Genomic DNA, 56,083 nt, shown 5'->3' on the forward strand with positions numbered 1-56,083 from the left:
ATCACCCTCACCGGACGCGGCGGCCATGCCGCGGCGCCGCATCAGGCGATCGACACCAATCTCGCCGCAGCCCAGGTGGTGGTGGCGCTGCAATCCATTGCCTCGCGCAATGTCAACCCGCTGGATCATGTGGTGGTCTCGGTCTGCACCCTGCGGTCGGATACCGAGGCGTTCAACGTCATCCCCCAGACCGTGCTGCTGCGTGGCACCGTGCGGGCGCTGTCGAGCCAGGTGCGCGATCTGGCGCAGGAGCGGCTGACCAAGCTGACCGCCGCCACCGCCGAGGCCTATGGCTGCGTGGCCGAGATCGACTATCTGCGCGATTACCCGGTCACGGTGAACGATGCCGACAGCGTTGCGATCGCGGGGGATGTCGCCGCGCTGGTGACGCCCCAGGTCGATCGGGACACCCCGCCGATCATGGCGGGCGAGGATTTCTCCTTCATGCTGGAGGAGCGCCCCGGCGCCTATGTCTTCCTTGGCGTCGGCGACGGTCCGGGGCTGCATCATCCCAAGTACGATTTCAACGACGCGGTGATCCCGGTCGGCTGCAGCTGGTTCGCCGAGCTGGTCGAACAGCGGATGCCCGCCGCCTGAGTTTTCCGAGAGAAAGAGCCGAAGATATGCCCATCAAGAACCGTATCGCCGACCTCGCCCCTGAAATCGCCGCCTGGCGTCAGGATCTGCATGCACATCCCGAAATCGGCTTCGATCTGGGCCGAACCTCTTCCGTGGTGGCCGAGAAGCTCAGGGAATTCGGCTGTGACGAGGTGGTGACCGGCATCGGCAAGTCCGGTGTGGTGGGGGTGATCCGCGGCAAGACCGATACCCGCGGCAATGTGATCGGCCTGCGCGGCGACATGGATGCGCTGCCGATCCTCGAGGCGACCGGCGCCGCCTATGCGTCGGAAAACGCCGGGGTGATGCACGCCTGCGGCCATGACGGCCATACCGCCATGCTGCTGGGCGCGGCCAGATACCTGGCAGAGACCCGCAATTTCGACGGCACCGTGGTGCTGCTGTTTCAGCCGGCCGAGGAATTGGGCAGCGGCGCCAAGGCGATGATCGAGGATGGCGTAATGGACCGCTTCGGCATCAAGGAAGTCTATGGCATGCACAACGCGCCGGGCATGCCGGTGGGGGTCTTCGCCATCCGCTCCGGTCCGATGCTGGCCTCGGCAGATGAGTTCGAGATCATGGTGACCGGCCTTGGCGGTCACGCCGCCAAACCGAACGAGACCATCGACCCCACGGTGATGGCCAGCCAGATCATCCTGGCGCTGCAGACCATCATCAGCCGCAACGCCGATCCGATCGCGCAGGGCGTGGTTTCGGTCACCTCGGTCGATACCTCCTCGCATGCCTATAACGTGATCCCGCAATCGGTGACGCTGCGCGGCACCGTGCGCACCCATTCGCCCGATCTGCAAAGGCTGATCCAGCGCCGCATTCCGGAGCTTTGCGAAAGCATGGCGCAGTCCTTCGGCGGAAAGGCCAGGGTCACCTATACCCCGTATGTGCCGGTGACGGTGAACGCGGAAGACCCCACCGCCTTCGCCGCCGAGGTGGCGAGGGATGTGGCTGGCGCCTGCGTCGAGGCGCCGTTGACCATGGGGGGCGAGGATTTCTCCTATATGCTGCAGGAACGCCCGGGCGCCTTCATCCTCATTGGCAATGGCGAGGATAGCGCCACGCTGCACCACCCGGAATACAACTTCAACGACGAGGCGATCCCCGCCGGCTGCTCCTGGTTCTCGGAGCTGGTGGAACGGCGGATGCCGGCTGCCTGAGCGCCGCCAAATTCGCCCCGCCGAAGACGGCTGGCCCGGACCTCGGGCCGCCAGCAGACAAAAGGACGCGCCCGATGCCGATCAGAAATCGTATTGCCGAGTTGCAGGATGAAATCACCGCCTGGCGGCACGATATCCACGAACACCCCGAGCTTCTCTATGACACCTTCCGCACCGCGGCGCTGGTGGCCGAGAAGCTGAAGGACTTCGGCTGTGACGAGATCGCCACCGGCATTGGCCGCAGTGGCGTGGTGGGGGTGATCAAGGGCCGGCAGAGCGGGTCTGGCCGGGTGGTCGGGTTGCGCGCCGACATGGACGCCCTGCCGATCCTCGAGGCGACCGGTCTGCCCTATGCCTCGAAAACCCCGGGCGTGATGCACGCCTGCGGTCATGACGGCCATACCGCCATGCTGCTGGGGGCGGCGAAATACCTGGCCGAGACGCGCAATTTCGACGGCACCGTGGTGCTGATCTTCCAGCCGGCGGAAGAGGGCGGCAAGGGCGGGCTTGCCATGTGCAAGGACGGTCTGATGGACCGCTGGGGCATTCAGGAGGTCTATGCCATCCACAACGCGCCGGGCGTGCCGACGGGGGTGATGGCGATCCGGCCCGGACCGCTGCTGGCCTCGGTCGACAATTTCAGCATCCAGCTTCAGGGCAAGGGGGGCCACGCGGCCAATCCCGGCGTCACCGTGGACACCACGGTGATGATGGCGCATCTGATCGTGGCGCTGCAGACGGTGGTCGCGCGCAATGTCGATCCGGTGCTGCAGGGCGTGCTTTCGGTGACCTCGGCGGTCACCTCCTCGACCGCCTATAACGTGATCCCCGACAAGGCCGAGCTGCGCGGCACCGTGCGCACCCATGACGCCGGGGTGCGCGCCCAGATCGAGACCCGGGTGAAACAGATCACCGCCGGCATCGCGGAGAGCTTCGGCGGCAGCGCCGAGGTGAGCTATGACCATGGCGTGCCGGTGACCATCAACGCCGAGGCGCAGACGCAGTACGCGGCCGAGGCCGCCACCGCCGTGACCGGCGGCTGCGACAGCATCGACCTCAGCATGGGGGGAGAGGATTTCTCCTATATGCTCAAGGAACGTCCGGGGGCGATGATCAATCTCGGCAATGGGATGGGCGCGGATCTGCACCATCCCGAATATAACTTCAACGACGATATCCTGCCGGTGGGGGCGAGCTGGTTCGCCGAGCTGGTGGAACGACGGATGCCCGCGGCCTGAGGGGCGAGACAGACAACGAAAGGCCCCGGTTTGGGCCGCAAAACGACAAACGACAAGGAGTGTCACCATGCCGGTCAAGAACCGCTTTGCCGAGCTTCAGGACGAAATCACCGCCTGGCGGCGCGATCTGCACGAACATCCCGAGATCCTCTATGACACCCTGCGCACCTCGGCCGTGGTGGCGGAGAAGCTGCAGGAGTTCGGCTGCGACGAGGTGGTGACCGGTATCGGCCGCACTGGCGTTGTCGGCGTCATCAAGGGCAAGGCCAGCGGGTCGGGCAAGGTGATCGGCCTGCGCGCCGACATGGACGCGCTGCCGATCGTTGAGGCGACCGGGCTGCCCTATGCCTCGAAGACGCCGGGCGCGATGCACGCCTGCGGCCATGACGGTCATACCGCCATGCTGCTGGGCGCCGCCAAGTATCTGGCCGAGACCCGCAATTTCGACGGCACCGTGGTGGTGATCTTCCAGCCCGCCGAAGAGGGCGGCGCCGGCGGCAAGGAGATGTGCGACGACGGGCTGATGGACCGCTGGGGCATCCAGGAGGTCTATGGCATGCACAATTGGCCGGGGCTGCCCACCGGGCAGTTCTCCATCCGCCCCGGCGCCTTCTTCGCCGGCACCGACCAGTTCGACATCTATTTCGAAGGCAAGGGCGGCCATGCCGCGCGCCCGCATGAGACCGTCGACACCGCGGTGATGGCGGCCCAGGCGGTCACCGCGCTGCAGACCATCGCCAGCCGCAACGCCGACCCGGTCGGCCAGGTGGTGGTTTCGGTCACCTCCTTCGAGACCTCGTCCAAGGCCTTCAACGTGATCCCGCAGAAGGCCCATCTGAAGGGCACCGTGCGCACCATGAGCAAGGAAATCCGCGAGCTTGCGGAAGAGCGGATCAAGGCGATCTGCGCCGGCGTCGCCGCCACCTATGGTGGCACCGTCGAGGTGCAGTATCACCCCGGCTATCCGGTGATGGCCAATACCAAGGAGCAGACCGAATTCGCCGCCGATGTGGCCCGCAAGGTATCCGGCCAATGCGAGGATGCGCCGATGGTGATGGGGGGCGAGGATTTCGCCTTCATGCTGGAGGAGCGTCCCGGCGCCTATATCCTGCTCGGTAACGGCCCGGGCGCCATGGTGCATCACCCGGAATACAACTTCAACGACGAGGCGATCCCGGCCGGCTGCTCCTGGTGGGCGGAGATCGTCGAACAGCGTATGCCCGCCGCCTGAGCGGGGTGGAAAACGGGGAAGGGGGCTCTGCCCCCGGTGCGGCGCCGCCGCACCTCCCCCGCCGTATTTGTGGACAAGAAGAAGGGGGGCGTTGGTGGGTTAAAGTCGCGTCCAGAGCCCTTGATAGACCGCCTCGATCCCCTCCGCCTCGGCGTGGGCGCTGAAGCTGACCTCCGCCACCTCGCGCGCGGCCTTTGCCATCGCGGCGTGGCGTGCCGGATCGGTGAGCAGGGCGCGCGCCGCTTCGGCGGCTTCGGTCGCGGCTTCGAGTGGAACCACCAGCCCGCTCCGCCCCTGCGCCGAGAAGGCGCGGTAATAGCCGGCGTCGCTGGCGACGAAGGGCACGCCGCTCGCCATGCCTTCGAGCGGCGCCATGCCGTAGCCCTCGTAGCGCGGCATTTGCATCACCAGCGATAGGGCGCGGATCAGCGTGGGCAGCGCTGCCGCCGGTATTTCGCCGGGAAAGAGGATGCGATCGGCAAGGCCCGCAGCGGCGATCCGGTCCTTCAGCCCCTGCAGGAAGCCCTGATGTTCGCGCGCCGCACGCCCCAGCACCAGCGCGGTGGCGCCGGGCAGATCGGGCAACAGCCACAGCATCGCCTTGACAAAGAGGTCGGTGCCCTTTTCCGGGCGGATGCGTCCGATGGTGGCGATGCCGATCTCGCCGCCATATCCCAGCGCGCCCCAGGCGGCGGCGCGGTTATGGGCGGGGCTGAACAGCTCGGTATCCACCCCGTGGGGGACCACGGCGCGCACATGGGGGACGAAGCCGGCCGCCGCCTCGGTGGTGGCGATCACCGCGTCCATGCGCGAGATCAGCCAGCGCGGCAGCGCCGAATGCCGCCGTTGCGCGGCCGAGGTGAAGACGATGCGGATCGGCAGGCGCAGCACGTCGCGGGCCCAGATCGCGGCGCGCATCTCGGTATTGCGGCGCACGTGCCAGATGGCGAAGGGGCGGTCTTTCGGCGCCTGACGCGACAGTGCCCGGGCTTGCGCGACGGAGATCGGATCGGGGCAGCCGGGCAGCGGCTGGCCCACCAGCGCCAGATCGTGGGTCTTGATCTGCTGGCGGATCACATTGGCGGCGGTGGCCGAGACGCCGGTGAAGTTGCGGTTGAAATTGGTGACAAAGAGATCAGGCATCGCCTGGCTCCAGATGCAGCGCGGCGCAGAGGCGTGCGGCGATGTCCTGCAGCGCGCTGTCCTGATCCCGCACCAGCCGCCGGGCGCCGGCCTGGGCCTGCTTGAGCGCGGCGGGATCGTCGAGCCAGCGCGCCACGGCGCTGGCAAGGGTGGCCGCATCCGAAACCTCGGCCAGCCCGCCGGCGAGGGAGAGCGCCTCGAAAGCCGCGCGGTTGTTGGCGCGCGAGGGGCCCACGATCAACGGCACGCCGAATTGCGCCGGTTCGATCGGGTTGTGGCCGCCCTTGTCGGCCAGGGTGGCGCCGAGAAAGGCGAAGGGGGCGAGGCTGTACCAGCTGCCGGTCTCGCCCAGCGTATCGGCGAGATAGACCTGGGTGTCGGGCGTCACCCTCTCCCCGGTGCTGCGCCGGGCGGTGGAGTGGCCGGCCTTGGTGATCAGCCCCGCGACCTCGTCCCCGCGTTCGGGGTGGCGGGGGGCGAGGATCAGCAGCAGGTCGGGGTGGCTGGCCAGCAGCCGGTGATAGGCCGCGAGCACGATCTCCTCCTCTCCCGGATGGGTGGAGGAGGCGAGCCAGATCGGGCGCTTGCCGATCGTCTTGCGCAGATCGGCGACCAGGTCGGCATCGACCGGGGGTGGCGCGCTGGTGGCCTTGAGGTTGACCGAGAGCCCGACCCGGTCGGCGGGGGCGCCAAGCGCGATCAGGTCATCGGCGGTCTGCCGATTGGGCGCCAGCAGCAGCGCGAAGCGGTTGAAGATGAAGCGCGAGGTCTTCGGCCATTTGCGCCAGCTTTCGACCGATTTCTGCGACAGCCGCGCGTTGACCAGCGCCAGCGGCACGCCGCGATCCGAGGTTTCGACGATCATCAGCGGCCAAAGCTCGCTTTCGACGAAAAGCGCCGCCGCCGGGCGCCAGTGATCCAGGAACCGCCGTACCGGAGCCGGCGCGTCGAGCGGGGCGAATTGGTGTCGGCTCCGCGGTGGCAGGCGTTTCGCCACCAGCTCGGCCGAGGTGGCGGTGCCCGAGGTGATCAGGAATTCGGTATCGGGCAGGCGCTTGCCCATCACGGTGATCAATTGCAGCACGGACAGGCTTTCGCCGACGCTGGCGGCATGGAACCAGATCAGCCGACCGGAAGGGCGCGGCAGGCTGGCGTGGCCCAGCCGCTCGCCGGCCCGCAGGGCGCTGACCCCGTGATCGCCAAGCCGGCGCGACACCGACCGCCAGGCAAGCGGCAGCAGCAGGGGCGTCAGCCGCCGGTACAGGCGATAGAGCGCTGGGGGCTGCGCCATCAGCCGCCCGTATGGCTCATGTGGCGGGGCATCTGCCCGTCGGCCCGCTGGCGGGAATAGTCGAAATCGTGACCCTTGGGCTTGCGACCGATGGCGGCGCGGATCGCCTCTTGCAACGGCGCTTCGGTATCGGGGTGGTTGCGCAGGGGCAGGCGCAGGTCGGCCATGTCCTCCTGCCCGAGACACATGTAAAGCTCTCCGGTGCAGGTCAGCCGCACCCGGTTGCAGCTTTCGCAGAAATTATGGCTGAGCGGCGTGATGAAGCCGATCTTCTGCCCGGTCTCCTCCAGCCGCACATAGCGCGCCGGCCCGCCGGTGCGTTCGGCCAGATCGGTGACGGTATAGTGGTCGGCATAGCGCGCGCGCACGTCCTTCAGCGACCAGTATTGATCGAGCCGGCTTTCGTTGCCGATGTCTCCCATCGGCATGACCTCGATCCAGGTCAGGTCCATGTCTCGTTCGGCGCACCATTCGGTCAGGCGGGGAAGCTCATCCTCGTTCACCCCCTTCAGCGCCACGGCGTTGATCTTGACCCGCAGCCCCGCGCGCTGCGCCGCATCCACGCCGCGCAGCACCTGGGGCAGCCGGCCCCAGCGGGTAATCGCGGCGAATTTGTCCTCATCCAGCGTGTCGAGCGAGATATTCACCCGCCGCACCCCGGCATCGTACAAATCCGCGGCGAAGCGTTCGAGCTGGGAGCCATTGGTGGTCAGCGTCAGCTCCTTCAACGCGCCGGAGTCCAGATGCCGGGTCATGGCGCGGAAGAAGGTCATGATATCGCGGCGCACCAGCGGTTCGCCGCCGGTGATGCGAAGCTTCTCGACGCCCATGTGAACGAAGGTGGAGCACATGCGGTCGAGTTCCTCCAGCGTCAGAAGGTCTTTCTTCGGCAAGAAGGTCATGTTCTCCGACATGCAATAGACACATCGGAAGTCACACCGATCGGTGACGGAGACGCGCAGATAGGTAATCGCGCGGGCAAAGGGGTCGATCAGCGGGCCAATCATGAGCGCATAGGTAAAGCGCGGCAGGGGGGCCGGCAAGGGATAAGGTGACGGCTTTGTGGCTGGCAGGCGCCGACGGGCCCGGCTATGGTCTGGGCATGAGATATGCAGTGTTCCTTTCGCTGGCCCTGGTTGCCGGCTGCAGCCAGGTCGGCGCCGTGAAGTCCCGGGTCAATACCGAGCTGTCCAATTTCACCCTGCTCGACGATATCGGCGGCATAGTGGACGGCCGCGGCACCACCGCGGCACGCGCGGCCTCGGCGGCCTCGGCGGCCTCCGCGCCGCCGCCCGTCGTCGAAGCGCTGCCGCAAACGCCGCCGGTCGCCGCCGTGCCCAAGGCCGCCGACGGCCGGTTGGGGGCCTCTGTCGCCAGCCTCGGAGATCCGGGCAAGGCCGGGCTGTGGCTGGAAACCCCGCTGGTCAAGACCGCCGGCAAGGGGCGGGTGGTCTGGCCCAGTTCGGGCCGCTGGGTCGCGGTGGCGCTGTTGCCCGCCTCGGGGGAGGTCTCGGCAGGCAGCCGGCTGTCGCTTGACGGGTTCCGCGCGCTCGGAGCGCCCTTGACCGATCTGATCAAGATCGAGGTCTACGCCGGCGGCTGATCGGCCTCGGGCAGGTATTTTCCCGCCTCCCGGCGCGCGAAGGGTTTCAACCGCGCGCCGTGCTCGGCCAGAAAACCGCGCGCCCGTTCCGGGTCATGCTTGCTGAGGTCGCGCAGCCACCAGGCGATCGCCTTCTGGATGAACCAGTCGCGATCGTCGACATAGCCCGCCGCCCAGCCGAGAATGCGGTCGCGCGCGGCCAGCTCTTCGGGCTTGGGGTGGTTCTGCTTGGTCCAGGGCAGGGTGCAGACCAGCGCGGCGCGCCGGGTCCACATGTGATCGGAGCGGGTCCAGTCCTCGACCTCATCCAGCCGGGCCGGATCGGCGGTCAGCCGCTTCTGCGCCGCGCTTGCTACCGCGTCGGCGATCGCCCAGGCGTCGAAATCGGGCAGCCAGGAACAGATCAGCGCCCAGACCGCATCGTCAGGCCGGATCCGCGCCTGGGTCAACAGTTTGGCCGCCAGGATGCGGGCCTCGTGGATATCGGTTTGCCAGAGCTGATCGGCCAGCGTCACGCGGCCGGCGATGTCGAGATGCTGCCGCCAGTCCTGCGCCAGGTCCATCAGCACCGGGTTGGCGATGCCGAGATAGCGCCGCGCCGCCTTGTGATAGGCCGCCATTTCCGCCGCCTTGTCGGCGTCGCCGCGTGTTTCGAGCTGGGCGAGATAGGGGGCAAGCATCCTCTGTCCTTTCGTGAGGGCGTTTCGGGAGGGGCGCTTCGCCCCCCGGTGCGGCGGGGCCGCCGCTCCGCCCCGAGTATTTGGGCAGAGAAGAAGGGGACGGGCGGGCCTGGTTTTCGGCGCCCGCCCGAGACCCCGCCAGAGGCAGGCTTACTCGACGGTGACCGACTTCGCCAGGTTGCGCGGCTGATCGACGTCGGTGCCTTTGGCCACTGCCGTGTGATAGGCCAGAAGCTGCGCCGGCAGGGCGTAGAGGATCGGGGCCAGAAGCGGCGCGACGCGGGGCATGCGGATGGTCGACCAGACGCCGTCCTTGGCCTCGGCGATGCCATCCTCATCCGAGATCAGCATCACCTTGCCCTTGCGGGCCAGAACCTCCTGCATGTTGGAGACCGTCTTGTCGAAAAGCCCGTCCTTGGGGGCCATCACCACCACCGGCATGCTCGGGTCGATCAGCGCGATCGGGCCGTGCTTGAGTTCTCCTGACGCATAAGCTTCGGCGTGTATATAGCTGATTTCCTTGAGTTTCAACGCGCCTTCAAGTGCCAGAGGATACATCAGCCCGCGCCCCAGGAACAGCACGTCGCGCGCCTCGGCCAGTTGCAGCGCGGCGCGATGCATCGGGTCGGCGCCGTCGAGCGCGATATTCATCAGCTGCGGCAGGCCACGCAGGGCGGCAATGTGATCGGCCAGTGTCTCCGGCCCGATCTCACCCCGGTCGGCGGCGGCCTTCAGCGCCAGGATCAGCAGCACGGTGAGCTGGCAGGTGAAGGCCTTGGTCGAGGCGACGCCGATTTCCACACCCGCGTGGATCGGCAGCGCCAGATCGCTTTCCCGCGCGATGGAGCTTTCGGGGACGTTGATCACCGACAGGATGTGATCCGCCTTGCCACGACAATAGCGCAGCGCCGCCAAAGTATCGGCGGTTTCGCCCGACTGGCTGACGAAAAGCGCTGCGGTGCCCGCTGGGATCGGCGGTTCGCGATAACGGAATTCGCTGGCGACATCGACCTCGACCGGGATGCGGGCGAGCTGTTCGAACCAGTATTTCGCTGTGAGGCAGGCGTAATAGGCGGTGCCGCAGGCGACCATGGTCAGCCGCTCGACCTTGGTGAAGTCCAGCCCTTCGCCCGGCAGCCGCACGGTGTCGTCGCCGGCGGGCAGGTAGTGGCGGATCGCCTCACCCACCACGGCGGGTTGCTCGGCGATCTCCTTGGCCATGAAATGCTTGTAGCCGCCCTTGTCGACGCGGGCGGCACTGATCTGGATGGTCTTCTCGACGCGTTCGACCGGGGCGCCGGTCTCGTCGAAGATGCGCACGCCGGCGCGGGTGACCACGGCGCGGTCGCCCTCTTCGAGATAGGTGATCCGGTTGGTCAGGGGCGCCAAGGCGATGGCGTCGGAGCCGACGAACATCTCACCCTCGCCATGGCCGATGGCCAGCGGCGAGCCCTTGCGGGCGGCGACGATCAGATCGTCCTCGCCTTCGAAGAGGAAGGCCAGCGCGAAGGCGCCCTTGAGCTGGTCGATGGCGGCAAAGGCGGCCTCGACCGGGCCCTGGCCGGCCGTCATGTTGCGCGCGGTCAGCAGCGCCACGGTTTCGGTATCGGTATCGGTCTGGAAGTTGACGCCGTCCCTGGCCAATTCGGTCCGGAGGTCGCGGTAATTCTCGATAATGCCGTTATGCACCACGGCGACCGCACCGGAGCGATGGGGGTGGGCGTTTTCGACCGTCGGGGCGCCATGGGTGGCCCAGCGGGTATGGCCGATGCCGGCCTTGCCGGCCAGCGGTTCGTGCACCAACAGGTCGGAGAGGTTGACGAGCTTGCCCACCGCGCGGCGGCGGTCCAGAACCCCGTGGTTGATCGTGGCGATCCCGGCGCTGTCATAGCCGCGATATTCCAGCCGTTTCAGCGCTTCAACGAGGATGGGCGCGGCCTCATGCTGGCCGAGAACCCCGACAATTCCGCACATTATTCGGTCTCCTGATCGCGTTTCGCTTTGCGGGCTTTCAACATGTCGAACAGTTTGCGCGCGCGGCCCGGTTTGTTGACCTGTTCGGCGCGCGCCAAGGCCAGGGCGCCGGGCTCCACGTCGCGGGTGATCACCGATCCGCTCGCCGTCAGGGCGCCGTCACCGATGGTGACCGGGGCCACCAGCATGGTGTTCGACCCGATGAAGGCGTTCCGCCCGATCTCGGTGTGATGTTTCATCACCCCGTCGTAATTGCAGGTGATGGTCCCGGCGCCGATATTGGTGCCGGCGCCGACGCTGGCGTCGCCGATATAGGTCAGGTGATTGGCCTTGGCACCTTCGCCGATATAGGCGTTCTTGATCTCGACGAAATTGCCGACGTGGCTGTCTTCGCCCAGTTCGGCGCCGGGGCGCAGCCGGGCATAGGGGCCGACGATGGCGCCACGGCTGACGTGGCAGCCTTCGAGATGCGAGAAGGCGCGCAGGGTGGCGCCGGATTCGACGGTGACGCCCAGGCCGAAGACCACATTGGGTTCGATCACCGTGTCGCGGCCGATCACCGTGTCAAAGGCGAGAAAGACAGTCTCCGGCGCGGTGAGCGTGATGCCGATCTCCAGCAGTTCCCCCCGGGCCTGGGCCTGGAACACCGCCTCGGCCGCGGCCAGATCGGCGCGGGAGTTGACGCCTAGGGTCTCGCTTTCGTCGCAGGCGACCGCGGTCACCGCAAGACCCCGGGCGGCGGCCAGTTCGACCACATCGGTCAGGTAGTATTCGCCAGCGGCATTGTCATTGCCCACAGCGGCGATCAGATCGAAAAGCGTCGCGGCATCACAGGCCAAAAGCCCACTGTTGCAAAAGCTTATCGCGCGCTCTTCATCGGTGGCCTCCTTGAACTCGACAATCCGTTCCAGCCGGTCGCCCGCCATCACCAGCCGGCCATAGCGGGCCGGGTCGGCGGCGTGAAAGCCGAGGATGACCAGATCGTTCGCCTTGCGCGCCTCGATCATCCGCTCCAGCGTTTCGGGGCTGACAAAGGGGGTGTCGCCGTAAAGGACCACCACGTCGCCCTCGAACCCCGCCAGCGCGGCGCGGGCCTGATCGACCGCATGGGCGGTGCCGAGCTGCTCTTCCTGGATCACCACCTGGGCGTCCTCGTCGATTTCGGCCACCGCGCGGGCGACCGCATCGGCGCCATGGCCGGCGACGATGACGGTGCGGGCGGGCTCCAGCGCCGCGCCGCTTTGCATCGCATGGGCCAGCATCGGCGCCTGGCCGATCGGGTGCAACACCTTGGGCAGGTCTGAGTTCATCCTGGTGCCTTTGCCTGCGGCCAGGATGACGAGGGCAATGCTCATCGCGTTTTCTCTTTGTGTTTTCGCTTGGCCCGTTTTATCGGCTGGAGGCAGGGGCGCAAGCTTTGGTGCGATCAAACAAGGTTGCGGGCTGCAACACCTGCCCGTCGAAGCGGGCGAAAACACGCCGAAAGGGGGCAGGACATGCGCACGGTGATCTTCGATCTGGATGGGACGCTTGCCGATACCTCGGGCGATCTGATCGCCGCGGCGAATGCCTGTTTCCGGCAGATGGGGCTGGGCGATGTGCTGGACGCCGCCCGCGACCAGGGCACCGCGCTGAGGGGCGGGCGGCGGATGCTGAGCGTCGGGCTGGAACGTGCCGGGCGGTATGACGTCGAAGTGGTCGATCGTTATTATCCCGTGCTGCTTGAGGCCTATGCCGATCAGATCGACCGGCACACGGTGCTTTATCCCGGTGCGATGGCGGCGGTGGCGGCGCTGAAACAGGCGGGCTATGGCGTTGGTATCTGCACCAACAAGCCCGAGGCGCTGGCCGATCAATTGCTGCAAAGCCTTGGGGTGAGGGACGATTTCGCCTCGCTCATCGGGGCGGATACGCTTTCGGTGCGCAAACCCGACCCGGAGCCGTTGCGAGAGGCGGCGCGCCGTGCGGGCGGCGATCCGGCCCGAACCCTGCTGGTGGGGGATTCCGATACCGACCGCAACACCGCCCGCGCCGCCGGCGTGCCCTCGGTCCTGGTGACCTTCGGGCCGGCGGGCGACGATATGGCGGCGCTGGCGCCCGAGGCGCTGCTGGAACGCTATGAAGACTTGCCGGGGCTGGTGGCGCGGCTGATCGGCGCGAACCGCTGATCGGACAGCGGCGCGCCAAGGCGAAGGAAGCCGTCGCCTTGTCGCGGACCGGCATCGGTCAATCGTGATCGGGGGGCGGTTCGCGTTGCCGCGCGTCCCATCGGGCGGATCGGTCAGCAAGTGCCCGGCCGGATTATGACAGCTTGATGAATTCTCGTGCGCACGCTCTTGACCGCCCCGCGCGGCGGTCTCACAAACACCGCATGACAGAGACATTCACCGGCAATTTCACCCAGCAGGAACCGATCCCCGAAGAGGCGATCGAGGCCGCGCTCGCCGTTTTGCGCCATGGCCGCCTGCATCGTTACAACACCGCCCCCGGAGAGCTGGGAGAGACCGCCCTGCTGGAGCAGGAATTCGCCGCCCAGATGGGGGCGAAATACTCTCTGGCGGTGGCCTCGGGCGGCTATGCTCTGGCAACCGCCTTGCGCGCGGTGGGGGTGAGACCGGGCGACACCGTCTTGACCAACGCCTTCACCCTGGCGCCGGTGCCGGGCTCCATCGCCTCGGTCGGCGCGGTGCCGATCTATGTCGGGGTGACGGAACAGTTGGTGATCGACCTTGACGATCTGGCGGCGAAACTGGATCAGGCCAAGGTTCTGATGCTGAGCCACATGCGCGGGCATCTGTGCGACATGGACCGGTTGATGGCGATGTGCGACGCTGCCGGCGTGACCGTGATCGAGGATTGCGCCCATACCATGGGGGCCTCGTGGAATGGGGTGCCGTCCGGTCGGACCGGGGCGGTGGGCTGCTATTCCTGCCAGACCTACAAGCATGTGAACTCTGGCGAGGGCGGGTTGTTGATCACCGATGACGAGGAGATCGCGGCGCGGGCGGTGATGCTCTCGGGGTCCTATATGCTGTTCGAACGTCATCTGGCGGCGCCGGGCGTCGAGGTTTTCGAGCGGATCAAATACGAGACGCCGAACATTTCCGGCCGCATGGACAACCTGCGTGCCGCGATCCTGCGGCCGCAGCTGCGCATTCTGGACCAGCAGGTCGCGCGGTGGAACGAACGCTATCAGGCGATCGAGGCGGGGCTGCGCGGCACTCCGGGGCTGACGGTGATCGAGCGTCCCGAGCAGGAGGTCTATGTCGGCTCCTCGATCCAGTTCCTGCTGCTCGACTGGTCGGCGGAGAAGGTGGGCGAGGTGCTTAAGCGCTGCGCTGCCCGGGGGGTGGAGCTGAAATGGTTCGGCGCCGCGGAGCCGCATGGCTTCACCTCGCGTTATGACAGCTGGCGCTATGCCCCGTCGGAGCCGATGCCGCAAAGCGACCGGGTGCTGGCGGGCATCGTCGACATGCGGGTGCCGTTGACCTTCAGTCTTGAGGATTGTGCGCTGATCGCTCGGATCATCCGCTCCGAAGTGGGCGCGGTCTGGCAGGGGGCGTAAAGATTTACTTTACGTAAGTTGAGTCGTTTCTCGTCGGCGGATAACCGGTTCGGTTACCGTCTTGTGCGCAGCGCATTGGTTTGTCCGGGTTTTTCCTTTCCGGTTCGCATCCCGAACGGTCGTTCCGCACAACGCTGTGGCGAAATTTCGCTACGCGAAAAAATTTGCGCAATTTTAGGTTGATTTTTGTAACAAGGCATCGCGTATGTTATGTAAATGGCGCGGGCAGGCCATGCATTAGAAAATGCGAGGATAATAACAAGGACATGCGCATGAACGCGAGTGCGGCTCAGCCGGATCTTGCCAGTTTGTTCCCCTCGCGGGAGCAGTCTGGTTTTGGTGGGGGTGAAGGCTTTATCATCGAGGCGCTGGGGGAACATGCGGTCATCAGCGTCGCTGATGCCAGCGGCCATATGATATATGTGAATCGCAAATTTGCGGAACTGAGCGGCTTTGGTCGGGAAGAGCTGATCGGCAGCCCCTATGGGATCATCAAGTCAGAACATCACAGCCCGGGCTTTTTCCGCGATATGTGGGAAACGATCGCGGCGGGCCGGATCTGGCAGGGCGAATTCAAGAACTCTCGCAAGACCGGCGAGGTGTTCTGGATGCGTGTGACCATCGTGCCCTATATCGGGGCGAACAAGAAGCCGGAGAAATTTCTTTCGATCGGAACCGATATCACCGAGACCAAACTGGCCGAGGGGGTGCGGCAGCAACGGCTGTCCTTCGATCTGATCAAGGACGAGATCTATCTGTTCTGGCCCGAGACGCTCGAGGTCTTCTATGCCAACCGCGGCGCGCGGATCCGGCTCAGGGCGCTGGGGCATCCGATGAACGGGCTGACCTTGCCGGCCTTGCTGCAGGGGGTGTCGGTACAGGATGTCTCGGGGCGTCTGGCGCCATTGATCGAAGGGCGGCGCAAATGGATTTCCTTCGAGGCCAGCCAGCAGCGTCCCGATGGGCGCAGCAATCCCGCCGAGGTGACGATTCAGATGATCTCCCCCGATGGGGAGGAGCCGCGGTTTCTGGCCCACATCCGCAATATCAGTCAGCGCAAACAGGCCGAGATCGCCAAGCAGCAGTTCGTTGCCAATGTCAGTCACGAATTGCGCACGCCTTTGACCACGATAAAGGGCGCGTTCGAACTGATCCGTTCGGGTCTGTGCAACGCGACGCCGGAGCGTGCCGGCCAGCTTGCGGCGATGGGGTTGAAGAACACCACACGGCTGGAGCATCTGATCGAGGATCTGCTGGATATGGAGCGGATCGCCTCGGGGCGGATGGTGTCGCGGCTGAAAAAGCTCGATCTTTCGGTGCTGATGCAGCGGACGATGAAGGAGATGGAGGGCTACAAGCCCGAAAAGGCGGTGCGCATCGACAGCAAGGGCATTGATCGGCCGATCTGGGTCAAGGGCGATGAAGAGCGGCTCAGAAAGGCGATCACCAATCTGCTGTCCAACGCGGTGAAGTTTTCGCATCAGGGCGGCGCCGTGGAGATCGCGGTCGAACGCAATGGCGCCCATGTCGGGGTTTCGATCCGCGACGAGGGGATCGGTATTCCGGAACCGGCGCTGTCGACCCTGTTCGATCCGTTCACCCAGGCTGATTTTTCCGACCGGAGGCCGTCGGAAGGCGCCGGGTTGGGGCTGTCGATCTCCCGCGCCATTATCGAGGAACATGGCGGTGCAATCGAGATCGAGAGCACCGAAGGGGCCGGCACCGAGGTGAGATTTTACCTGATCCTGCATCCGAGCGCTTCGGAGGCATGAGGGGGCTCCGGGTGTCGTAATGCTTGAGGTCGCTCCAGAACAACGGCCTGCAATGGTCTGAATACATTGTGAAAGTGATCGGAACTCCGCGACCGATCCGGCCCTCGTCCTTGCGACGGGGGCCTTTTGCTTTTCACTGCGTCCCGGCGTGTCCGGCACGGGCGCATCTCGTGCTGTGGACCACGGCCTGCGCAAGCGGGTTGACGCGACTCGATTGCTGCGCATATTAAATGAACGTGTGTTCAATAAAGCGCCGGGGAGGGGCCATGTTCAACGCGACCATGCAATTCGATCTGGGCGAGGACGTGAATGCGCTGCGCGAGAGCGTGCATCGCTGGGCGCAGCAGCGGGTCAAGCCGCTGGCGGCCGAGATCGACCGCAGCAATGACTTCCCCGCCGCGCTCTGGCGCGAGATGGGCGATCTGGGGCTGTTGGGGATCACCGTGTCCGAGGAGTATGGCGGCACCGGACTGACCTATCTGGCCCATACCGTGGCGGTGGAGGAGATCGCGCGGGCCAGTGCCAGCGTTTCACTCTCCTATGGCGCGCATTCAAATCTCTGCGTCAATCAGATCAAGCTGAACGCGAGCGAGGAGCAGAAACGCAAATACCTGCCGGGGCTCGTTTCGGGCGAACATGTGGGCGCCCTGGCGATGAGCGAACCTTCGGCGGGCTCGGATGTCGTTTCGATGAAGCTCCGCGCCGAAAAGCGGAATGGCTATTACGTTCTGAACGGCAACAAATACTGGATCACCAACGGCCCGGATGCCGATACGCTGGTGGTCTATGCCAAGACCGATCCCGAGGGCGGCTCGAAAGGCATCACCGCCTTTATCGTCGAGAAGACGATGAAAGGCTTCTCCACCTCGCCGCATTTCGACAAGCTGGGGATGCGCGGATCGAACACGGCGGAATTGATTTTCGACAATGTCGAAGTGCCCTTCGAGAATGTCCTGGGCGAAGAGGGCAAGGGCGTCCGCGTGCTGATGTCGGGGCTCGATTACGAACGGGTGGTGCTGGCGGGCATCGGGCTGGGGATCATGGCCGCCTGCCTTGATGAAATCATGCCCTATCTGGCCGAGCGCAAGCAATTCGGTCAGCCGATCGGGAATTTCCAGCTCATGCAGGGCAAGATCGCCGATATGTATACGGCGATGAACTCGGCCCGCGCCTATGTCTACGAGGTCGCCAAGGCCTGCGACGCCGGCACGGTGACGCGGCAGGATGCGGCGGCCTGCTGTCTCTATGCCAGCGAACAGGCGATGGTGCAGGCGCATCAGGCGGTGCAGGCGATGGGCGGGGCGGGTTTCCTTTCGGACGCCGCCGTCAGCCGCATCTTCCGCGACGCCAAGCTGATGGAGATCGGAGCAGGAACCAGCGAAATCCGCCGGATGTTGATCGGGCGGGAACTCATGGCGTCGATGGGCTGAGAGGAGAAGGCCCCCAGACGCAAACGGCCCGCGCGACCGAGGGGAGCGCGCGGGCCGATCAGCAGCGCGAGGGGGAAACACCCCCTCGCGATGTCGGAGGATCAGAAGCGATGCACGTAGGACACGCCGACAACCAGCGGGTTGATATCCGCCGTCCCGATATTGGCGCCGTTCAGCGACACGTCGGAGCTGATATCGATCCAGCGTACGTCAAAGCGCATCGAGCCGTTGTCGCTGATCGCGTAGTCGACGCCGGCATGCACCGCCACGCCCCAGGAGTCATCCAGCGAGATCTTTCCCAAGGGCGAGCTTTCGTCGAAGAAGGTGGTATAGTTCAGGCCGAGACCGACGAAGGGTTTGAAGGCGGTCTGCGTCGGGATGTGATAGTTCACGCTCAGGGTCGGGGGCAGTTGTTTAACCGTCGCGGCATAGCTGCCACCCAAGAACACATTGTGCTTGAACGGCGTCGCTGCCAAAAGCTCGATCCCCCAGTTGTCCTGGAAGAAGTATTCGGCGGTGAAGGTCGGCCGGATGTTGTCGCCGACTTCGGCCTTGGCACCAGCCAGCGTGCCGTTGCTCGATTTGGGGTCAACCCAGCCGATCCCGACGCCGACGGTCCAGTCGCCCTTGGACTGCGCGGCCAAGGGGCCCGCCAGCACGGCGGCAAGTGCGGTCGTGAAAACCAACGCAGCGGTTTGGCGTGTCATTTGTCTGTCCTTTCTCATCTTGATGACGGGACTTTGCCCCAGGGGCACGGTGGAATCGCTGATCTGGATCAAGGTTTGCCTTGGTCGAACACGCATTCTTTCGATCTGACCCTATGGAATATTCCCAATTTTAAGGAGGTTGAGCAGTGATCTGCGTAACTTGCATGGCTGCCATGACTGCCATGAAGGCCGCGCGCAGGATCTGCCGCCGCTCTCTGCGCGGGCTTGGCCCGACTGAAACCCGCCGCCCCAGCGCGGCAGAGGAGGCCCTGAGGTGAAACTTATATCCCGCGTCCTGCCCACGTCCGAGGCATTCCAGACCAACCGGGCCGCCCATCTCGAGGCCCTCGCCACCGTGCGGGCGGCCGCCCTGCACGCGGCCGAGGGCGGTGGCGAGGCCGCGCGCGCCCGTCATGTGTCGCGTGGCAAGATGCTGCCGCGCGAGAGGGTGGCCAATCTGCTCGACCCGGGCTCGCCCTTCCTGGAAATCGGCGCCACCGCGGCGCATGACATGTATGATGACGCCGCCCCCTGCGCCGGGGTGATCGCCGGCATCGGCCGGGTCGAGGGGCAGGAGGTCATGGTGGTCTGCAACGACGCCACCGTGAAGGGCGGCACCTATTATCCGATGACGGTCAAGAAGCACCTGCGCGCGCAGGAGATCGCCGCCGATTGCGCGCTGCCCTGCATCTATCTGGTCGACAGCGGCGGCGCCAACCTGCCGCAGCAGGACGAGGTCTTCCCCGACCGCGACCATTTCGGCCGCATCTTCTATAATCAGGCCAATATGTCGGCCCGGGGCATCCCGCAGATCGCCGTGGTGATGGGCTCCTGCACCGCCGGCGGCGCCTATGTGCCGGCGATGTCGGATGTCACCATCATCGTGCGTGACCAGGGCACCATCTTCCTCGCCGGCCCGCCGCTGGTGAAGGCCGCGACGGGTGAGGTGGTCTCGGCCGAGGACCTCGGTGGTGGCGATGTGCACACGCGCCTCTCCGGTGTCGCCGATTACCTGGCCGAGGATGACGCCCATGCCCTGGCGCTGGCCCGCCGCGCGGTCAGCCACCTGAACCGCGCCAAGCCGCAGACGGTGCAATGGCAAAGCCCCGAAGACCCCGCTTACGACCCCGAGGAAATCCTCGGCGCCGTGCCGGCCGATCTGCGCACCCCCTATGACATCCGCGAGGTGATCGCGCGCACCGTCGACGGCTCCCGCTTCGACGAGTTCAAGCCGCGCTTTGGCGAAACCATCGTCACCGGCTTTGCCCATGTGATGGGCTGTCCGGTGGGGATCGTCGCCAATAACGGCGTGCTGTTCTCGGAAGCCGCGCAGAAGGCGGCGCATTTTGTCGAGCTTTGCTCGCAGCGCAATATCCCGCTGGTCTTCTTGCAGAACATCACCGGCTTCATGGTTGGCCGCAAATATGAAAACGAAGGCATCGCGCGCCACGGCGCCAAGATGGTGACGGCGGTGGCCACCACCAATGTCCCCAAGATCACCATGCTGGTGGGTGGCTCCTTCGGCGCCGGCAACTACGGCATGGCCGGGCGCGCCTATTCGCCCCGGTTCCTCTGGACCTGGCCCAACAGCCGCATCTCGGTGATGGGCGGCGAACAGGCGGCGGGGGTGCTCGCCACCGTCCGTCGCGACGGGATCGAACGCAAGGGCGGCAGCTGGTCGACCGAGGAAGAGGCCGAGTTCAAGCGCCCCACGCTCGAGATGTTCGACCGCCAGAGCCACCCGCTCTATGCCTCGGCCCGGCTCTGGGACGACGGCATCGTCGATCCCCGCAAGACGCGTGAAGTGCTGGCGCTCAGCCTCTCGGCCAGCCTCTGCGCCCCGATCGAGCCCACGCGCTTCGGCCTGTTCCGGATGTAATGAAATTTCATGCCTCCGGCGGGGATATTTGGACCAGGTCGAAGCCCCTTCGATCTGGCAGAAATATCCCGGGGGAGCTCCGAAGGAGCGGGGGCAGAGCCCCCGAGCCGGTGGATCAAAGGAGAGACAGATGTTTGATAAAATCCTGATCGCCAACCGTGGCGAGATCGCCTGCCGCATCATCGAGACCGCCCGCAGCCTGGGCGTGGCCACGGTCGCGGTCTATTCCGAGGCCGACGCGCGCGCCAAGCATGTCGCCCTGGCGGATGAGGCGTTCCTGATCGGCCCGCCGCAACCGGCGGAAAGCTATCTCAAGGGCCAGACCCTGATCGAGGTGGCGCTGGAGGCCGGCGCCCAGGCGATCCACCCCGGCTATGGCTTTCTCTCCGAGAACCCCGATTTCGTCGAGGCGGTGGAGGCGGCGGGGCTGATCTTCATCGGGCCTTCGGCGCCGGCGATCCGTGCCATGGGGCTGAAGGATGCCGCCAAGAGGCTGATGGAGGCGGCCGGCGTGCCGGTGGTGCCCGGCTATCACGGCGACAATCAGGACCCCGAGCATCTGGCCGGCGCGGCCGAGGCGATCGGCTATCCGGTGTTGATCAAGGCGGTCGCCGGTGGTGGTGGCAAGGGGATGCGCAAGGTGGTGGCACCGCAGGACTTCGCGGCGGCGCTCGACTCGGCGCGGGGCGAGGCGCGCACCGCCTTCGGCAATGATGCGGTGCTGATCGAGAAATACGTCGAAAAGCCGCGTCATATAGAAGTGCAGGTCTTCGGCGATGGTCACGAGGCCGTCCACCTCTATGAACGCGACTGCTCGTTGCAGCGCCGCCACCAGAAGGTGATCGAGGAGGCGCCGGCGCCCGGCATGACCGAGGAGATGCGCGCGGCGATGGGCGAGGCGGCGGTGCGGGCGGCCAAGGCCATCGGCTATAAGGGCGCGGGCACCATCGAGTTCATCATCGATGCCTCCGACGGGCTGCGCCCCGACCGCTTCTGGTTCATGGAGATGAACACGCGGCTGCAGGTGGAACACCCCGTGACCGAGGCGGTGACCGGCATCGACCTGGTCGAATGGCAGCTTCGCGTCGCCGCCGGGGAACCTTTGCCGATGGGCCAGGCGCAGATTCCGCTCAAGGGCCATGCCTTCGAGGCGCGGCTCTATGCCGAGGATGTGCCGAAGGGCTTTTTGCCCGCGACCGGCACGCTGTCCCATCTGGTCTTTCCCGATGGCGCCCGCATCGACAGCGGCGTGCGCGCGGGCGATACCATCAGCCCGTTCTACGATCCGATGATCGCCAAGGTGATCACCCATGGCCCGACGCGGGAGATCGCGCTGGCACGGATGACTCGGGCGCTGGAACGGTCGGAAGTGGCGGGATCGGTGACCAATCTGGCCTTTCTCGCCGCGCTGACCCGGCATCAGGGCTTTGCCGCGGGCGATGTCGACACCGGGCTGATCGAACGCGATCTGGATGGGTTGATCTCTGCCGAAGTGCCGGCACCGCATCTGGTCGCCCAGGCTGCGCTTGCGGCGGCCGGGCTGATGGAAGGGCCGGCGGCCCTGACCGGCTTCACCCTCTGGGCACCGCTTGATCGTCGGGTCAGCCTTGCGCACGAGGGAGAGGAGATGGTGGCAACCATCCGGGTGCGGGCACCCGGGGCGGCGGTGATCGGGATCGAGGGGATGGAAATTGTCGCTGAACGCGATGCCTCCGGCTGGCGGTTCGACGGGGCGAAGGCGGTGCCGATGGCGCGGGCGGGGGCGCGGATCACGCTGTTTTCCGGCGCGGCGCCGGTGTTCGATCTGGTCGATCCGCTGGATCGCGCCGGGGCGGATGTCGGCGGCGGCAATCTGATCGAGGCGCCGATGCCGGGGTTGGTGAAGGCGGTTTTCGTTGCTGCTGGCGAAGCGGTCGAGGCCGGTCAACGGCTGGCGATCCTCGAGGCGATGAAGATGGAGCATACTCTGGTGGCCGCCCGCGACGGGGTGGTGGCCGAGGTGCTGGCCGCCGCCGGCGATCAGGTCGAGGCCGGCGCGGCGCTGGTCCGGCTGGAGGAGGACGAGGCATGAGCGGGGCGGCTGGACCTGGTCTTGGGGCATGGGGCTTGACGCTGGAGTGGCGTGAGGGGGGGATGCGCGACGAACGCCCCCTCGGGCTTGGTGACGGAATGGGAGGCAAATCGCATGGCTGAACATATGGCTGAACATGTCGAGATCTTCGAGGTAGGGCCGCGCGATGGGCTGCAGAACGAAAAGCGCCCGATCCCGGTGGCGGAAAAGGTGGCGCTGGTCGATTGTCTCAGCGGCGCCGGGTTCCGGCGCATCGAATGCGCCAGCTTCGTCAGCCCCAAATGGGTGCCGCAGATGGCCGGCAGCGCCGAGGTTCTGGCCGGCATCACCCGCACCCCCGGCGTGCGCTATGCCGCGTTGACGCCGAATCTGCGCGGGTTTCAGGATGCGGTGGCGGCAAGGGCCGATGAGGTGGCGATCTTCGCCGCGGCCTCAGAAGGCTTTTCCAAGGCCAATATCAATGCCACCATCGAGGAGAGTCTCGCGCGGTTCGAGCCGATCATGGGGGCGGCATCCGAGATCGGCCTGCCGGTGCGCGGCTATATCTCCTGCGTGACCGATTGCCCCTATGACGGGCCGACGCCCCCCGCGAAGGTGGCCGAGGTGGCGGCGCGGCTTTTTGCCATGGGCTGCTATGAAATCTCGCTGGGTGACACCATCGGCCAGGCGACGCCGGAGAGCATCACCGCGATGCTGAAGGCGGTGCTGGAGGAAGTGCCGGCAGCGCAGCTTGCCGGACATTATCATGACACCGCCGGCCGGGCGCTGGCCAATATCGACGCCTCGCTGGAACTGGGGCTCAGGGTCTTTGATGCCGCCGTCGGGGGCTTGGGGGGCTGCCCCTATGCGCCGGGCGCTGCCGGCAATGTCGCGACCGAGCGGGTGGCGGCGCATCTGGCGGCGCGGGGTTTTGAGACCGGGCTCGATCAGTCGGTGATCGCGCGGGCGGCGGCGATGGCGCGGGCGATGCGCCTGGGAGAAGGGGCAGAATGATGTTCGAGACTATCACAATCGCGTGTGACGACCGGGGTGTCGCGACGCTGACGCTGAACCGGGTGGAGAAGCACAATGCGATGTCGGCGGCGATGATCGCCGAGCTGACCCGGGCGGCGGAGCAGTTGGGGGCCGATCCGGCAGTGCGGGCGGTGATCCTGACCGGGGCGGGCAAATCCTTCTGCGCCGGGGGCGATCTCGGCTGGATGCAGGATCAGATGGCCGCCGATCCCGAGACGCGGTTCATCGAGGCGCGCAAGCTGGCGCTGGCGCTGCAGGCGCTCAACACCCTGCCGAAACCGCTGATCGGGGCGCTGCAGGGCAATGCCTTCGGCGGCGGGGTCGGGCTCGCCTCGGTCTGCGACGTGACGCTGGGGGCGGATCATCTGAAGATGGGGCTGACCGAGACCCGGCTGGGGCTGATCCCGGCCACCATCGGCCCCTATGTCATCGCCCGCATGGGCGAGGCGCGGGCGCGGCGGGTGTTCATGTCGGGCCGGCTGTTCGACGCCGCCGAGGCGGTGGAGCTGGGGCTGCTGGCCCGGGCGGTGCCGGCCGCCGATCTGATGGCGGCGGCCGAGGCCGAGATCGCCCCCTATCTCTCCTGCGCGCCCGGCGCGGTGGCGGCGGCCAAGCGGCTGACCCGCACGCTTGGTCCGCGGATCGACGCCGAGGTGATCGACCATACCATTCGCGCCCTGGTCGAGTGCTGGGAGGGCGAGGAGGCGAAGGAGGGCATCGGCGCCTTCTTCGCCAAGCGCAAGCCGGGCTGGATCGCGGAAGGCTAGATCAGCCGCGCCAGAAGGGTTTTGCCGCCTCTTCCAGGGCGGCGGCCCGGCTCCAGCCCGCGTCGCTGAGCACGCTGTCGGGGTGGCGCAGAAGCTCGTCCCGCAGCATCCGGCGCAGGGTCAGGCGATGCCACCAGAGGGCCGGTAGTGATCCGAATCCACTGCTCCGCGCAGGCTGCGACGGGCGGGTCCGATCCTGCGGGTGAAGAAAAACCACGGTGGCCATTGTGATATCTCCTTTGTTCCTGATGGGATGGGGATATCGCTTGTTCATCCCGATAAAAATTGAGAAGTTTTCTCCAGTCTGTGACGAAATGGAACAAAGATGCGCCGCTTGCCCCCCTTGTCCGCCCTGCCGGCCTTCGAGGCGACGGCGCGATTGGGCTCTGTCACCGCGGCGGCGGCCGAGCTGGGGCGGACCCATAGCGCGATCAGCAAACAGCTCCACCATCTGTCCGAGGATCTGGGCGGGGCGCTGTTCGAAAAGGCCGGCAACGGGCTGCGGCTGACCGCCCGGGGCGATCGGCTGCGGCGCAGCGCCACGCCGATGCTGGACGAATTGGCGGCGCTGTCCGAAACCCTGCGGGCCGAGCAGGACGCGCGCTTTGTCGATCTGCGGGTGAGCGCGACGCTGGCCAGCCGCTGGCTGATCCCGCTGCTGCCCGAATTCTACGCCCGCCATCCGGAGATCGAACTGCGGCTGCGGATGTCGGGGGCGGAGCTGCCGCAGGAGAGCGATTTCGATCTCCTGATCAGCTACGACCGGCTGCGCGGGACGATGCGCGAGGCCGATCAGCGGCCGTTGGGGGATGCGCATTACGGCGTGGTTTGCGCGCCGGGCTATCCGCTGGCCGGGCAGGGGCAGACCTGGCGCGCCCCGGCGCGGCTGACCCAGCCCAATGCCCTGCAGACCTGGGACGAATGGGGGCAGCACAGCGGCATCGCGATCACCGCCGAGCGGGAAGAGATCCATGCCCACCATTTCCTCGCGCTGGGGGCGGCGGTGGCGGGGCTCGGGATCGCGCTGGCGGAACGGCGTCTGGTGGCGGAGGATCTGGCCTCCGGCCGGCTGGTGGCACCTTTGGGATTCGTCACCGTGGCCGGGGGCTTTCGCGCCGCGGTGATGCCACGGGCGCAGGGGCGGCGGGCGGTCGGGGCTTTCCTCGAGTGGTTGCGAGAGGTTGCGGGGCAGGGTGCTTGAACCGACGCCGGCACGGCGGGTTCCCGTGAAAGGGACTCACTTCCTGCCTGAAAACATGGCGCTTGTGCAGTGACCGGCCTTGCCGTGGCATACTGTCTCGGAGCGCGCCGGTGCCGCATTGCGGCATTGATGCGTGGAAAAGGTGTATTTCCTGCGGTTTTTTGGCTACAGCCAATGCATCCGGTTCGGGATTTTGGGCGGCCGGGAATGCCGCCCGCTTGGTTGACGCTCTGGATCGGCGGGAGTAGAGAAGCGGCAGGTCAACATGCCAATTGACGGCGCGCCGCACCGATGCGCGCGGGAAAGGAGCCACTCGTGGAAGAGTTGTTGCGGGAATACCTCCCGATTCTGGTGTTTCTGGCGGTTGCCGTGGGGTTGGGTCTTGTCCTGATGCTCTCGGCTGTCGTCCTCGCCGTGCGCAACCCCGACCCGGAAAAGGTCAGCGCCTATGAATGCGGCTTCAACGCCTTCGACGACGCCCGGATGAAGTTCGATGTGCGCTTCTACCTGGTGTCGATCCTTTTCATCATCTTCGACCTCGAAATCGCCATGCTGTTCCCCTGGGCCGTCGGCTTCAGCGGGCTCAGCGATGTCGCCTTCTGGGGCATGATGGTGTTCCTGGGCGTTCTGACGGCCGGGTTTGCCTATGAATGGAAGAAAGGGGCGCTGGAATGGGAGTGATGACCGGGATGAACACCGCCGGCGCCGACAAGGAAGTCGCGACTCAGGCGCTGAACGCCGAGCTGCAGGACAAGGGGTTCCTGCTCACCTCGACCGAGGATATCATCAACTGGGCGCGCACCGGGTCGCTGCACTGGATGACCTTCGGTCTGGCCTGCTGCGCCGTCGAGATGATGCATACCTCGATGCCGCGCTATGACGCCGAACGCTTCGGTATCGCGCCGCGCGCCTCCCCGCGTCAGGCCGACCTGATGATCGTCGCCGGCACGCTGACCAACAAGATGGCGCCGGCGCTGCGCAAGGTCTATGATCAGATGCCTGAACCGCGCTATGTCATCTCGATGGGCTCCTGCGCCAATGGTGGCGGGTACTATCACTATTCCTACTCGGTGGTGCGCGGCTGTGACCGCATCGTTCCCGTCGACGTCTATGTCCCCGGCTGCCCGCCGACGGCCGAGGCGCTGATGTACGGGCTGATGCAGATGCAGCGCAAGATTCGCCGTACCGGGACACTCGTGCGCTAAGGCGCGCCAGGATTGGAGAGAGCATGATGAGCCAAGCACTCAAAGAACTGGGCGCGCATATCGAGGCCAAGCGCCCGGATTGCGTTCTGAGCTGGGATGTCGCCTATGGCGAACTGAACGTCGATGTGGCCCCGGCCAATATCGTCGCCTTCGTCGAATTCCTGAAAAGCGATCCGACCTGCAAGTTCTCGTCGCTGGTGGATATCACCGGCGTCGATTACCCGGAGCGCACGAAACGCTTCGATGTGGTCTATCACTTTCTGTCGATGTACCAGAACCAGCGGATCCGCCTGCGGGTGTCGATCCGCGAGGAAGACATCGTGCCCTCGATCATCTCGGTGCACCCCTCGGCCAACTGGTTCGAGCGGGAGACCTTCGACATGTACGGCATCCTGTTCTCGGGGCACCCGGACCTGCGCCGGATCCTCACCGACTACGGCTTCCGCGGCTACCCGTTGCGCAAGGATTTCCCGACCACCGGCTATACCGAAGTGCGGTATGACGAGGTCGAGAAGCGCGTGGTCTATGAACCGGTGAGCCTGGTGGCCGAATATCGCCAATTTGACTTCATGAGCCCGTGGGAAGGCGCCGAATACATCCTCCCCGGCGACGAGAAAGAGGGGGCGAAGTGATGGACGGCTCCAAATTTGACGACGGCAGCACCGACGCGCTGAGCGGCGAGCAGAAGATCCGGAACTTCAACATCAACTTCGGGCCGCAGCACCCGGCGGCGCACGGCGTGCTGCGTCTGGTGCTGGAGCTGGACGGCGAGATCGTCGAACGCTGCGACCCGCATATCGGCCTGCTGCACCGCGGCACCGAGAAGCTGATGGAAAGCCGCACCTATCTGCAGAACCTGCCCTATTTCGACCGGCTCGACTATGTGGCGCCGATGAACCAGGAGCATGTCTGGTGTCTGGCGATCGAGCGGCTGACCGGGGTGCAGATCCCGCGCCGCGCCTCGCTGATCCGGGTGCTCTATTCCGAAATCGGCCGGGTGCTGAACCACCTGCTGAACGTGACCACCCAGGCGATGGACGTGGGCGCGCTGACCCCGCCGCTCTGGGGCTTCGAGGAGCGGGAAAAGCTTTGCATCTTCTACGAACGGGCCTGTGGCGCGCGGTTCCACGCGGCCTACTTCCGTCCCGGCGGGGTGCACCAGGATCTGCCGCCCGAGCTGCTCGACGATATCGACGCCTGGGCTGATCATTTCCCCAAGGTGATCGACGATATCGACGGGCTGCTTAGCGAGAACCGCATCTTCAAGCAGCGCAACGTCGATATCGGTGTCGTCAACGAAGAGGAGATCCAGCAATGGGGCTTCTCCGGCGTGATGGTGCGCGGCTCTGGCCTGGCCTGGGACCTGCGGCGGTCGCAGCCCTATGAATGCTATGATGAGTTCGACTTCCAGATCCCGGTGGGCAAGAACGGCGATTGCTATGATCGCTACCTCGTCCGGATGGAGGAGATGCGCCAGTCGACCCACATCATCAAGCAGGCGATCGCCAAGCTGAGAATGCCGGAAAACCAGGGCGATGTCCTGGCCCGTGGCAAGTTGACGCCGCCGAAGCGCAAGGACATGAAGACCTCGATGGAAAGCCTGATCCATCACTTCAAGCTCTACACCGAAGGCTTCCACGTGCCGGCGGGTGAGGTCTATGCTGCGGTCGAGGCGCCGAAGGGGGAATTCGGGGTCTATCTGGTGGCGGATGGCACCAACAAGCCCTATCGCGCCAAGCTGCGGGCGCCGGGCTATCTGCACCTGCAGGCCATCGACCATGTCGCCAAGCACCATCAACTGGCCGATATCGCTGCCATCATCGGCACCCTCGATATCGTGTTCGGCGAGGTGGACCGCTGATGGCTCGCGTCTCTGCCCTGCTTCTTCTCTGTAAAAATATTCCCGCCGGAGGCTTCCTCCGGTGCGGCCCGCACAAGGGGACAGCCTAATGCTCCGCCGCTTGCATCACGAACAACCGGAAAGCTTCGCCTTTACCCAGGCCAACCAGGCCTGGGCCGAGGCGCAGATCACCAAATACCCCGAGGGCCGTCAGGCCAGCGCGATCATTCCGCTGCTGTGGCGCGCTCAGGAGCAGGAAGGCTGGTTGACCCGGCCGGCGATCGAATTCGTCGCCGATTTCCTCGGAATGCCTTATATCCGGGCTCTGGAGGTCGCCACCTTCTACTTCATGTTCCAGCTCGAGCCGGTCGGTTCGGTCGCCCATATCCAGGTCTGCGGCACCACCACCTGCATGATCTGCGGCGCCGAGAACCTGATGGAGGTCTGCAAGCAGAAGATCGCGCCCAAGCCGCATATGCTCTCGGCTGACGGCAAGTTCTCCTGGGAAGAGGTCGAATGCCTCGGCGCCTGCTCGAACGCGCCGATGGCGCAGATCGGCAAGGATTACTACGAAGACCTGACCGCTGAACGGTTCGCCGAGATCCTCGATGAACTGGCCGCAGGTCAGGTGCCGGTGCCGGGCCCGCAGAACGGCCGCTATGCCGCCGAGCCCAAATCCGGGCTGGTGGCGCTGACCGATTTCGAAAGCGGGCGTACCCAGTATAACGCCAGTGTCGCCCGCGCGGTCGAGATCGGCGATGGCATCAAGCGGATCGACGGCACCGAAGTGCCGCTGCGCGCGCCCTGGCAGGGCAAGGCCGACGTTGCCGATATCGCCGAGAAAGAGCCTGCGATCCTCGCCGCCCCCCGCGAGGGTGGGGCGGATGACCTCAAGCTTCTGAAGGGCGTCGGGCCGAAGCTCGAAGGCATGCTGAACGATCTGGGCATCTATCACTACGATCAGATCGCCGCCTGGACCGAGGCCGAGATCGCCTGGGTCGACACCCGGCTGGCCTTCAAGGGCCGGGTCGAGCGTGATGGCTGGATCGAGCAGGCGAAGCAACTGGCGGCCGGCGAGGAGACCGAATTCTCCAAGCGCGCCAAGGACGACAAGATTTACGACTGACCGTGTTTCCCGCCTTGGGGCGGGGGGCAGCCAAATGGGAAAACGATGAGCGACGAGCGCGACAGGGCGATGGCCCGGAAGGGCCGGGCGACGGGGCTGGTGATTGCCGGCGCCGCTTTGGCTGCGCTGCTGGCGCCCTGGATCTGCCAGGGTCTCGGCCTCACGATCCGGCATGAGATGCTGATTTATTTCGCCTCTCTTGCCGCTTTCGTCTGGGCGTTCGTCAACATCTATCAACTCTGGCGGATGCGCCAGGACAGCCAAGGGTAGCACGCATGCTCAAGGACCAGGACCGGATCTTTACCAACCTCTACGGGATGCATGACCGTTCGCTGAAAGGCGCCATGGCCCGCGGCCATTGGGACGGCACCGCCGGTATCCTCGCCAAGGGGCGCGACTGGATCATCCAGCAGGTCAAGGACTCTGGCCTGCGCGGCCGGGGTGGCGCCGGCTTCCCGACCGGTCTGAAATGGTCCTTCATGCCGAAGGAAAGCGACGGGCGCCCGGCCTATCTGGTGATCAACGCCGACGAATCCGAACCCGCGACCTGCAAGGACCGCGAGATCATGCGCCACGATCCGCATACGCTGGTCGAAGGTGCGCTGATCGCCGGTTTCGCGATGAATGCGATCGCCGCCTATATCTATATCCGTGGCGAATACATCCGGGAACGCGAGGCGCTGCAGGCCGCGATTGACGAGGCCTATGATGCCGGTCTGATCGGCAAGAACGCCTGCAAGTCGGGCTATGACTTCGACGTCTACCTGCACCACGGCGCTGGCGCCTATATCTGTGGCGAGGAAACCGCGCTGCTCGAAAGCCTGGAAGGGCGCAAGGGCATGCCGCGGATGAAACCGCCGTTCCCGGCGGGCTCGGGTCTCTATGGCTGCCCGACCACGGTGAACAACGTCGAATCCATCGCCGTCGCGCCGACCATCATCCGCCGCGGGCCGGAGTGGTTCTCCTCCTTCGGGCGGCCGAACAACCACGGCACCAAGCTGATGGCGCTGACCGGCCATGTGAACAATCCCTGCGTCTTCGAGGAATCGATGTCGATGTCGGTGCGCGAGATCATCGAGCATCACGGTGGCGGTGTTCGCGGCGGCTGGGACAATCTGAAGGCCATCATCCCCGGCGGTGCTTCCTGCCCGGTGCTGCCCAAGGCGGCGCTGGAAGACGCCATCATGGATTTCGACTGGATGCGCGAGAACAAGTCGAGCTTTGGCACCGGCTGCATGATCGTGATGGACAATTCGGTCGACGTGATCAAAGCGGTCTGGCGGCTGTCGAAGTTCTTCAAGCACGAGAGCTGCGGCCAGTGCACCCCCTGCCGCGAAGGCACCGGCTGGATGAGCCGGGTGATGGATCGTCTGGTCACCGGCGACGCCGAGGTCGAGGAAATCGACATGCTGCTGTCGGTCACCAAGCAGGTCGAAGGCCACACCATCTGCGCCCTCGGAGATGCGGCGGCCTGGCCGATCCAGGGTCTGGTGCGCCACTTCCGCGAAGAGATCGAGGACCGCATCAAGGCGAAGAAGACGGGGCGCATGGGCGCCATGGCGGCCGAGTGATCGTGATGCGGCGGCTTGCCTCATATCCCGGGCTCGTGACGGTGAGCGTTCTCTGCGTGCTGGCGGTTGCCGCCTGCACGCCGAAAGACAAGCGCGTGCTGTTCGATGGCATCTATTTCCGCACCAAGGCCAAGGCGGTCGATCGCAAGGTCTCGGTGGCGGATTTCCGAGTCGAGGTGAAGAACGCCAACCAGTCGCTCGACGGTGCCCGCCAGGCTGGCGCCTATGCGGCCACCCGCTATTGCGTCGAGAATTACGGCTCCTCGCAGATTGTCTGGTCCAACGGGCCCAAGGCTGATGCGCAGAACCTGGTGTTCGACGGGGACAATCTGGTGCTGCGCGGGGTCTGTCAGAAACCATGATGGCGCTTCAGGCATATCCCGGCCTGACCGAGGCCCGCGGGCAGGGGGGCGGATTGCGCTCTCTGGCATCGCGGCTGCTGGTGGCGCTGGCGGTCTGCTTTGGTGGCCTGCCGGCGGCGGCCAAGCCGCCGTTGCGCGACGTGCCCGAGATCTCGGATGGCATCTTTACCGTGGTCGTCGCCAATGAAATCCGTCGCAAATGCGACGATATCCAGGGCCGGCTGTTGCGCGGGATCGGTGAAATCAGCCGACTGCGGGCACGGGCCAACCAGCTCGGCTATTCCGATAGCGAAATTCGGGCACTGCTCGACTCGCGCGAGGAAAAGGCTCGGATGATCGAGCGGGGCCGCGACTATATGGCCCGCTTCGGGCTGGATTACGACAAACCGGGCGATCTGTGCCGGCTGGGCCGGTTGGAAATCAAGAACAACAGCGCAATCGGCGCGCTACTGAGGGCGAAATAGACCATGTCTGACCTCCGCAAAGTCATCATCGACGGAACCGAGATCGAAGTGGAAGGGGCAATGACCCTGATCCAGGCCTGCGAGGTCGCTGGTGTCGAAATTCCGCGGTTCTGTTATCACGAGCGTCTGTCGATCGCCGGCAACTGCCGGATGTGTCTGGTCGAAGTCGTGGGCGGCCCGCCCAAGCCCGCCGCCTCCTGCGCCATGCAGGTCCGCGACCTGCGCCCGGGGCCGGAAGGCCAGCCGCCGGTGGTCAAGACCAATTCGCCGATGGTGAAGAAGGCCCGCGAGGGGGTGATGGAGTTCCTCCTGATCAACCACCCTCTGGACTGCCCGATCTGCGACCAGGGCGGCGAATGCGACCTGCAGGACCAGGCGATGGCCTATGGCGTCGACTTCTCGCGCTATCGCGAGGCCAAGCGCGCCAGTGACGATCTGAACCTCGGGCCGCTGGTCGAAACCCACATGACCCGCTGCATCTCGTGCACCCGCTGCGTGCGTTTCACCTCCGAGGTGGCGGGGATCACCCAGATGGGTCAGACCGGTCGTGGCGAGGATGCCGAGATCACCTCTTATCTGAACCAGACGCTGAATTCGAACCTGCAGGGCAATATCATTGACCTATGCCCGGTCGGCGCGCTGACCTCGAAACCTTATGCGTTTACCGCGCGTCCGTGGGAACTCACCAAGACCGAGACCATCGACGTGATGGACGCGCTGGGGTCGAACATCCGGGTCGATACCAAGGGCCGCGAAGTGATGCGCATCATGCCGCGCAACCATGACGGCGTGAACGAGGAATGGATTTCCGACAAGACCCGCTTTGTCTGGGACGGGTTGCGCCGCCAGCGTCTGGACCAGCCCTATGTCCGTGAGAACGGCAAGCTGCGTCCGGCCACCTGGGCCGAGGCGCTCGGCAAGGCCGCTGCCGCGATGAAGGGCGGCAAGGTCGCCGCTCTGGTCGGCGATCTGGCTCCGGCCGAGGCGATCTTCGCGCTGAAGCAGATCGTCGAGGGGCTGGGCGGCAAGATCGAATCCCGCACCGACGGCGCCGTGCTGCCGGCTGGCAACCGCTCGGCCTATGTCGGCACCGCCAAGATCGAGGATATCGAGACCGCGAAGAACATCTATCTGATCGGTTCGAACCCGCGCGACGAGGCGCCGGTGCTGAACGCGCGGATCCGCAAGGTCTGGTCGAAGGGCGCCACCGTCCATGTGATCGGGCCGAAGGACATGGATCTGACCTATGATTACGAATGGGTCGGGCCGGGTCGCGGGCCGCTGAACAAGCTGGTGGCCGAGGCCAAGCCGGTCGAAGGCGCGCTGGTCATCGTCGGGCAGGGGGCCCTGACCGAAGGCGACGGCATCGCGGTGCTGGGCCAGGTCATGGCGCTGGCCGAAAAGCTGGGCGGCAAGATGCTGGTCTTGCATACCGCCGCGTCGCGTGTCGGCGCGCTGGATCTGGGGGCCGTGACCGAAGGCGGCATGACCAAGGCGCTCGACGGTGCCGATGTGGTCTATAACCTCGGCGCCGATGAGGTCGAGATCGCCGCTGGTCCCTTCGTGATCTATCAGGGCAGCCATGGCGATCGCGGCGCACATCGTGCCGATGTGATCTTGCCGGGCGCCGCCTATACCGAGGAATCGGGGCTGTTCGTCAATACCGAGGGTCGTCCGCAACTGGCGCTGCGCGCCGGTTTCGCCCCCGGTCAGGCGAAAGAGAACTGGGCCATCCTGCGGGCGCTGTCCGGCGAAATGGGCAAGCCCTTGCCCTATGACTCTCTGGCGCAACTGCGTCAGGCGCTGGTCGCCGCCGTGCCGCATCTGCGCCGGATCGACCAGGTGCCTGCCAACGAGTGGCAGCCGCTCGAGACCAAGGAGCTCAAGCCGGGCAAATTCTTCCCGGCGGTCAAGGATTTCTACCTGACCAACCCGATCACCCGCGCCTCGACCCTGATGGCCGAGCTCAGCGCCAATGCGGCGGCGCGCAATGCGGGGAAAATGGCGGCGGAATGATGAAGCGAGCTGCGCTCATATCGCCCCTGCTGCTGGCGGCCTGCGGTGCGCAGGCCACCGGCGACCAGTCGAGGCCCTTCACGCCGAGCTATCGCGGTGTGGAAACCAGCCTGCTGGACGGCGATCTGGTGCAGTTCAACGTGTCGATGACCGGCGCGCGCAATCAGGCCGATGTGGATGCCTATGTCGAATGTGCGGCGGCGCAATATGCGTTGATCCGCGGATACGGTTTCGCGCGGCATCTGCGCACAAATGTTTACGAAGAGGGTGGCGTGTGGCGTGCAGATGCTGTTTACACCATTTCGCCATCGCTGCCCCGTGGGCTGCGCAAGCTAGACGCCGAGGTCGTAGTTGCGCATTGCGCGGAGAACGGAATACCGACGGTGTGAGGACCTATGGCTGACTTCTTTTCCAACACCTATCTGGGCATCGCCCTTGTCCTGATCGGGCAAGTGCTGCTGGTCGTGGTGCCGCTTCTGGTGGCGCTGGCCTTCCTGATGTACGCTGACCGCAAGGTCTGGGCCGCAGTGCAGATGCGCCGCGGGCCGAACGTTGTGGGCGTCTACGGGCTGCTCCAGAGTTTCGCCGACTTCCTGAAATACATGGTCAAGGAGGTCATCTTCCCGGCCGGGGCCGACAAGGTGGTCTTCCTGCTGGCACCGATGATCTCGTTGGTGATGGCGCTGATCGCCTGGGCGGTGATCCCCTTCAACGAGGGCTGGGTGGTCTCGAACATCAACGTCGCGATCCTCTATATCTTCGCCATCTCCTCGCTCGAGGTTTACGGCGTGATCATGGGCGGCTGGGCGTCGAACTCGAAATACCCGTTCCTGGGCTCGCTGCGCTCTGCCGCGCAGATGATTTCCTACGAGGTGTCGATCGGCCTGATCATCATCGGTGTGATCATCTCCACCGGCTCGATGAACCTGACCGACATCGTCCATGCGCAAGACGGCGATTATGGGCTGTTCAGCTGGTACTGGCTGCCGCAGTTCCCGATGGTCTTCCTGTTCTTCATCTCGGCCCTGGCCGAAACCAACCGCCCGCCGTTCGACCTTCCCGAAGCGGAGTCGGAACTGGTGGCCGGCTATCAGGTCGAATACAGCTCCACGCCCTTCCTGCTCTTCATGATCGGGGAACTGACTGCAGTGGTTCTGATGTGCGCGCTGACCTCGCTGCTGTTCTTCGGCGGCTGGCTGTCGCCGATCCCCGGGCTGCCCGACGGTATCCTCTGGATGATCGGCAAGATGGTGTTCTTCTTCTTCATCTTCGCAATGGTGAAGGCGATCACTCCGCGCTATCGCTATGACCAGCTGATGCGCCTGGGCTGGAAGATCTTCCTGCCGATGTCGCTGGTCTGGGTGGTCTTCGTCGCCTTCGCGGCCCGGTTCGACTGGTTCTGGGGCGCCTTTGCCCGCTGGGGGAGCTGAGGATGCCTGCCGCAGCCCTTCATAAGACAAGCCCCGCACAAGTGGAGTGCCCAGCAAAATGACGCAGATCGACTATACCCGCGCCGCGAAATACTTCCTGCTCGCCGACTTCTTCGTCGGCATGAAGCTGGGTCTGAAATATTTCTTCGCGCCGAAAGCGACGGTGAACTATCCGCACGAAAAGGGGCCGCTCAGCCCGCGGTTCCGTGGCGAACATGCGCTGCGTCGCTATCCCAACGGCGAAGAGCGCTGCATCGCCTGCAAGCTGTGCGAGGCCATCTGCCCGGCGCAGGCGATCACCATTGACGCCGAGCCGCGCGAGGACGGCAGCCGCCGCACCACGCGCTATGATATCGACATGACGAAATGCATTTATTGCGGCTTCTGTCAGGAAGCCTGCCCGGTGGATGCGATCGTCGAAGGACCGAATTTCGAATTCTCGACCGAGACCCGGGAAGAGCTGTTCTATGACAAGGACAAGCTGCTTGATAACGGGGCGCGTTGGGAGGCCGAGATTGCCCGCAATCTGGAATTGGATGCGCCCTACCGATGAATGAGACGCCGAAGAATCCATTCGAGGTCATGATGAAACAGGCCCAGGAGATGGCGCGGGTGTTCAATCCTGCGCTTGAAAACTTCAACCCCAAGGGGTTCGAAGCGCTGTGGCCGACCATGCCCAAGGACGTGATGGAATTCATGTTCGGCAATGCATTCAACAAGGGCGGTCTTGATGCCAAGACCCGGCTGCTGCTGACTTTGGCCGGGCTGACGATGCAAGGGGCGCAGGCCGATACCGCCGTGCGCCAGACCGTGCGCCACGCCTTGGAGGCGGGCGCGAAGAAACAGGAGATCGTGGAAACGATCGGCCATATGTCGGTCTTCGCCGGCATTCCCGCCATGACCCGGGCGCTTGATCTGGCGCGCGAGGTGATGGACGGAGACAACGAGGATGACGAAGCATGAGCGTGTTTGCCTTTTACCTGTTTGCCATCTGCGCCCTTGCCGGCGGGCTGTTCACGGTGATCAGCCGACAGCCGGTCCATTCGGTGCTTTGGCTGATCCTGGCCTTCCTCTCCTCGGCGGGGCTGTTCGTTCTGCTGGGAGCCGAATTCGTCGCCATGCTTCTGGTGATCGTCTATGTCGGCGCGGTGGCGGTGCTGTTCCTGTTCGTGGTGATGATGCTGGACGTGGACTTCGCGGCGCTGAAGGCCGAGATGGCCAAGTACATGCCGCTGGCGCTGCTGGTGGGCGTGATCATCCTGATGCAGCTTTTCCTCGCCTTTGGCGCCTGGCAGGCCAACGACGTTGCCCGCGGCCTGCTGACCGCACCGACGCCGACCGATGTGCACAACACCGTGGCGATTTCCGAGCTGCTCTATGACAAGTATTTCCTGCAGTTCCAGCTTGCTGGGCTGATCCTTCTGGTGGCGATGATCGGGGCCATCGTGCTGACCCTCAGGCATCGCAAGGATGTCAAGCGGCAGAACGTTCTGGCCCAGCTCTACCGCGATCCCGCCAAGGCGATGGAGCTTCGGGACGTCAAGCCGGGGCAGGGGCTCTGAACCATGGCCTGGATCGACCTCGCCCATTTGCTTGTCAGCAAGATCGGGATTTTCGGGGTCGCTCTGCTTTGGGGGATTAAAGCCGCGGTGAGCTGGATGCTGATCCGCTGGTGGAAACTCAGGCGCGCTGCGCTGCGCTGATGAAACTTACCGCCGGGCAGTTTGCCCGGCAGTTCCGGGCAACCGGGACAACGCGACAAAGAACGAATGGGCCAGGCCCAGAGGGACGATATGATCGGACTTGAGCATTACCTAACCGTGGCAGCCACGCTGTTCGTCATCGGGATCTTCGGGCTGTTTCTCAACCGCAAGAACGTGATCATCCTGCTGATGAGCATCGAATTGATCCTGCTGTCGGTGAACATCAACTTCGTGGCCTTCTCCTCCTTCCTGGGCGACATGGTCGGGCAGGTCTTCACCCTGTTCGTCCTGACCGTCGCCGCCGCCGAGGCGGCCATCGGGCTTGCGATCCTTGTCTGTTTCTTCCGTCTCCGCGGCTCCATCGCGGTCGAAGACGTCAACGTGATGAAGGGGTAAGAGACTAATGGAAACCATCATCCTCTTCGCCCCGCTGGTCGGGGCGATCCTGGCCGGCTTTGGCTGGAAGATCATCGGCGAGACGGCGGCCCAGTGGTTGACCACGGGGCTCTTGTTCCTCTCCTGCATCCTGAGCTGGATCGTCTTCATCAATTTCGACGGCGTTACCCACACCATTGAAATCCTCCGCTATATCGAGAGCGGCTCGCTTTCCACCTCCTGGTCGATCCGGCTGGACCGGCTGACCGCGATCATGCTGATCGTGGTGACCAGCGTGTCGGCCTTCGTGCACCTCTACAGCTTCGGCTACATGGCGCATGATCCGCAGTTCAAGCACGGCGAAAGCTACAAGCCGCGCTTCTTCGCCTATCTGTCGCTCTTCACCTTTGCCATGCTGATGCTGGTGACCGCCGACAACCTGGTGCAGATGTTCTTCGGCTGGGAAGGCGTGGGCCTGGCCTCCTACCTGCTGATCGGCTTCTACTATCGCAAGCCCTCGGCCGGTGCCGCCGCAATGAAGGCCTTCGTGGTCAACCGGGTCGGCGACTTCGGCTTCTCGCTGGGCATGTTCGCGCTGTTCTTCCTGACCGACAGCATCGCCTTCAACGATGTCTTCGCCGCGACGCCGATGCTGGCCGAAACCAAGCTCAGCTTCCTCTGGGGCCAATGGACCGCCACCGAGGTGATCGCAGTGCTGCTCTTCATCGGGGCGATGGGGAAATCGGCGCAGCTCTTCCTGCACACCTGGCTGCCGGACGCGATGGAAGGCCCGACCCCGGTGTCGGCGCTGATCCATGCCGCCACCATGGTGACCGCCGGCGTGTTCCTGATCTGCCGGATGTCGCCGGTGATGGAATTCGCGCCGCACGCGACCGCTTTCATCACCGTGCTCGGTGCGCTGACCGCCTTCGTCGCGGCCACCATCGGCCTGGTGCAGACCGATATCAAACGCGTCATCGCCTATTCGACCATGTCGCAGCTTGGCTATATGTTCGTGGCAGCCGGTGTCGGCGTCTATTCGGCGGCGATGTTCCACCTGCTGACGCACGCCTTCTTCAAGGCGCTGCTGTTCCTCTGCGCCGGTTCGGTCATCCACGCGATGCATCATGAACAGGACATGCGGAACTATGGCGGCCTGCGGAAGAAGATTCCCTTTACCTTCTGGTCGATGATCATCGGCACCCTGGCGATCACCGGTGTCGGCATCCCGATGACCGAGATCGGCTTTGCCGGCTTCCTGTCGAAGGACGCGATCATTGAAAGCGCCTGGGCCGGTGGGTCGAGCTTCGGCTTCTGGATGCTGGTCATCGCTGCAGCCTTCACCAGCTTCTATTCCTGGCGCCTGATCTTCCTGACCTTCTTCGGCGCGCCGCGTGGCGACAAGCATGCCCACGAACATGCGCATGAAAGCCCGCTGGTCATGCTGGTGCCGCTCGGCGTGCTGAGCCTGGGCGCGGTCTTCGCGGGGATGCTGTGGTACGGCAACTTCTTCGGTCATGCCGATGAGGTGGGCAAATTCTACGGTATCCCGGTGGCCGAGGCCTCGATGTCCGCCGAGGGCGGCCATGGCGAAGTCGCCGCGACCCCGACCCATGGCGAGACTGCCACTGACGCGCATGGTGAGACTGCAACCGCAGCCCATGGCGAAGCGGCAGGCACCCACCACGTGACCTTCGCCGGCGAGCCGGGGCAGGGGGCGCTTTATATCAGCCCGGAAAACCACGTGCTGGATATCGCCCATACCGCGCCGGCCTGGGTCAAGACCTCGCCCTTCTTCGCGATGCTCTTGGGTCTTCTGGTCGCCATCTGGTTCTATCTGGTCAGCCCCGCGCTGCCCAAGAAGCTGGCTGAAAGCCAGCGCCCGCTCTACCTGTTCCTGCTGAACAAATGGTACTTCGACGAAATCTATGACGCCGTTCTGGTGAAGCCCACGTTGGCTCTGGGTCGGCTGCTGTGGAAGCGCGGTGATGGCAGCATCATCGACGGCTTCCTGAACGGGGTCGCCCTGGGCATCATCCCGTTCTTTACTCGGCTCGCGGGCCGGGCGCAGTCGGGCTATATCTTCACCTATGTCTTCTGGATGGTGCTGGGCATGGCTGCCCTGGTCACCTGGATGACGATCGGCGGAGGAGCACACTAATGGACCACCTCCTTTCCATTATCACCTTCGTGCCGGCGCTGGCGGCTTTGATCCTGGCGGTGTTCCTGCGCGGCAATGATGCCGCGGCGCAGCGCAACGCCAAATGGGTCGCGCTCTTCGCCTCCACGGTGACCTTTCTGATCTCCATCGCGCTCTATACCGAGTTCGATCCCGCCAATACCGGCTTCCAGTTCGTGGAAGAGGGCAAATGGCTGATGGGGATGAAGTACAAGATGGGCGTGGACGGCATCAGCATCCTCTTCGTGCTGCTGACCACCTTCATCATGCCGCTCACCATCCTGGCGAGCTGGAACGTCACCGACCGGGTGAAGGAATACATGATCGCCTTCCTGCTGCTGGAAACGCTGATGCTCGGCGTGTTCATGGCGCTGGATCTGGTGCTCTTCTACCTGTTCTTCGAAGGCGGTCTGATCCCGATGTTCCTGATCATCGGCATCTGGGGCGGTCCGAACCGCATCTATGCGGCCTTCAAGTTCTTCCTCTACACCTTCCTTGGCTCGGTGCTGATGCTGGTGGCGATGGTGGCGATGTATGCCGATGCCGGCACCACCGACATCGAGATGCTGCTGACGCATGAATTCTCCTCGACCGGCTTCACGCTCCTGGGGATGCATGTGGTGGGCGGGATGCAGACCATCCTGTTCCTGGCCTTCTTCGCCTCCTTCGCGGTGAAGATGCCGATGTGGCCGGTGCACACCTGGCTGCCCGATGCCCACGTTCAGGCCCCGACCGCGGCCTCGGTTCTTCTGGCGGCGATCATGCTGAAGATGGGCGGCTACGGCTTCCTGCGCTTCTCGCTGCCGATGTTCCCGGTGGGCTCGGACGTCATGGCACCGCTGGTGATGTGGATGTCGGCCATTGCGGTGGTCTACACCTCGCTGGTGGCGCTGGTGCAGGAAGACATGAAAAAGCTGATCGCCTATTCCTCGGTGGCGCACATGGGCTTCGTGACGCTCGGGCTGTTCGCTGCCAACCAGCAGGGGATCGACGGCGCCATCTTCCAGATGCTGAGCCACGGCTTCGTCTCTGCCGCGCTCTTCCTCTGTGTCGGTGTCATCTATGACCGGATGCACACCCGTGACATCGCCGCCTATGGCGGTCTGGTGAACCGGATGCCGGCCTATGCCCTGGTCTTCATGTTCTTCACCATGGGCAACATCGGTCTGCCGGGCACCTCCGGGTTCATCGGCGAATTCCTCACCATGGTCGGCGCCTTCCAGGTCAACACCTGGGTGACCGCCGTGGCCGCGACCGGGGTGATCTGGTCGGCCGCCTATGGGCTCTGGCTCTATCGTCGGGTCGTCTTCGGCGATCTGATCAAGGAAAGCCTGAAGACCATCAAGGACATGAACGCGCGTGAGAAATGGATCTTTGCGCCGCTGGTGGCGATGACCCTGCTCTTGGGTTTCTACCCGTCGGTCGTGACCGACATCATCAGCCCGTCGACCACCGCGCTGGTCCATCATTTTGACACTGCGGTGGCCGCGGCCGAGACCGCGACCCAGACCGCTTCGAACTAAGGAACCGGACAGATGATTCAGGCCGATCTCACCGCAATCCTGCCGGAAATCATTCTGGCCGCCTACGCGCTGCTGGCGCTCGTCGCCGCGGTCTATACCGGCAAGGACCGTCTCGGTCCGACGCTGGTGTGGACCACCGGGGTGCTGATGGTGCTGCTGGGGATTTGGATCGCCACCAGCTCCGGCGGCGACACCACCGCCTTCAGCGGCATGTTCATCGACGACGGCTTCTCGCGCTTCGCCAAGGTGGTGATCCTGTTCTCCGCCGCCGGCGTCCTGGTGATGAGCCAGGAATATATGGCGCGCCGCGGCATCCTGAAGTTCGAATTCCCGGTTCTCGTCTCTCTCGCCGTGGTGGGCATGCTGGTCATGGTTTCCGCCGGCGATCTGATGGCGCTCTACATGGGGCTCGAGCTGATGTCGCTGTCGCTTTACGTCGTCGCCGCGATGCGCCGCGACAGCGTCAAGTCGACCGAGGCCGGGCTGAAGTACTTCGTCCTCGGCGCGCTCAGCTCGGGTCTGCTGCTCTATGGGGCTTCGCTGGTCTATGGCTATACCGGCACCACGCAGTTTTCGGGCATCATCCAGGCGGCGCAACAGGGCGACATGTCGCTCGGTCTGCTGTTCGGCCTGGTGTTCCTGATCGCCGGGATGGCCTTCAAGGTCTCGGCGGTGCCGTTCCACATGTGGACGCCCGACGTCTATGAAGGCTCGCCCACCCCGGTGACCGCCTTCTTCGCCACCGCGCCGAAGATGGCTGCGATGGGCATGATGGCCCGGCTGCTGTTCGAAGCCTTCGGCGACGCCATCCCGGACTGGAGCCAGGTGATCGCGCTGCTGTCGCTCCTGTCGATGTTCCTGGGGTCGGTCGCCGCGATCGGTCAATCCGACATCAAGCGACTGATGGCCTATTCCTCCATCACCCACATGGGCTTCGCCCTGATGGGCCTCGCCTCGGGCACCGTCTTCGGCGTGCAGTCGATGCTGATCTACATGGCGATCTACGTCACCATGAACATCGGCACCTTCGCCTTCATCCTGATGATGGAGAAGGACGGCAAGCCGGTCACCAATATCTCGGCGCTGAACATGTATGCCAAGCGCGAGCCGGGCAAGGCGCTGGCGATGCTGGTGCTGATGTTCTCGATGGCCGGCGTGCCGCCGATGCTGGGCTTCTTCGGGAAGTTCTATGTGCTGCGCGCCGCCTATGAGGGCGGGCTGGTGTGGCTGGCGATCGCCGGCGTGATCGCCTCGGTGATCGCCGCCTTCTACTACCTGCGCATCGTCTACTTCATGTACTTCGGCAAGGAAGGCGAGGAGATGGACACGCACAGCTCTCCGATGCTGTGGCTGGCGCTGACCGCATCGGCCGCGATCATGGTGGTGGGCATCATCAATATGTTCGGCATCGAGGGGGCCGCCGCTGCGGCCGCCCAGACCCTGCTGCAGCAGTAATGCTTTCGGCGGCGGGACGCGTGATGCGCCCCGCCGCCGCCATTCATACCCGATCCGGAGGTCGCGCGCATGACGGTTTGGCCCCAAGGCTACGAACGCCGCATCCTGGAGGAGGTTGACAGCACATTGAGCGAGGCGGCGCGGATCGCCCCCACGCTGACGGCTCCGATCTGGCTGATGGCCCGGGTCCAGACCGCCGCCCGCGGCCGTCGCGGCCGCGCTTGGACAAGCCCGCTGGGCAATCTTTATTCCACATTGATCTATCGCCCCGAAGGGCCGGTGCCACAGGTCGCCCTGCGCAGCTTCATCGCCGCGCTGGCGCTGTTTGACGCCTGCGTCGCAGTGACTGGCCGGGCCGAATGTTTTGCGCTGAAATGGCCGAATGATGTGCTGCTGAACGGCGGCAAGCTGGCTGGTATCCTGCTGGAAAGCCTGAGCCAGGGGAGCGGCGCCATGCATCTGGCCATCGGCATCGGTGTCAACCTCGCTGATGCGCCCGGCGCGGCTTCGGTCGAGCCCGGCGCGGTGCGGCCGGTCTCTCTCGCCTCGGAACTTGGCGTGCTGGTGACACCGGACGAATTCCTCACCGAACTGGCCGCCGCCTATGACCGGTACGAGACCCAGTTCACCAGCCTTGGCTTCGCCCCGATCCGCGAGGCCTGGCTGGCGCGCGCCGCCCGTTTGGGGGAACGGGTTGTCGCCCGCACCACCACGTCCGAGACCGCCGGCATCTTCGAGACCATCGACGCTGACGGACAACTGGTTTTGTCCACCGACCGGGGCCGCGTGCGCATCCCGGCGGCGGATGTCTATTTCTGACACCCTGGGGAGGGGAAAGGCCCATGCTTCTGGCCATCGACTGCGGCAATACCAATACTGTCTTCTCGGTCTGGGACGGGGAGAAATTCCTCTGCACCTTCCGCACCTCGACGCATCACGCGCGCACGGCGGACGCCTATTTCACCTGGTTTCTGACCCTGCTGAAACACTATGGGATCGAACCGGACATCACCGATGTGATCATCGCCTCGACGGTGCCGCGGGTGGTCTTCAACCTGCGCATCTTCTCTGAGCGTTTCTTCGGGTGCCGGCCGCTGGTGGTGGGCAAGCCGGAATGCCTGTTGCCGCAGGAGCCGCGCGTCGATCAGGGCACCCGGCCCGGGCCCGATCGCCTGGCCAATGCCGTCGGCGCGTTTGATCGGCATGGCGGCGATGTCGTGGTGGTGGATTTCGGCACCGCCACCAATTTCGACGTGGTGGCCACGGATGGCGCCTATGTCGGCGGCGTGATCGCTCCGGGTGTCAATCTGAGCCTCGAGGCGCTGCATGCCGGTGCCGCCGCCCTGCCGCATGTCGATATCAGCCAACCTGCGAAGGTGATCGGAACAAATACCGTTGAATGTATTCAATCCGGCGTCTTCTGGGGTTATATCGGCTTGATCACCGGGATCATCCAGCGGATCAAGGCCGAATACGGGCGCCCGATGAAAGTAATATCCACCGGCGGACTCGCGCCCCTGTTTCAACAGGGCGAGGATCTGTTCGACCGGTTCGAGGATGACCTCACGATGCACGGGCTGACCGTGATACATCGCTACAACAAAGAAAACGGAGTGTTATGAGCAGCAAGAGACTGATCTATTTGCCGCTGGGCGGCGCAGGCGAAATTGGCATGAACGCCTATGTCTACGGCTATGGCAAGCCGGGGGAGGAGCGTCTGATCCTGGTCGATCTGGGCGTTGCCTTTCCCGATATGGACGGCACCCCGGGTGTTGACCTGATCATGCCCGACATCGCCTGGCTGAAGGAGCGGACGGACAGGCTCGACGCGGTCTTCATCACCCACGCGCATGAGGACCATATCGGCGCCATCGCGCATTTCTGGCGCGATCTTGGTGCGCCGGTCTATGCGCGTGCCTTCACCGCCAATATCGCGCGGGGCAAGATGGCCGAGTTCGGCCTGCCCGAGGATGCGATCACCACGGTTTCGGCCTGGCCCGAAGTGACCACCGCCGGTCCCTTTACCGTGGGTTTCCTGCCGATCTCCCACTCGATCCCCGAAAGCGCTGGCCTGGTGATCGACAGCCCGGCCGGGCGCGTCGTGCATACCGGCGACTTCAAGCTCGATCCGGCGCCGGTGGTGGGCGAGGCCTTCGATCCGAACCTCTGGGCCGAGGTGGCGAAACCCGGGGTGCGGGCGCTGATCTGCGATTCCACCAACGTGTTCTCGCCGAAGCCCGGGCGGTCGGAATCCGATCTCGGCACCCCGCTGGAAGAGCTGGTGCTGGAAGCCCGCGGCATGGTGGTGGCGACAACCTTCGCCTCGAACGTGGCACGGCTCAAGACGCTGGCCGAGGCTGGCGATCGGGCTGGGCGCTCAATCATTCTGCTTGGCCGCGCCATGCGTCGGATGGTCGAGGCCGCGATCGAGACCGGGGTTCTGCGCAGCTTTCCCAAGGTCGTCAGCCCGGAAGAGGCGCAGGATATCCCGCGCGACAACCTGATGCTGCTGGTCACCGGCAGCCAGGGCGAACGTCGCGCCGCCAGTGCCCAGCTTGCGCGCGGCAAGTATCGGGGGCTGGAGCTGAAGGAGGGGGACACCTTCCTGTTCTCCTCAAAGACCATCCCGGGCAATGAACGCGGCGTGATCCGCATCATGAACCAGCTCAGCGAAAAGGGCGTCGACGTGGTCGATGACCACAGCGGTCTCTATCACGTCTCGGGCCATGCCAACCGGCCGGATCTGCAGCGGATGCATGAGATCATGAAGCCGAAGATGCTGATCCCGATGCATGGCGAACACCGCCATCTGCGCGAACATGCCCGGCTGGCGGAATCACGCGGCATCGCCTCGATCGTCGCGGTCAACGGCATGATGCTCGACCTGTCGGGCAAGACCCCCAAGGTCGCCGATTATATCGAGACCGGCCGCACCTATCTGGACGGCAGCGTCAAGATCGGCGCGCTTGACGGTGTGGTGCGCGACCGGATCCGCATGGCGTTGAACGGCATGCTGGTGGTCTCGGTCATCCTCGATGAGGATGATGATCCGATTGACGGCGCCTGGGTCGATATCAAGGGTCTGGCGGAGCTGGGCGGCAGTAATGCGTCGCTCGTCGAGATTCTCGAAGAGGATCTGGGCCAGTTCCTGGCGCGCGCCAATCGTGCGACGCTCACCGATGACGACAAGCTGGAAGAGGGCTTGCGCCGGGTGGCGCGGCAGAGCGCGCAAAACGAAATCGGCAAGAAGCCCGAGGTCACCGTGGTGATCAGCCGCCTCGGCTGATACCGCCGACAGTGGAAACGAAAACGCCCCGGACCTTGGTCCGGGGCGTTTTCCTTTGGGGGTTACCCGATCGCTCAGGCGCTGCGACGCTCGTCGAAACTCAGCGCGATAAAGCTGGGCATATGATCGCCCATGCCGACAACCTTGCTGTCGCGGCTGCTGGTGCTGCTGCGCGACGAGCTCGGCTTCGACGAGGAGTGTTTCGGGGTGGCGGGGCGGCTCTCCGCAGCAGGAGAGGACACCGGCGCCGGCGCCGAAGGAAGGTCCGAAGCGGCAGGTTTCGGTGCCGAAGCTGCCTTCGGTGCCGATTCGGGCTTGGGTGTCGATGCGGCCTTCGAAGTGGTCCCCGATTTGGAGGACGATCGCGACGAACTCGATCGCGACGAGGTTGCCGATTTCGAGCTGGAGCTGCGAGGGCTGCTCTTCTCTTCGCTCTGCGTTGCGGCGGCCTCGAAGCCGGCCGGCAGGTCAAGACGCGGGATCTGCTTTTGCAGCAGCCGCTCGACCGCGTCGAGCAGCTTGTCATCGCGGCTCGAACAGATGGTGATCGCCTTGCCGGCGCGTCCGGCGCGGCCGGTGCGGCCGATGCGGTGGACGTAATCCTCGGCATGGCTGGGCACGTCGAAGTTGATCACATGGCTGACGCTCGGCACGTCGAGCCCGCGCGCGGCCACGTCGGAGGCGACCAGCAGCCGCAGGGAGCCTTCGCGGAAGCCGTCCAACGTCTTGGTTCGCTGGCTCTGCTCCAGATCGCCGTGGATCGGGGCAGCATCATAGCCGTATGTCTTCAGCGACTTGGAGACGACATCCACGTCCATCTTGCGATTGCAGAAGATGATCGCGTTGGTCAGCTTGTCGCCCTCGGCGTCGATCAAGGCGCGCAGCAGCGCGCGTTTCTCGCTGGCTTCGCGGTCCTTGCGGCTGGCCTTGAACATCACCACGCCCTGTTCGATCGTCTCCGAGGCGGTGGCCTGACGGGCGATCTCGACCCGTTCGGGGTTCGACAGGAAGGTATTGGTGATCCGCTCGATCTCGGGCGCCATGGTGGCCGAGAAGAACAGCGTCTGCCGGGTGAAAGGGGTGAGCGAGAAGATACGTTCGATATCGGGGATGAACCCCATGTCGAGCATCCGGTCGGCTTCGTCCACCACCATGATCTGCACGCCGGTCAGCAACAGCTTGCCGCGTTCGAAATGGTCGAGCAGCCGGCCCGGGGTGGCGATCAGCACGTCGACGCCCTTGTCGATCAGCTGATCCTGTTCCTTGAAGCTGACGCCGCCAATCAGCAGCGCCTTGGTCAGCTTCAGGTGTTTGGTGTAAACATCGAAGTTTTCCGCAACCTGGGCGGCCAGTTCCCGCGTCGGGCAGAGAACCAGAGAGCGGGGCATCCGCGCCCGGGCCCGGCCACGTGCCAGCAGCGTGATCATCGGCAGGGTGAAGCTTGCCGTCTTGCCGGTGCCGGTCTGGGCGATGCCGAGCACGTCGCGGCCCTGAAGGGCTGGGGGAATCGCGCCCGCCTGAATGGGGGTCGGGCTTTCATACCCGGCTTCTTCGATGGCTTTCAGAACCTTGGGGTTCAGATTCAGATCTGTGAATTTCGTCATATGCTACCGCGTTTCGCGGACATCGACTTGGCCCGCGCGTCTGATCAGGGGCCGAACCCGGTTGGTTCGCGCGTCTGGCGCTTGCAGGCCCGTGCTGCCGCATAGCAAAAAGGCGGGCTGGGGTCAAACAGAGTTGCAGATAGATGAAATTTCTCTCTCTCCGCGGCAGCTCAGGAAACAAATCACCCTAAATCAGGGAACTGTTTCTGTAGCTTTTCGGCCAGGCCGAGATCGCACTGATGCAACAGCCCTTCAGCCTGCAGGGCGGCCCGCAGGCGCGGGGTGTCGGCGCAGAGTTCGTCATAGAAGGCGCGTAGCCCGGTCTCGCCTTCGACCTGATGGATCGTGCTCAGCACCTCGTGCAGCGTCAGCCCGCCCTTGTCACGCGCGCGCGCCGGCGCCAGTTCGGCCCGATAGGACCCATGGTCCAGCCGATAGCGGAAGGCCGACAGCCAATGCTCCCAGCTCTTGGCATGGCAATGAAGCAGGCGGATATCGTCGAGCTCCACCTCCGCGGGGTTCATCTCCTCGCCGCGGAAGACGTTGTGAATCTTCACGGTCAGATCGCCCAGCCCGGTACGCACGAACAGCTTGCCGGCCAGATGGCTGAGAAAGCCGCCCTTCACGAAGGCGCCGAAGCGCGGATAGAGCCGCTCCACCACCGCCTCGCGCTCCGGTCCCGCGGGGATGAAGCCCTTGAATCCCGTACCGTCCCCGGCCAGTGCCTCGAAGGGGCGAACCCGGGCGCAGAGCGTTGCCGCGGGCAGGGCGCCCAGCCGCTGGTCGACGCGGCCCTCGGGCCAGAGGAATTCGTCGACATCCATATGGATCAACCAGTCGACCTCGGCCTTGCGGCGATAGATGCGGGTGGCGTTGAAGGTCTGCCGCGCCTGATGCTTTGCTGGCCGCTTGACCCCTTGCTTGCGCCAATAGGCGTCATCACAGGCGAAGGCGCGGATTTTCGGATGCGTCTTCAGCATGGCGAGCGTATCCGGGTCGGGATCGTCGAGATGGATGTAAAGTCGCTGTGCGCCCAGTTCCAGATGATAGGCGGCGAAGTCCAGAATCTCCGCCTTCGGGGCCTTGATGGTCGAGACGATGCCCCAGCGTGTCACTTATCCAACCGATCCTCAGGAAGCTCTCCAAACCAGCGCGCGACCTTCTCGTCGAGATCAAGCGGCGCGGTCACCAGCATAGCATGAGCGGCCAGCCGGTCCAGCAGCCGCGGGGTGGTGGTGTTGATTTCCTCATAGAAGCGGCGCAGCCCGGCCTCTCCCTCGGCTTCGAGTATCACGTCGAGAACGTCACGCAAGCGCATGCGATCTTTCAGTTTTTCGCGATACGATCCCTTTTCCATCCGAAACTGCAGATGGCGGTGGAAATGCTCCCAGCTCGGCGCATGGGCATGGCCCACATGCACCTCGGGCAGCCGTCCATAATTGGCGATCGGCAGGCCCTGGTGGATCACCCCGTGGATGCCCATCCGGATCTGTGGCAATCCGGTGCGGGCGATGTTCTTGCCCCCGGTATAGCCGAGGAAGCCTTCGGGCACATAGGCGCCGAACTCGGGATAGATGTCGGCCAATTCGGTCTTGGTCAGCCCGAGTTCGCGGCGGGTCAGCTTGAAATGCGATGGCCCGCGCCAGGGATCCTCCTGCGCCAGCAGCTCGGCCGGGCGGATGCGGACATAGGCGACCTCGGGGTCGACAGCGGTCAGCAGCTCGGCCAGCGGTTGCGGCGACAGCAGGAATTCGTCGACGTCGATATGGGCCAGCCAGTGCATCTGGCTGCGGCGATAGGCGCGAGAGGCGTTGAAGGCCTGGCGGAGCTGATGCGACCGCTGTGCGCGCTCTGGCTTCTTGCGCCAATAGGCGGCGTCGCATTGGGTGATGCGTACCGTCGGGTGGGCGGCGAAGAACTCCGCCACCTGCGGGTCGGGCTGGTCGAGAAAGATGTCGATCAAGGCCGCGCCAAGGTCGAGGTGATGCGCCGCGAAGCGGGCAATGGCGCTGAGCGGCGCCTTGATGGTCGATACCGTGCCCCAGCGCAGCCGGGCGGGGTCGCGTTCGACCAGATCGGGCGGAACCGGCAGGTGGATATTGGATGGCGCCGGTTCCGTCATTCAGGGATCACACCATCATTTCCTTCGTCGCGCTCAGCGTGAGATCGGGATAATCGCGCTCGATCCGGTCGATGTCCCACTGCAGCCGGGTCAGATAGACGATATCGCCGTCATGATCATGGGCGATATGCTGTTTGTTGGCGTTCACGAACTTGTCGAGCGACAGCTTCGGCCCACTGACCCAGCGGGCCGAGGTGAACTGGCTGGGCTCGAACCGCACCGGCAGGCCATATTCCATCTCGATCCGGCTGGCCAGAACCTCGAACTGCAGGGCGCCGACCACACCGACGATGAAGCCGGAACCGATCGAGGGTTTGAACACCTTGGCGGCGCCTTCCTCGGCGAATTGCATCAGCGCCTTTTCCAGGTGCTTGGCCTTCATCGGGTCGCCCGCGCGCACCGTCTGCAACAGTTCCGGCGCGAAGGAGGGGATGCCGGTGACCCGAAGCTGTTCGCCCTCGGTCAGCGTGTCGCCGATGCGCAACTGGCCGTGGTTCGGGATGCCGATGATGTCGCCGGCCCAGGCCTCTTCCGCCAGCTCGCGGTCTGAGGCGAGGAACAGCACCGGGTTCGACACCGCCATCGGTTTCTTCGACCGCACATGCAGCAGTTTCATGCCGCGCTTGAAGTGACCCGAGGCCAGGCGGACAAAGGCCACCCGGTCGCGGTGCTTGGGGTCCATGTTCGCCTGGACCTTGAAGACAAAGCCGGAAACTGTTGTTTCTTCGGGAAGAATTTGGCGCGGTGTGGCCTGTTGCGGCTGCGGTTCCGGCCCATAGGTGCCGATGCCGTCCATCAGTTCCTTGACCCCGAAGGAGTTGATGGCCGAGCCGAACCAGATCGGCGTCATATGGCCTTCGAGCACCGCCTGAGGGTTGAGCGCGGGCAGCAGTTCGCGCGCCATCTCCAGTTCTTCCATCAACTTGTCCAGCAGATGGGCGGGGACGTGTTCGGCCAGCTTGGGGTCGTTCAACCCCTCGATCTTGATCGATTCCGCCACCTTGTTGCGGTCGGCCCGATCCATCAGTTCCAGCCGGTCGCGCAGGATGTCATAGCAGCCGATGAAATCGCGGCCCTGACCGATCGGCCAGCTGGCCGGGGTCACGTCGATCGCCAGCATCTCCTGAATCTCGTCGATGATCTCGAAGGTGTCGCGGCTTTCGCGGTCCATCTTGTTGCAGAAGGTCAGGATCGGCAGGTCGCGCAGGCGGCAGACCTCGAACAGCTTCTGGGTCTGGCTTTCCACCCCCTTGGCGCCGTCGATCACCATGATCGCCGCGTCCACCGCCGTCAGCGTGCGATAGGTGTCCTCGGAAAAGTCCGAGTGGCCGGGGGTATCGACCAGGTTGAAGCGGAATTTGCCATAGTCGAAGGACATCGCCGAGGCCGAGACCGAGATGCCGCGGTCCTTTTCCATCTGCATGAAGTCCGACCGGGTTCGCCGTGCCTCACCCTTGGCGCGCACCTGTCCGGCCATCTGGATGGCGCCCCCGTAGAGGAGGAATTTTTCGGTCAGCGTGGTCTTGCCGGCATCCGGGTGAGAGATGATGGCAAAGGTGCGGCGCCGGGCGATTTCCGGCGGCAGGGCGGGGCGGTTCGAGGCGGTGTCCAACATGGTCGCGCGTATAGGCGCGCTTTGGGGCAGAGGCAAGAAAATCAGCGCGCTCTACTGCGTCGAGGCGCGGCGCAGCAGGGCGATCGCATCGGGCCGGTCAAGCAGCGATTTCTGCACGTCGAGCCCCTGCGCCTCGCCCCGTTGGTGACCGGGCAGATGATCGCCGATCCGGTTCAACAGCTCGGCCGGCAGGGCGGGACGGGTGCGGGGATCGACCAGCAGGCTTTCGGCGGCGATGCCCTCGGCATAGATGATCTCGTGCCGGTCGAACAGCAGCTGGAAGTAATCGACGAAACCGCCCTCCTGCACATAGACGCTGTCACCGTTGACCAGATGGCGGGCCTTGACCAGAAGATCGGGCCGTCCGGCGCCAAGCGCGTCGCGGCGCTGATAGACGAACAGCCGGTGATCGGGGCTGACCACCAGATCGCCGGTATTGTTCAGCGTGCCGGCGGTGATCACGATCGGGGCGAAGGCGCCGCTGGCGCGCAGCGTGCTTTGCCCGATCCAGCGGATTTCCTGGGCGCCGTCGTCGCGGGTCAACACCCGGTCACCGGGCCTCAGATCCTCGATCCGCACCTGCGCCCCCGAGGCCAGGGTGATCCGGGTGCCCCGGGTGAACGAGACGCAGGCGATCTGGGCGAATTTCACCCGCGCCGCCGCCTGATCCATGCCGACCAGAGTATAATCGGTTTCGGCGATCATCGGCCCCAGCGGTAACAGGTAAATCGCCGCGATCATCCCCTCGGCATCGGTTTCGACCAACCCCAATGCCTCGGTGGTCTGGCCGTCGGGGCTCATGAATTGCAGCGCGCTGTCGAGATGCAGCAACGCCCCGGGCTGGCCGATCTCGCCGCCCTCGCGAATGCGGAAGCTGCCGTCGCCCAGGGTTTCCACCACCAGGCGCTGCCGCGTGGCCGCAGCGCCGAGCTGATAGACGTCGTCGAGCATCAGCTCTTCCATGTCGGCCAGCGCATCGCCCAGATTGGCGCCCTGCACGACACGGAAATCCCGGGCGGGATAGACGGGGATGGCCTGGATCTGGCTCTCGGTTGTGGACACGGGCATCGACCTTTATCAGGGGGATGACATTAATGAGGCTGCGGGTAGGCTGGATTCAAGGCGTAGCCGGAGATTATGGCTAATCCGGGTCAATTCGCGGGTGATACGCTGGCAATCGACTGCGGGCGGGCTAGTATCCGGCGCGGATTGGGCCGCGCCAGTGGCCGACAAGGGAGACTGAAGATGGATCTGGGAATTTCAGGCAAACGCGCGTTGGTCTGCGCCAGCAGCAAGGGGCTGGGCCTTGGCTGTGCCGAGGCGCTGGCGGCCGAGGGGGGCGATCTGGTGATGAACGCCCGTGGCGCCGAGGCGCTGGAGGCGAGCGCCCAGGCGATCCGCGACACCTATGGCGTCGATGTGGTGACCGTGGCCTGCGACGTGACCACGCCGGAAGGCCAGGCGATGGTGCTGAAGGCGGCCGAGGGCGTCGATATCCTGGTCAACAATGCCGGTGGTCCGCCGCCGGGCATGTGGACCGATTGGGAGCGCGAGGATTTCATCAAGGCGCTCGATTCTAACATGCTGACGCCGATCGCCTTTATCAAGGCGCTGGTGCCGGGGATGATGGAGCGCGGCTGGGGCCGGGTGGTGAACATCACCAGCCAGGCGGTTCGTGCGCCGATCCCGGTGCTGGGGCTGTCGAACTCGGCCCGCACCGGGCTGACCGGCTATGTCGCCGGCACCTCGCGCCAGGTGGCCTCCAAGGGGGTGACGATCAACAACCTGCTGCCGGGGCTGCATGCCACCGACCGGGCGGTGTCGCTCGATACCGCTTCGGCCAAGCAGCAGGGGATTACCATCGAGGAAGCCCGTGCGCAGCGCTGTGCGGCGATCCCGGTGGGCCGTTACGGCACGCGGCAGGAATTCGGTGCCGCCTGCGCCTTCCTGTGCTCGCAGCATGCCGGCTTCATCGTCGGGCAGAACGTGCTGCTGGACGGTGGCGCGATCAACCTGACCATGTGATCTTGCGGCCGGGGCGCCCCGCGTCCCGGCCCGTTTCCCGAGGGGCGGATGATGAAACACGACGCGGTTCAGACCTATTACGGTGAAACCCTGCAGGGCAGCGCCGATTTGCAGACCAACGCCTGTTGCACCGCTGGCGAGATGCCGTCGCATCTCAAGCCGATCCTGGCCCGGCTGCATGACGAGGTGCTGGCGCGCTATTACGGCTGCGGTCTGATCGCCCCCGCGGCGCTCAAGGGCATGCGCATCCTTGATCTCGGCTGTGGGGCCGGGCGCGATGTCTATGCGCTGGCGGCGATGGTCGGCGAAACCGGGGCGGTCGTGGGCGTCGATATGACCCCGGCGCAACTGGAGGTCGCCCGCCGACACCAGGCCTTTCATGCCGAGGCTTTCGGGTTCTCCAAGTCGAATGTGGAGTTCCACGCGGGATTCATCGAAAGGCTGGATGACCTGGAGCTGGAGCCGGCTTCCTTCGACATCATCGTGTCGAATTGCGTCCTGAATCTCGCCACCGACAAGGCGGCGGTGCTGCGGGGCGCGCATCGGCTGCTGAAAGAGGGCGGCGAGATGTATTTCTCCGACGTCTATGCCGACCGGCGCGTTCCGGCGGCGCTGGCCGAGGATGAGGTGCTTTATGGCGAATGCCTGTCCGGCGCGCTTTACTGGAACGATTTTCTGACCATCGCCAAGGCCGCCGGTTTCGGCGATCCGCGCCGGGTGGAACAGCGGCCCCTGACCATCGAGAACCCGGAGCTGGAAGCAAAGGTGGCGCCGATCAGGTTCCTGTCGGCCACCTATCGGCTGTTCAAACTGGCGGGGCTCGAGCCCGCCTGCGAGGATTACGGTCAGGCGGTGGTCTACAAGGGCACGCTGCCCGATGCGCCGCATGCCTTTGCCCTGGACGATCATCATGTGATCGAGTCCGGCCGCGTCTTTCCGGTCTGCGGCAATACCTGGCGGATGCTGGCGGAGACGCGCTTTGCGCCGCATTTCGACTTCATCGGTGATTTCTCTACCCATTACGGCATCTTCGCCGGCTGTGGTGGCGACAGCCCCTTTAACGGGCTGGAGACGCCGGAGCCCGTGACCCCAGCCGGCGGCTGCTGTTGCTGATGGCTTGTCCCCGGCGGCGGGGATTGCTATCTGCAGACCATCCGAGGGTTTTCCTCGGGTATGGAACGAGGCCCCAGAGTGAGCGCAGAGTCCACCACCCCACGGCTAGAGATCAAGAACCTGGTGCGTCATTTCGACGGGCGCCGGGTGGTCGATGACGTTTCGCTGCAGATTCGCGCAGGTCAGGTCACCTGCCTCCTTGGCCCCTCGGGCTGCGGCAAGTCCACCACGCTGAGAATGATCGCCGGGGTGGAGATGCAGGACGCGGGCGAGATCTGGGTCGATGGCAAGCTGGTCTGCGACACCGTCTTCCGGGTGCCGCCGGAGCGGCGCGAGATCGGGTTGATGTTTCAGGACTTCGCCCTGTTCCCGCATCTGAACGTCGCCGACAATGTGGCCTTCGGATTGCACAGGGGCACCAAGGCCGAGAAACGCGCACGGGTCGAGGATTTGCTGACCCGGGTGCATCTGATCGGCCATATCGACGATTATCCGCATCAGCTTTCGGGCGGGGAACAGCAGCGGGTGGCTCTGGCCCGCGCGCTGGCGCCGCGCCCCAAGATCATGCTGATGGACGAACCCTTCTCCGGCCTCGACAACCGGCTGCGCGACGGCATCCGCGACGAGACGCTGGCGCTCTTGAAGGAAGAGGACACCGCCGTCCTGCTGGTGACGCATGAGCCGGAGGAAGCGATGCGCATGGCCGACGAGATCGCGCTGATGCGCGCCGGGCGGATCGTGCAGCGGGGCGCTCCCTATAACGTCTATACCCGCCCTGTCGATCGCGCTGCCGTGGCGTTTTTCAGCGATACCAACGTGCTGCATGCGCAGGTGAACGGCGCCTTGGCGAATACGCCCTTCGGCCAGTTTCTCGCGCCCGGGTTCCCTGACGGCACGGATGTCGATATCGTCTTTCGCCCCCAGCACGTCCGGATCGACTTTGACCGCAACGGTCATGGGCCTTTGCCGACCCCGGCCGAAGGCGTGGCCGCGCGCGGCGTGGTCGAGCGGGCGCGCTTCCTGGGTCATGAGAGCTTGGTGGAATTCCGCATGGATTATGACGGCAGCAGCCTGAAGGCGACGGTGCCCAATGTCTTTTTGCCGCAGCCCGGGCGGGTGATGTGGCTGACGGTGCGGCGCGACCGCTGTTTCGTCTTCCCGGCCTGAGCTTTCCGCTCGGCGCGAAACCCTCTGGCGCGACTCTCCCGGCTTGGCGATACTCCTCTGCAGAGGAGGCCGCGACAAGCAGGAGGGTGCTATCATGGATCACATCGGCAGGATGACCGAGGCGGAGCGGGCGCGCATCGCCGAATGGGCGGCGTCCGAGGGGTGGAATCCGGGGGCGAGTGACATGGAGTGTTTCGCCCGCGTCGATCCCGAGGGGTTTTTCGCCGGCCGCCAGGGAGGGGAGATGATCGCCTCGATCTCGGTGGTGAATTACGATTCCGACTTCGCCTTTCTGGGCTTCTACATGGTGCACCCCGACTGGCGCGGGATGGGACATGGGTTGCGGCTCTGGCAGGCGGCGCTGGAGCATGCCGGCGAGCGGGTCGTCGGGCTTGACGGGGTGGTGACGCAGCAGGCGAATTATCAGCGCGCCGGCTTCGATCTGGCCTATCGGAATATCCGTTTCGGCGGAGCTTCCGGGCCGATCGCGCCGGTCGAGGGGGTAAAGCTGCGCCCGGTGACCGCCCCCTTCGAGGCGTTGGAGCG

54 protein-coding genes (2 of these 54 cut by a window edge) are annotated in these 56,083 nt (G+C 64.9%); 41 read left to right on the forward strand and 13 right to left on the reverse strand.

What is annotated here, in order from left to right:
* From ACN0V4_RS04190 to ACN0V4_RS04205, 4 genes are all read left to right on the forward strand, one after another.
* Positions 1-597: the 3' portion of a M20 aminoacylase family protein gene (locus tag ACN0V4_RS04190; protein WP_417673320.1), read on the forward strand. 570 nt of this gene lie to the left of the window's left edge; the window shows 597 of its 1,167 coding nt (coding positions 571-1,167); its start codon lies beyond the left edge, outside the window; its stop codon occupies positions 595-597.
* 26 nt (positions 598-623) lie between these two features.
* Positions 624-1,790 carry a M20 aminoacylase family protein gene (locus ACN0V4_RS04195; protein ID WP_417673322.1) on the forward strand — a complete coding sequence of 389 codons (1,167 nt, stop codon included), beginning with the start codon at positions 624-626 and terminating at the stop codon, positions 1,788-1,790.
* A 74-nt stretch (positions 1,791-1,864) separates the two neighbouring features.
* A complete protein-coding gene (locus tag ACN0V4_RS04200; protein ID WP_417673324.1) occupies positions 1,865-3,028 on the forward strand; it encodes a M20 aminoacylase family protein in 1,164 nt (387 codons plus the stop codon).
* A 67-nt stretch (positions 3,029-3,095) separates the two neighbouring features.
* On the forward strand, positions 3,096-4,259 hold the full coding sequence (locus tag ACN0V4_RS04205) for a M20 aminoacylase family protein (RefSeq protein ID WP_417673326.1): 1,164 nt from the start codon (positions 3,096-3,098) through the stop codon (positions 4,257-4,259).
* Positions 4,260-4,358: 99 nt separating this feature from the next.
* On the opposite strand, the gene ACN0V4_RS04210 is transcribed toward ACN0V4_RS04205, so the two are convergent.
* The 3 genes from ACN0V4_RS04210 to moaA are packed head-to-tail and all read right to left on the reverse strand — an operon-like array spanning position 4,359 to position 7,700.
* Positions 4,359-5,402 carry a glycosyltransferase family 4 protein gene (locus ACN0V4_RS04210; protein WP_417673328.1) on the reverse strand — a complete coding sequence of 348 codons (1,044 nt, stop codon included), beginning with the start codon at positions 5,400-5,402 and terminating at the stop codon, positions 4,359-4,361.
* Positions 5,395-6,693, reverse strand: a complete 1,299-nt coding sequence (locus tag ACN0V4_RS04215; RefSeq protein ID WP_417673330.1) for a 3-deoxy-D-manno-octulosonic acid transferase — start codon at positions 6,691-6,693, stop codon at positions 5,395-5,397. The genes ACN0V4_RS04210 and ACN0V4_RS04215 overlap by 8 nt, the downstream gene beginning before the upstream one ends.
* Complete coding sequence (gene moaA / locus ACN0V4_RS04220; protein WP_417673912.1) at positions 6,693-7,700, reverse strand: GTP 3',8-cyclase MoaA; 1,008 nt, start codon at positions 7,698-7,700, stop codon at positions 6,693-6,695. Before moaA ends, ACN0V4_RS04215 begins: the two co-directional genes overlap by 1 nt.
* A 107-nt stretch (positions 7,701-7,807) precedes the next feature.
* Between moaA and ACN0V4_RS04225 the strand changes: the two genes are divergently transcribed.
* Positions 7,808-8,296: a hypothetical protein gene (locus ACN0V4_RS04225; RefSeq protein ID WP_417673332.1), complete on the forward strand. Its 489-nt coding sequence runs from the start codon at positions 7,808-7,810 to the stop codon at positions 8,294-8,296.
* Here ACN0V4_RS04225 and ACN0V4_RS04230 read toward each other — a convergent pair.
* The 3 genes from ACN0V4_RS04230 to glmU all read right to left on the reverse strand — a co-directional run bounded on the left by ACN0V4_RS04230 (position 8,281) and on the right by glmU (position 12,305).
* The gene (locus ACN0V4_RS04230) at positions 8,281-8,976 is read right to left on the reverse strand and encodes a DNA alkylation repair protein (RefSeq protein ID WP_417673334.1); all 696 of its coding nucleotides are present in this window, start codon (positions 8,974-8,976) and stop codon (positions 8,281-8,283) included. The genes ACN0V4_RS04225 and ACN0V4_RS04230 overlap by 16 nt on opposite strands.
* Before the next feature lie 150 nt (positions 8,977-9,126).
* Positions 9,127-10,950: a glutamine--fructose-6-phosphate transaminase (isomerizing) gene (glmS, locus tag ACN0V4_RS04235; RefSeq protein WP_417673336.1), complete on the reverse strand. Its 1,824-nt coding sequence runs from the start codon at positions 10,948-10,950 to the stop codon at positions 9,127-9,129.
* Entirely contained in the window at positions 10,950-12,305 is a 1,356-nt protein-coding gene (gene glmU, locus ACN0V4_RS04240) for a bifunctional UDP-N-acetylglucosamine diphosphorylase/glucosamine-1-phosphate N-acetyltransferase GlmU (protein ID WP_417673338.1), read from the reverse strand. Before glmU ends, glmS begins: the two co-directional genes overlap by 1 nt.
* 141 nt (positions 12,306-12,446) lie before the next feature.
* Here glmU and ACN0V4_RS04245 point away from each other — a divergent pair, with 141 nt between their 5' ends.
* The 4 genes from ACN0V4_RS04245 (at position 12,447) to ACN0V4_RS04260 (ending at position 17,717) form a co-directional block, all read left to right on the forward strand.
* Positions 12,447-13,118 (forward strand): HAD-IIIA family hydrolase, encoded by a 672-nt coding sequence (locus ACN0V4_RS04245; RefSeq protein ID WP_417673340.1) that lies wholly within the window; start codon positions 12,447-12,449, stop codon positions 13,116-13,118.
* 203 nt (positions 13,119-13,321) lie between these two features.
* Complete coding sequence (locus tag ACN0V4_RS04250; RefSeq protein ID WP_417673342.1) at positions 13,322-14,515, forward strand: DegT/DnrJ/EryC1/StrS family aminotransferase; 1,194 nt, start codon at positions 13,322-13,324, stop codon at positions 14,513-14,515.
* Positions 14,516-14,787: 272 nt separating this feature from the next.
* Positions 14,788-16,287 (forward strand): ATP-binding protein, encoded by a 1,500-nt coding sequence (locus tag ACN0V4_RS04255; protein ID WP_417673344.1) that lies wholly within the window; start codon positions 14,788-14,790, stop codon positions 16,285-16,287.
* A gap of 266 nt (positions 16,288-16,553) precedes the next feature.
* On the forward strand, positions 16,554-17,717 hold the full coding sequence (locus ACN0V4_RS04260) for an isovaleryl-CoA dehydrogenase (protein WP_417673346.1): 1,164 nt from the start codon (positions 16,554-16,556) through the stop codon (positions 17,715-17,717).
* A gap of 101 nt (positions 17,718-17,818) precedes the next feature.
* On the opposite strand, the gene ACN0V4_RS04265 is transcribed toward ACN0V4_RS04260, so the two are convergent.
* On the reverse strand, positions 17,819-18,424 hold the full coding sequence (locus tag ACN0V4_RS04265; protein ID WP_417673348.1) for an OmpW/AlkL family protein: 606 nt from the start codon (positions 18,422-18,424) through the stop codon (positions 17,819-17,821).
* Between the two features lie 274 nt (positions 18,425-18,698).
* On the opposite strand from ACN0V4_RS04265, the gene ACN0V4_RS04270 reads away from it, so the two are divergent.
* From ACN0V4_RS04270 to ACN0V4_RS04285, 4 genes are all read left to right on the forward strand, one after another.
* Positions 18,699-20,303 (forward strand): carboxyl transferase domain-containing protein, encoded by a 1,605-nt coding sequence (locus tag ACN0V4_RS04270; RefSeq protein ID WP_417673350.1) that lies wholly within the window; start codon positions 18,699-18,701, stop codon positions 20,301-20,303.
* A gap of 130 nt (positions 20,304-20,433) precedes the next feature.
* A complete protein-coding gene (locus tag ACN0V4_RS04275; protein WP_417673352.1) occupies positions 20,434-22,374 on the forward strand; it encodes a biotin carboxylase N-terminal domain-containing protein in 1,941 nt (646 codons plus the stop codon).
* A 126-nt stretch (positions 22,375-22,500) separates the two neighbouring features.
* Positions 22,501-23,367, forward strand: a complete 867-nt coding sequence (locus ACN0V4_RS04280; protein ID WP_417673914.1) for a hydroxymethylglutaryl-CoA lyase — start codon at positions 22,501-22,503, stop codon at positions 23,365-23,367.
* Positions 23,367-24,155, forward strand: coding sequence for a crotonase/enoyl-CoA hydratase family protein (locus ACN0V4_RS04285; protein WP_417673354.1), 789 nt, complete (start codon positions 23,367-23,369; stop codon positions 24,153-24,155). The genes ACN0V4_RS04280 and ACN0V4_RS04285 overlap by 1 nt, the downstream gene beginning before the upstream one ends.
* 1 nt (position 24,156) lies before the next feature.
* On the opposite strand, the gene ACN0V4_RS04290 is transcribed toward ACN0V4_RS04285, so the two are convergent.
* Positions 24,157-24,381 (reverse strand): DUF1127 domain-containing protein, encoded by a 225-nt coding sequence (locus ACN0V4_RS04290; protein ID WP_417673356.1) that lies wholly within the window; start codon positions 24,379-24,381, stop codon positions 24,157-24,159.
* A gap of 99 nt (positions 24,382-24,480) precedes the next feature.
* Here ACN0V4_RS04290 and ACN0V4_RS04295 point away from each other — a divergent pair, with 99 nt between their 5' ends.
* The 24 genes from ACN0V4_RS04295 (at position 24,481) to ACN0V4_RS04410 (ending at position 45,891) form a co-directional block, all read left to right on the forward strand.
* Complete coding sequence (locus ACN0V4_RS04295) at positions 24,481-25,356, forward strand: LysR substrate-binding domain-containing protein (RefSeq protein WP_417673358.1); 876 nt, start codon at positions 24,481-24,483, stop codon at positions 25,354-25,356.
* A 315-nt stretch (positions 25,357-25,671) separates the two neighbouring features.
* Positions 25,672-26,037 carry an NADH-quinone oxidoreductase subunit A gene (locus tag ACN0V4_RS04300; RefSeq protein WP_028091892.1) on the forward strand — a complete coding sequence of 122 codons (366 nt, stop codon included), beginning with the start codon at positions 25,672-25,674 and terminating at the stop codon, positions 26,035-26,037.
* Positions 26,028-26,561, forward strand: a complete 534-nt coding sequence (locus tag ACN0V4_RS04305) for a NuoB/complex I 20 kDa subunit family protein (protein ID WP_417673360.1) — start codon at positions 26,028-26,030, stop codon at positions 26,559-26,561. The genes ACN0V4_RS04300 and ACN0V4_RS04305 overlap by 10 nt, the downstream gene beginning before the upstream one ends.
* A 26-nt stretch (positions 26,562-26,587) precedes the next feature.
* Positions 26,588-27,193, forward strand: a complete 606-nt coding sequence (locus ACN0V4_RS04310) for an NADH-quinone oxidoreductase subunit C (RefSeq protein WP_417673362.1) — start codon at positions 26,588-26,590, stop codon at positions 27,191-27,193.
* The gene (locus ACN0V4_RS04315; protein ID WP_417673364.1) at positions 27,193-28,422 is read left to right on the forward strand and encodes an NADH-quinone oxidoreductase subunit D; all 1,230 of its coding nucleotides are present in this window, start codon (positions 27,193-27,195) and stop codon (positions 28,420-28,422) included. The genes ACN0V4_RS04310 and ACN0V4_RS04315 overlap by 1 nt, the downstream gene beginning before the upstream one ends.
* Positions 28,423-28,510: 88 nt before the next feature.
* Entirely contained in the window at positions 28,511-29,527 is a 1,017-nt protein-coding gene (nuoE, locus tag ACN0V4_RS04320; protein ID WP_417673366.1) for an NADH-quinone oxidoreductase subunit NuoE, read from the forward strand.
* 45 nt (positions 29,528-29,572) lie between these two features.
* Positions 29,573-29,797 (forward strand): DUF5337 domain-containing protein, encoded by a 225-nt coding sequence (locus ACN0V4_RS04325; protein ID WP_417673368.1) that lies wholly within the window; start codon positions 29,573-29,575, stop codon positions 29,795-29,797.
* Positions 29,798-29,802: 5 nt separating this feature from the next.
* Positions 29,803-31,098: an NADH-quinone oxidoreductase subunit NuoF gene (nuoF, locus tag ACN0V4_RS04330; RefSeq protein WP_417673370.1), complete on the forward strand. Its 1,296-nt coding sequence runs from the start codon at positions 29,803-29,805 to the stop codon at positions 31,096-31,098.
* A 41-nt stretch (positions 31,099-31,139) separates the two neighbouring features.
* Complete coding sequence (locus ACN0V4_RS04335) at positions 31,140-31,460, forward strand: hypothetical protein (protein ID WP_417673372.1); 321 nt, start codon at positions 31,140-31,142, stop codon at positions 31,458-31,460.
* Complete coding sequence (locus ACN0V4_RS04340; RefSeq protein WP_417673374.1) at positions 31,460-31,924, forward strand: DUF5333 domain-containing protein; 465 nt, start codon at positions 31,460-31,462, stop codon at positions 31,922-31,924. The genes ACN0V4_RS04335 and ACN0V4_RS04340 overlap by 1 nt, the downstream gene beginning before the upstream one ends.
* Before the next feature lie 3 nt (positions 31,925-31,927).
* A complete protein-coding gene (gene nuoG / locus ACN0V4_RS04345) occupies positions 31,928-33,940 on the forward strand; it encodes an NADH-quinone oxidoreductase subunit NuoG (RefSeq protein ID WP_417673376.1) in 2,013 nt (670 codons plus the stop codon).
* A complete protein-coding gene (locus ACN0V4_RS04350; protein ID WP_417673916.1) occupies positions 33,940-34,329 on the forward strand; it encodes a hypothetical protein in 390 nt (129 codons plus the stop codon). The genes nuoG and ACN0V4_RS04350 overlap by 1 nt, the downstream gene beginning before the upstream one ends.
* A gap of 6 nt (positions 34,330-34,335) precedes the next feature.
* Positions 34,336-35,370 (forward strand): NADH-quinone oxidoreductase subunit NuoH, encoded by a 1,035-nt coding sequence (gene nuoH, locus ACN0V4_RS04355; protein ID WP_417673378.1) that lies wholly within the window; start codon positions 34,336-34,338, stop codon positions 35,368-35,370.
* 58 nt (positions 35,371-35,428) lie between these two features.
* Positions 35,429-35,923, forward strand: coding sequence for an NADH-quinone oxidoreductase subunit NuoI (gene nuoI / locus ACN0V4_RS04360; RefSeq protein ID WP_417673380.1), 495 nt, complete (start codon positions 35,429-35,431; stop codon positions 35,921-35,923).
* A complete protein-coding gene (locus tag ACN0V4_RS04365) occupies positions 35,920-36,333 on the forward strand; it encodes a carboxymuconolactone decarboxylase family protein (RefSeq protein WP_417673382.1) in 414 nt (137 codons plus the stop codon). Before nuoI ends, ACN0V4_RS04365 begins: the two co-directional genes overlap by 4 nt.
* Complete coding sequence (locus ACN0V4_RS04370) at positions 36,330-36,932, forward strand: NADH-quinone oxidoreductase subunit J (protein WP_417673384.1); 603 nt, start codon at positions 36,330-36,332, stop codon at positions 36,930-36,932. Before ACN0V4_RS04365 ends, ACN0V4_RS04370 begins: the two co-directional genes overlap by 4 nt.
* A 3-nt stretch (positions 36,933-36,935) precedes the next feature.
* A complete protein-coding gene (locus ACN0V4_RS04375) occupies positions 36,936-37,073 on the forward strand; it encodes a hypothetical protein (protein ID WP_417673386.1) in 138 nt (45 codons plus the stop codon).
* Between the two features lie 90 nt (positions 37,074-37,163).
* Positions 37,164-37,469: an NADH-quinone oxidoreductase subunit NuoK gene (gene nuoK, locus ACN0V4_RS04380; protein WP_028091907.1), complete on the forward strand. Its 306-nt coding sequence runs from the start codon at positions 37,164-37,166 to the stop codon at positions 37,467-37,469.
* Positions 37,470-37,476: 7 nt separating this feature from the next.
* Positions 37,477-39,609 carry an NADH-quinone oxidoreductase subunit L gene (nuoL, locus tag ACN0V4_RS04385; protein ID WP_417673388.1) on the forward strand — a complete coding sequence of 711 codons (2,133 nt, stop codon included), beginning with the start codon at positions 37,477-37,479 and terminating at the stop codon, positions 39,607-39,609.
* Entirely contained in the window at positions 39,609-41,150 is a 1,542-nt protein-coding gene (locus ACN0V4_RS04390) for an NADH-quinone oxidoreductase subunit M (RefSeq protein WP_417673390.1), read from the forward strand. Before nuoL ends, ACN0V4_RS04390 begins: the two co-directional genes overlap by 1 nt.
* A 12-nt stretch (positions 41,151-41,162) precedes the next feature.
* Complete coding sequence (nuoN, locus tag ACN0V4_RS04395; protein WP_417673392.1) at positions 41,163-42,605, forward strand: NADH-quinone oxidoreductase subunit NuoN; 1,443 nt, start codon at positions 41,163-41,165, stop codon at positions 42,603-42,605.
* Between the two features lie 69 nt (positions 42,606-42,674).
* On the forward strand, positions 42,675-43,424 hold the full coding sequence (locus ACN0V4_RS04400; RefSeq protein ID WP_417673394.1) for a biotin--[acetyl-CoA-carboxylase] ligase: 750 nt from the start codon (positions 42,675-42,677) through the stop codon (positions 43,422-43,424).
* Between the two features lie 23 nt (positions 43,425-43,447).
* A complete protein-coding gene (locus tag ACN0V4_RS04405) occupies positions 43,448-44,227 on the forward strand; it encodes a type III pantothenate kinase (protein ID WP_417673396.1) in 780 nt (259 codons plus the stop codon).
* Positions 44,224-45,891, forward strand: a complete 1,668-nt coding sequence (locus ACN0V4_RS04410; protein ID WP_417673398.1) for a ribonuclease J — start codon at positions 44,224-44,226, stop codon at positions 45,889-45,891. The genes ACN0V4_RS04405 and ACN0V4_RS04410 overlap by 4 nt, the downstream gene beginning before the upstream one ends.
* 74 nt (positions 45,892-45,965) lie before the next feature.
* Here the strand turns inward: ACN0V4_RS04410 and ACN0V4_RS04415 are convergent, their stop codons facing one another.
* From ACN0V4_RS04415 to ACN0V4_RS04435, 5 genes are all read right to left on the reverse strand, one after another.
* Positions 45,966-47,495 carry a DEAD/DEAH box helicase gene (locus ACN0V4_RS04415; RefSeq protein WP_417673400.1) on the reverse strand — a complete coding sequence of 510 codons (1,530 nt, stop codon included), beginning with the start codon at positions 47,493-47,495 and terminating at the stop codon, positions 45,966-45,968.
* A gap of 182 nt (positions 47,496-47,677) precedes the next feature.
* A complete protein-coding gene (locus ACN0V4_RS04420; protein ID WP_417673402.1) occupies positions 47,678-48,610 on the reverse strand; it encodes a glycosyltransferase family 2 protein in 933 nt (310 codons plus the stop codon).
* Entirely contained in the window at positions 48,607-49,617 is a 1,011-nt protein-coding gene (locus ACN0V4_RS04425; protein WP_417673404.1) for a glycosyltransferase family 2 protein, read from the reverse strand. Before ACN0V4_RS04425 ends, ACN0V4_RS04420 begins: the two co-directional genes overlap by 4 nt.
* Positions 49,618-49,624: 7 nt before the next feature.
* Complete coding sequence (locus ACN0V4_RS04430) at positions 49,625-51,232, reverse strand: peptide chain release factor 3 (RefSeq protein ID WP_417673406.1); 1,608 nt, start codon at positions 51,230-51,232, stop codon at positions 49,625-49,627.
* A 51-nt stretch (positions 51,233-51,283) separates the two neighbouring features.
* Positions 51,284-52,294 (reverse strand): Hint domain-containing protein, encoded by a 1,011-nt coding sequence (locus ACN0V4_RS04435; RefSeq protein ID WP_417673408.1) that lies wholly within the window; start codon positions 52,292-52,294, stop codon positions 51,284-51,286.
* A gap of 183 nt (positions 52,295-52,477) precedes the next feature.
* On the opposite strand from ACN0V4_RS04435, the gene ACN0V4_RS04440 reads away from it, so the two are divergent.
* The 4 genes from ACN0V4_RS04440 to ACN0V4_RS04455 all read left to right on the forward strand — a co-directional run.
* A complete protein-coding gene (locus tag ACN0V4_RS04440; protein WP_417673410.1) occupies positions 52,478-53,257 on the forward strand; it encodes an SDR family oxidoreductase in 780 nt (259 codons plus the stop codon).
* 51 nt (positions 53,258-53,308) lie between these two features.
* On the forward strand, positions 53,309-54,370 hold the full coding sequence (locus tag ACN0V4_RS04445; protein WP_417673412.1) for a methyltransferase domain-containing protein: 1,062 nt from the start codon (positions 53,309-53,311) through the stop codon (positions 54,368-54,370).
* A gap of 60 nt (positions 54,371-54,430) precedes the next feature.
* On the forward strand, positions 54,431-55,537 hold the full coding sequence (locus ACN0V4_RS04450; RefSeq protein WP_417673414.1) for an ABC transporter ATP-binding protein: 1,107 nt from the start codon (positions 54,431-54,433) through the stop codon (positions 55,535-55,537).
* Positions 55,538-55,631: 94 nt separating this feature from the next.
* Positions 55,632-56,083, forward strand: the 5' portion of a protein-coding gene (locus ACN0V4_RS04455; protein ID WP_417673416.1) for a GNAT family N-acetyltransferase. 388 nt of this gene lie beyond the right edge of the window; the window shows 452 of its 840 coding nt (coding positions 1-452); it begins with the start codon at positions 55,632-55,634; the stop codon falls past the right edge of the window.

The organism is Pseudodonghicola sp. (assembly GCF_048268305.1).
Classification (GTDB): Bacteria; Pseudomonadota; Alphaproteobacteria; order Rhodobacterales; family Rhodobacteraceae; genus Pseudodonghicola.

Coding starts and splice junctions, on each gene's coding strand:
- ACN0V4_RS04275 (WP_417673352.1), top strand. CDS start 20,434: ATGTTTGATAAAATCCTGATCGCCAACCGTGGCGAGATCGCCTGCCGC.
- ACN0V4_RS04280 (WP_417673914.1), top strand. CDS start 22,501: ATGGCTGAACATGTCGAGATCTTCGAGGTAGGGCCGCGCGATGGGCTG.
- ACN0V4_RS04365 (WP_417673382.1), top strand. CDS start 35,920: ATGAATGAGACGCCGAAGAATCCATTCGAGGTCATGATGAAACAGGCC.
- ACN0V4_RS04390 (WP_417673390.1), top strand. CDS start 39,609: ATGGACCACCTCCTTTCCATTATCACCTTCGTGCCGGCGCTGGCGGCT.
- nuoH (WP_417673378.1), top strand. CDS start 34,336: ATGGCTGACTTCTTTTCCAACACCTATCTGGGCATCGCCCTTGTCCTG.
- ACN0V4_RS04265 (WP_417673348.1), bottom strand. CDS start 18,424: ATGACACGCCAAACCGCTGCGTTGGTTTTCACGACCGCACTTGCCGCC.
- ACN0V4_RS04410 (WP_417673398.1), top strand. CDS start 44,224: ATGAGCAGCAAGAGACTGATCTATTTGCCGCTGGGCGGCGCAGGCGAA.
- ACN0V4_RS04415 (WP_417673400.1), bottom strand. CDS start 47,495: ATGACGAAATTCACAGATCTGAATCTGAACCCCAAGGTTCTGAAAGCC.
- moaA (WP_417673912.1), bottom strand. CDS start 7,700: ATGATTGGCCCGCTGATCGACCCCTTTGCCCGCGCGATTACCTATCTG.
- nuoN (WP_417673392.1), top strand. CDS start 41,163: ATGATTCAGGCCGATCTCACCGCAATCCTGCCGGAAATCATTCTGGCC.
- ACN0V4_RS04290 (WP_417673356.1), bottom strand. CDS start 24,381: ATGGCCACCGTGGTTTTTCTTCACCCGCAGGATCGGACCCGCCCGTCG.
- ACN0V4_RS04310 (WP_417673362.1), top strand. CDS start 26,588: ATGAGCCAAGCACTCAAAGAACTGGGCGCGCATATCGAGGCCAAGCGC.
- ACN0V4_RS04450 (WP_417673414.1), top strand. CDS start 54,431: ATGGAACGAGGCCCCAGAGTGAGCGCAGAGTCCACCACCCCACGGCTA.
- ACN0V4_RS04215 (WP_417673330.1), bottom strand. CDS start 6,693: ATGGCGCAGCCCCCAGCGCTCTATCGCCTGTACCGGCGGCTGACGCCC.
- nuoG (WP_417673376.1), top strand. CDS start 31,928: ATGTCTGACCTCCGCAAAGTCATCATCGACGGAACCGAGATCGAAGTG.
- ACN0V4_RS04405 (WP_417673396.1), top strand. CDS start 43,448: ATGCTTCTGGCCATCGACTGCGGCAATACCAATACTGTCTTCTCGGTC.
- ACN0V4_RS04350 (WP_417673916.1), top strand. CDS start 33,940: ATGAAGCGAGCTGCGCTCATATCGCCCCTGCTGCTGGCGGCCTGCGGT.
- nuoE (WP_417673366.1), top strand. CDS start 28,511: ATGCTCCGCCGCTTGCATCACGAACAACCGGAAAGCTTCGCCTTTACC.
- ACN0V4_RS04255 (WP_417673344.1), top strand. CDS start 14,788: ATGAACGCGAGTGCGGCTCAGCCGGATCTTGCCAGTTTGTTCCCCTCG.
- ACN0V4_RS04325 (WP_417673368.1), top strand. CDS start 29,573: ATGAGCGACGAGCGCGACAGGGCGATGGCCCGGAAGGGCCGGGCGACG.
- ACN0V4_RS04370 (WP_417673384.1), top strand. CDS start 36,330: ATGAGCGTGTTTGCCTTTTACCTGTTTGCCATCTGCGCCCTTGCCGGC.
- ACN0V4_RS04200 (WP_417673324.1), top strand. CDS start 1,865: ATGCCGATCAGAAATCGTATTGCCGAGTTGCAGGATGAAATCACCGCC.
- glmS (WP_417673336.1), bottom strand. CDS start 10,950: ATGTGCGGAATTGTCGGGGTTCTCGGCCAGCATGAGGCCGCGCCCATC.
- ACN0V4_RS04295 (WP_417673358.1), top strand. CDS start 24,481: ATGCGCCGCTTGCCCCCCTTGTCCGCCCTGCCGGCCTTCGAGGCGACG.
- ACN0V4_RS04285 (WP_417673354.1), top strand. CDS start 23,367: ATGTTCGAGACTATCACAATCGCGTGTGACGACCGGGGTGTCGCGACG.
- nuoF (WP_417673370.1), top strand. CDS start 29,803: ATGCTCAAGGACCAGGACCGGATCTTTACCAACCTCTACGGGATGCAT.
- ACN0V4_RS04440 (WP_417673410.1), top strand. CDS start 52,478: ATGGATCTGGGAATTTCAGGCAAACGCGCGTTGGTCTGCGCCAGCAGC.
- ACN0V4_RS04210 (WP_417673328.1), bottom strand. CDS start 5,402: ATGCCTGATCTCTTTGTCACCAATTTCAACCGCAACTTCACCGGCGTC.
- ACN0V4_RS04430 (WP_417673406.1), bottom strand. CDS start 51,232: ATGTTGGACACCGCCTCGAACCGCCCCGCCCTGCCGCCGGAAATCGCC.
- ACN0V4_RS04315 (WP_417673364.1), top strand. CDS start 27,193: ATGGACGGCTCCAAATTTGACGACGGCAGCACCGACGCGCTGAGCGGC.
- ACN0V4_RS04340 (WP_417673374.1), top strand. CDS start 31,460: ATGGCGCTTCAGGCATATCCCGGCCTGACCGAGGCCCGCGGGCAGGGG.
- glmU (WP_417673338.1), bottom strand. CDS start 12,305: ATGAGCATTGCCCTCGTCATCCTGGCCGCAGGCAAAGGCACCAGGATG.
- ACN0V4_RS04425 (WP_417673404.1), bottom strand. CDS start 49,617: ATGACGGAACCGGCGCCATCCAATATCCACCTGCCGGTTCCGCCCGAT.
- ACN0V4_RS04250 (WP_417673342.1), top strand. CDS start 13,322: ATGACAGAGACATTCACCGGCAATTTCACCCAGCAGGAACCGATCCCC.
- ACN0V4_RS04195 (WP_417673322.1), top strand. CDS start 624: ATGCCCATCAAGAACCGTATCGCCGACCTCGCCCCTGAAATCGCCGCC.
- ACN0V4_RS04245 (WP_417673340.1), top strand. CDS start 12,447: ATGCGCACGGTGATCTTCGATCTGGATGGGACGCTTGCCGATACCTCG.
- ACN0V4_RS04260 (WP_417673346.1), top strand. CDS start 16,554: ATGTTCAACGCGACCATGCAATTCGATCTGGGCGAGGACGTGAATGCG.
- ACN0V4_RS04305 (WP_417673360.1), top strand. CDS start 26,028: ATGGGAGTGATGACCGGGATGAACACCGCCGGCGCCGACAAGGAAGTC.
- ACN0V4_RS04445 (WP_417673412.1), top strand. CDS start 53,309: ATGAAACACGACGCGGTTCAGACCTATTACGGTGAAACCCTGCAGGGC.
- nuoL (WP_417673388.1), top strand. CDS start 37,477: ATGGAAACCATCATCCTCTTCGCCCCGCTGGTCGGGGCGATCCTGGCC.
- ACN0V4_RS04205 (WP_417673326.1), top strand. CDS start 3,096: ATGCCGGTCAAGAACCGCTTTGCCGAGCTTCAGGACGAAATCACCGCC.
- ACN0V4_RS04400 (WP_417673394.1), top strand. CDS start 42,675: ATGACGGTTTGGCCCCAAGGCTACGAACGCCGCATCCTGGAGGAGGTT.
- nuoI (WP_417673380.1), top strand. CDS start 35,429: ATGACGCAGATCGACTATACCCGCGCCGCGAAATACTTCCTGCTCGCC.
- nuoK (WP_028091907.1), top strand. CDS start 37,164: ATGATCGGACTTGAGCATTACCTAACCGTGGCAGCCACGCTGTTCGTC.
- ACN0V4_RS04230 (WP_417673334.1), bottom strand. CDS start 8,976: ATGCTTGCCCCCTATCTCGCCCAGCTCGAAACACGCGGCGACGCCGAC.
- ACN0V4_RS04375 (WP_417673386.1), top strand. CDS start 36,936: ATGGCCTGGATCGACCTCGCCCATTTGCTTGTCAGCAAGATCGGGATT.